41 protein-coding genes, 1 tRNA gene and 1 pseudogene (1 of these 43 running past the window's edge) are annotated in these 57,671 nt (G+C 69.9%); 14 read left to right on the top strand and 29 right to left on the bottom strand.

What is annotated here, in order from left to right; all coding sequences use genetic code 11:
• The 11 genes from CHAN_RS07975 to CHAN_RS07925 form a co-directional block, all read right to left on the bottom strand.
• A protein-coding gene (locus CHAN_RS07975) for an HNH endonuclease signature motif containing protein (protein ID WP_290288373.1) crosses the window boundary here: on the bottom strand, nucleotides 1-731 show its beginning. The gene continues 952 nt to the left of window position 1, outside the view; 731 of the gene's 1,683 nt are visible here — the first part of the coding sequence; its start codon is at nucleotides 729-731; its stop codon lies off the left edge, out of view.
• 236 nt (nucleotides 732-967) lie between these two features.
• Nucleotides 968-2,776: a purine-cytosine permease family protein gene (locus CHAN_RS07970; protein WP_290288370.1), complete on the bottom strand. Its 1,809-nt coding sequence runs from the start codon at nucleotides 2,774-2,776 to the stop codon at nucleotides 968-970.
• A 141-nt stretch (nucleotides 2,777-2,917) separates the two neighbouring features.
• Nucleotides 2,918-3,874: an urease accessory protein UreD gene (locus CHAN_RS07965; protein ID WP_290288366.1), complete on the bottom strand. Its 957-nt coding sequence runs from the start codon at nucleotides 3,872-3,874 to the stop codon at nucleotides 2,918-2,920.
• On the bottom strand, nucleotides 3,871-4,515 hold the full coding sequence (ureG, locus tag CHAN_RS07960) for an urease accessory protein UreG (protein WP_290288364.1): 645 nt from the start codon (nucleotides 4,513-4,515) through the stop codon (nucleotides 3,871-3,873). Before ureG ends, CHAN_RS07965 begins: the two co-directional genes overlap by 4 nt.
• A gap of 69 nt (nucleotides 4,516-4,584) precedes the next feature.
• Nucleotides 4,585-5,328, bottom strand: coding sequence for an urease accessory protein UreF (locus CHAN_RS07955; protein ID WP_290288360.1), 744 nt, complete (start codon nucleotides 5,326-5,328; stop codon nucleotides 4,585-4,587).
• Entirely contained in the window at nucleotides 5,328-7,061 is a 1,734-nt protein-coding gene (gene ureC, locus CHAN_RS07950) for an urease subunit alpha (protein WP_290288357.1), read from the bottom strand. The genes CHAN_RS07955 and ureC overlap by 1 nt, the downstream gene beginning before the upstream one ends.
• Nucleotides 7,058-7,522, bottom strand: a complete 465-nt coding sequence (locus CHAN_RS07945; protein ID WP_290288354.1) for an urease subunit beta — start codon at nucleotides 7,520-7,522, stop codon at nucleotides 7,058-7,060. The genes ureC and CHAN_RS07945 overlap by 4 nt, the downstream gene beginning before the upstream one ends.
• The gene (locus tag CHAN_RS07940) at nucleotides 7,515-8,453 is read right to left on the bottom strand and encodes a sirohydrochlorin chelatase family protein (protein WP_290288349.1); all 939 of its coding nucleotides are present in this window, start codon (nucleotides 8,451-8,453) and stop codon (nucleotides 7,515-7,517) included. Before CHAN_RS07940 ends, CHAN_RS07945 begins: the two co-directional genes overlap by 8 nt.
• Nucleotides 8,450-8,779 (bottom strand): urease subunit gamma, encoded by a 330-nt coding sequence (locus CHAN_RS07935; protein WP_048744434.1) that lies wholly within the window; start codon nucleotides 8,777-8,779, stop codon nucleotides 8,450-8,452. Before CHAN_RS07935 ends, CHAN_RS07940 begins: the two co-directional genes overlap by 4 nt.
• A gap of 79 nt (nucleotides 8,780-8,858) precedes the next feature.
• The gene (locus tag CHAN_RS07930) at nucleotides 8,859-10,208 is read right to left on the bottom strand and encodes a DUF4921 family protein (protein WP_290288344.1); all 1,350 of its coding nucleotides are present in this window, start codon (nucleotides 10,206-10,208) and stop codon (nucleotides 8,859-8,861) included.
• Nucleotides 10,209-10,217: 9 nt separating this feature from the next.
• Complete coding sequence (locus CHAN_RS07925; RefSeq protein WP_290288341.1) at nucleotides 10,218-11,519, bottom strand: glycerate kinase; 1,302 nt, start codon at nucleotides 11,517-11,519, stop codon at nucleotides 10,218-10,220.
• A 131-nt stretch (nucleotides 11,520-11,650) separates the two neighbouring features.
• On the opposite strand from CHAN_RS07925, the gene CHAN_RS07920 reads away from it, so the two are divergent.
• The 3 genes from CHAN_RS07920 (at nucleotide 11,651) to CHAN_RS07910 (ending at nucleotide 14,614) form a co-directional block, all read left to right on the top strand.
• Nucleotides 11,651-12,034, top strand: coding sequence for a hypothetical protein (locus tag CHAN_RS07920; RefSeq protein WP_048744428.1), 384 nt, complete (start codon nucleotides 11,651-11,653; stop codon nucleotides 12,032-12,034).
• Between the two features lie 361 nt (nucleotides 12,035-12,395).
• Nucleotides 12,396-13,739 carry an NADP-specific glutamate dehydrogenase gene (gene gdhA / locus CHAN_RS07915; protein WP_048744426.1) on the top strand — a complete coding sequence of 448 codons (1,344 nt, stop codon included), beginning with the start codon at nucleotides 12,396-12,398 and terminating at the stop codon, nucleotides 13,737-13,739.
• A 119-nt stretch (nucleotides 13,740-13,858) separates the two neighbouring features.
• On the top strand, nucleotides 13,859-14,614 hold the full coding sequence (locus tag CHAN_RS07910; protein ID WP_048744424.1) for a sulfite exporter TauE/SafE family protein: 756 nt from the start codon (nucleotides 13,859-13,861) through the stop codon (nucleotides 14,612-14,614).
• A 15-nt stretch (nucleotides 14,615-14,629) separates the two neighbouring features.
• On the opposite strand, the gene CHAN_RS07905 is transcribed toward CHAN_RS07910, so the two are convergent.
• From CHAN_RS07905 to CHAN_RS07890, 4 genes are all read right to left on the bottom strand, one after another.
• Complete coding sequence (locus CHAN_RS07905; protein ID WP_290293422.1) at nucleotides 14,630-15,382, bottom strand: amino acid ABC transporter ATP-binding protein; 753 nt, start codon at nucleotides 15,380-15,382, stop codon at nucleotides 14,630-14,632.
• A gap of 107 nt (nucleotides 15,383-15,489) precedes the next feature.
• Nucleotides 15,490-16,467 carry an amino acid ABC transporter permease gene (locus CHAN_RS07900; protein ID WP_048744421.1) on the bottom strand — a complete coding sequence of 326 codons (978 nt, stop codon included), beginning with the start codon at nucleotides 16,465-16,467 and terminating at the stop codon, nucleotides 15,490-15,492.
• Nucleotides 16,464-17,360, bottom strand: a complete 897-nt coding sequence (locus tag CHAN_RS07895) for an ABC transporter substrate-binding protein (RefSeq protein WP_048744419.1) — start codon at nucleotides 17,358-17,360, stop codon at nucleotides 16,464-16,466. The genes CHAN_RS07900 and CHAN_RS07895 overlap by 4 nt, the downstream gene beginning before the upstream one ends.
• A gap of 11 nt (nucleotides 17,361-17,371) precedes the next feature.
• Nucleotides 17,372-18,748, bottom strand: coding sequence for an NAD(P)-dependent malic enzyme (locus CHAN_RS07890; RefSeq protein ID WP_290288332.1), 1,377 nt, complete (start codon nucleotides 18,746-18,748; stop codon nucleotides 17,372-17,374).
• A gap of 234 nt (nucleotides 18,749-18,982) precedes the next feature.
• Between CHAN_RS07890 and CHAN_RS07885 the strand changes: the two genes are divergently transcribed.
• Nucleotides 18,983-19,624, top strand: coding sequence for a hypothetical protein (locus CHAN_RS07885; protein WP_290288329.1), 642 nt, complete (start codon nucleotides 18,983-18,985; stop codon nucleotides 19,622-19,624).
• Between the two features lie 522 nt (nucleotides 19,625-20,146).
• On the opposite strand, the gene CHAN_RS07880 is transcribed toward CHAN_RS07885, so the two are convergent.
• The 4 genes from CHAN_RS07880 to CHAN_RS07865 form a co-directional block, all read right to left on the bottom strand.
• Complete coding sequence (locus CHAN_RS07880; RefSeq protein WP_290288326.1) at nucleotides 20,147-20,443, bottom strand: hypothetical protein; 297 nt, start codon at nucleotides 20,441-20,443, stop codon at nucleotides 20,147-20,149.
• A 931-nt stretch (nucleotides 20,444-21,374) separates the two neighbouring features.
• Nucleotides 21,375-21,448, bottom strand: a tRNA-Leu gene (locus tag CHAN_RS07875).
• Between the two features lie 54 nt (nucleotides 21,449-21,502).
• Nucleotides 21,503-22,504, bottom strand: coding sequence for a DUF368 domain-containing protein (locus CHAN_RS07870; protein WP_290288324.1), 1,002 nt, complete (start codon nucleotides 22,502-22,504; stop codon nucleotides 21,503-21,505).
• A 50-nt stretch (nucleotides 22,505-22,554) separates the two neighbouring features.
• Nucleotides 22,555-23,175, bottom strand: coding sequence for a TetR/AcrR family transcriptional regulator (locus tag CHAN_RS07865; protein WP_161799961.1), 621 nt, complete (start codon nucleotides 23,173-23,175; stop codon nucleotides 22,555-22,557).
• Between the two features lie 438 nt (nucleotides 23,176-23,613).
• On the opposite strand from CHAN_RS07865, the gene polA reads away from it, so the two are divergent.
• Nucleotides 23,614-26,379, top strand: a complete 2,766-nt coding sequence (polA, locus tag CHAN_RS07860; RefSeq protein ID WP_377748475.1) for a DNA polymerase I — start codon at nucleotides 23,614-23,616, stop codon at nucleotides 26,377-26,379.
• Nucleotides 26,380-26,443: 64 nt separating this feature from the next.
• Here polA and CHAN_RS07855 read toward each other — a convergent pair whose 3' ends face one another.
• From CHAN_RS07855 to CHAN_RS07845, 3 genes are all read right to left on the bottom strand, one after another.
• Nucleotides 26,444-29,635, bottom strand: a complete 3,192-nt coding sequence (locus CHAN_RS07855) for a UvrD-helicase domain-containing protein (protein ID WP_290288316.1) — start codon at nucleotides 29,633-29,635, stop codon at nucleotides 26,444-26,446.
• The gene (locus CHAN_RS07850; RefSeq protein WP_290288314.1) at nucleotides 29,632-32,385 is read right to left on the bottom strand and encodes a PD-(D/E)XK nuclease family protein; all 2,754 of its coding nucleotides are present in this window, start codon (nucleotides 32,383-32,385) and stop codon (nucleotides 29,632-29,634) included. The genes CHAN_RS07855 and CHAN_RS07850 overlap by 4 nt, the downstream gene beginning before the upstream one ends.
• Nucleotides 32,386-32,495: 110 nt before the next feature.
• Entirely contained in the window at nucleotides 32,496-33,365 is an 870-nt protein-coding gene (locus tag CHAN_RS07845) for a class I SAM-dependent methyltransferase (protein WP_290288312.1), read from the bottom strand.
• 246 nt (nucleotides 33,366-33,611) lie between these two features.
• Between CHAN_RS07845 and rpsA the strand changes: the two genes are divergently transcribed.
• Nucleotides 33,612-35,069 carry a 30S ribosomal protein S1 gene (rpsA, locus tag CHAN_RS07840; protein WP_048744291.1) on the top strand — a complete coding sequence of 486 codons (1,458 nt, stop codon included), beginning with the start codon at nucleotides 33,612-33,614 and terminating at the stop codon, nucleotides 35,067-35,069.
• A gap of 192 nt (nucleotides 35,070-35,261) precedes the next feature.
• Nucleotides 35,262-36,128: a dephospho-CoA kinase gene (coaE, locus tag CHAN_RS07835; RefSeq protein ID WP_290288307.1), complete on the top strand. Its 867-nt coding sequence runs from the start codon at nucleotides 35,262-35,264 to the stop codon at nucleotides 36,126-36,128.
• A gap of 63 nt (nucleotides 36,129-36,191) precedes the next feature.
• Here the strand turns inward: coaE and CHAN_RS07830 are convergent, their stop codons facing one another.
• Nucleotides 36,192-37,127: a LysR substrate-binding domain-containing protein gene (locus CHAN_RS07830; protein ID WP_048744289.1), complete on the bottom strand. Its 936-nt coding sequence runs from the start codon at nucleotides 37,125-37,127 to the stop codon at nucleotides 36,192-36,194.
• A 181-nt stretch (nucleotides 37,128-37,308) separates the two neighbouring features.
• On the opposite strand from CHAN_RS07830, the gene CHAN_RS07825 reads away from it, so the two are divergent.
• Genes CHAN_RS07825 through CHAN_RS07815 form a run of 3 tightly spaced genes read left to right on the top strand, consistent with a single transcriptional unit; the run spans nucleotide 37,309 to nucleotide 40,224 of the window.
• Nucleotides 37,309-38,343 carry a YeiH family protein gene (locus tag CHAN_RS07825; protein WP_290288302.1) on the top strand — a complete coding sequence of 345 codons (1,035 nt, stop codon included), beginning with the start codon at nucleotides 37,309-37,311 and terminating at the stop codon, nucleotides 38,341-38,343.
• Nucleotides 38,344-38,399: 56 nt separating this feature from the next.
• Nucleotides 38,400-39,689, top strand: coding sequence for a hypothetical protein (locus CHAN_RS07820; protein ID WP_290288298.1), 1,290 nt, complete (start codon nucleotides 38,400-38,402; stop codon nucleotides 39,687-39,689).
• Nucleotides 39,690-39,738: 49 nt separating this feature from the next.
• Entirely contained in the window at nucleotides 39,739-40,224 is a 486-nt protein-coding gene (locus CHAN_RS07815) for a heme-binding beta-barrel domain-containing protein (RefSeq protein ID WP_290288296.1), read from the top strand.
• 76 nt (nucleotides 40,225-40,300) lie between these two features.
• Here the strand turns inward: CHAN_RS07815 and CHAN_RS07810 are convergent, their stop codons facing one another.
• Nucleotides 40,301-41,278: a DUF5692 family protein gene (locus CHAN_RS07810; RefSeq protein WP_290288294.1), complete on the bottom strand. Its 978-nt coding sequence runs from the start codon at nucleotides 41,276-41,278 to the stop codon at nucleotides 40,301-40,303.
• 181 nt (nucleotides 41,279-41,459) lie between these two features.
• On the opposite strand from CHAN_RS07810, the gene CHAN_RS07805 reads away from it, so the two are divergent.
• The 3 genes from CHAN_RS07805 to CHAN_RS07795 all read left to right on the top strand — a co-directional run bounded on the left by CHAN_RS07805 (nucleotide 41,460) and on the right by CHAN_RS07795 (nucleotide 45,055).
• The gene (locus CHAN_RS07805) at nucleotides 41,460-42,128 is read left to right on the top strand and encodes a TetR/AcrR family transcriptional regulator (protein ID WP_290288293.1); all 669 of its coding nucleotides are present in this window, start codon (nucleotides 41,460-41,462) and stop codon (nucleotides 42,126-42,128) included.
• Nucleotides 42,129-42,183: 55 nt separating this feature from the next.
• A complete protein-coding gene (uvrB, locus tag CHAN_RS07800) occupies nucleotides 42,184-44,295 on the top strand; it encodes an excinuclease ABC subunit UvrB (RefSeq protein WP_290288291.1) in 2,112 nt (703 codons plus the stop codon).
• A 319-nt stretch (nucleotides 44,296-44,614) separates the two neighbouring features.
• Nucleotides 44,615-45,055 carry a universal stress protein gene (locus CHAN_RS07795; protein ID WP_048744281.1) on the top strand — a complete coding sequence of 147 codons (441 nt, stop codon included), beginning with the start codon at nucleotides 44,615-44,617 and terminating at the stop codon, nucleotides 45,053-45,055.
• 200 nt (nucleotides 45,056-45,255) lie between these two features.
• Here the strand turns inward: CHAN_RS07795 and CHAN_RS07790 are convergent, their stop codons facing one another.
• From CHAN_RS07790 to CHAN_RS07780, 3 genes are all read right to left on the bottom strand, one after another.
• Entirely contained in the window at nucleotides 45,256-47,631 is a 2,376-nt protein-coding gene (locus tag CHAN_RS07790; RefSeq protein ID WP_290288288.1) for a HelD family protein, read from the bottom strand.
• 223 nt (nucleotides 47,632-47,854) lie between these two features.
• Nucleotides 47,855-48,658 (bottom strand): DoxX family protein, encoded by an 804-nt coding sequence (locus CHAN_RS07785; protein ID WP_048744279.1) that lies wholly within the window; start codon nucleotides 48,656-48,658, stop codon nucleotides 47,855-47,857.
• 149 nt (nucleotides 48,659-48,807) lie between these two features.
• On the bottom strand, nucleotides 48,808-49,545 hold the full coding sequence (locus CHAN_RS07780) for an MBL fold metallo-hydrolase (RefSeq protein ID WP_290288282.1): 738 nt from the start codon (nucleotides 49,543-49,545) through the stop codon (nucleotides 48,808-48,810).
• 165 nt (nucleotides 49,546-49,710) lie between these two features.
• On the opposite strand from CHAN_RS07780, the gene uvrA reads away from it, so the two are divergent.
• The gene (gene uvrA, locus CHAN_RS07775) at nucleotides 49,711-52,566 is read left to right on the top strand and encodes an excinuclease ABC subunit UvrA (protein WP_290288279.1); all 2,856 of its coding nucleotides are present in this window, start codon (nucleotides 49,711-49,713) and stop codon (nucleotides 52,564-52,566) included.
• 361 nt (nucleotides 52,567-52,927) lie between these two features.
• Here uvrA and CHAN_RS07770 read toward each other — a convergent pair whose 3' ends face one another.
• Together CHAN_RS07770 and CHAN_RS07765 are read right to left on the bottom strand one after the other, a co-directional pair.
• Nucleotides 52,928-54,880, bottom strand: coding sequence for a DUF2339 domain-containing protein (locus CHAN_RS07770; RefSeq protein ID WP_290288276.1), 1,953 nt, complete (start codon nucleotides 54,878-54,880; stop codon nucleotides 52,928-52,930).
• Nucleotides 54,881-55,693: 813 nt separating this feature from the next.
• Nucleotides 55,694-57,304, bottom strand: a pseudogene (locus CHAN_RS07765) (YeeE/YedE thiosulfate transporter family protein).
• Nucleotides 57,305-57,671: the final 367 nt, after the last annotated feature.

Below are 57,671 nucleotides of genomic sequence, written 5' to 3'. Positions count from 1 at the left end.
GCGCCGAACTCGGGGGTCACGTGGCCGCTGATGCGCGACATGTTGTCCGCGTCCGGCTTCGACAGCCGCACGCTGCGCCGCCGCTGCCGATCCTCGTCGGTGTACGGATCATCGAGGCCGAGCAGCGCCCGCAGCATCGGCCCCAGGTGCTTCAGGTCGTCGACCTGCACCTTGTCCAGCAGGTCGGCGATGTGCGGGTCCGCGACGTGCACGAGCTCCTCGGCCTTGCGCGGCAGCCCGTCGAGCGCCTTGTCGATGATCTCCACCGCATCCGCGCCGACCACGCCCTCCGCGACGCGGCGCCGCACCGCCGGCAGATCATGCTTGGGCGGCGTGTTCTGCGCCTCGGGCCGCTGGAGCCGGTGTGCCGCGGCGATCCTGCGCCGGGCTTCCGCGCGCGACACGTGCGCATTTTCCGTGAACGTCCGCATGACCTTGGGCGTTGGCTTTACGACGCGCCCGTTCGCCGTCGCCGACAGATACTCCGCGTCGACGATCGCGAGTTTGCGGCGCGCGGTCTCGAGTTCGACGTAGAGCTCGTGGCGGGCGTCATCGCCGAGGAGATCCCAGCCGGCGGTCATGGATTCCACCGCCTCGGTGAAGCGGCCGACGGCGGCGCGTAGGTCCGTGGCGCCCGGGACCCCAGGATGTTCCGCAGTCCCCGAAATCCCCGAAGTACCCGGCGGGCGCCCCGTGCCCGACCGGTTGCGTCCACCGCCCCCGTTGGTCATGGGAACAAGATATCGAACGTCCCGGATTGGAATCCGGCAAAAGGCCCCAGGATCGAACAAACGTACGATACGGGTGTGAAAATTTGCTACCGGGGCGGAATCTCGATGATCGGCGCGTTCGAACACCGGGTGTGAAACGGCGGCACCCCCTGCCGGGCCGCGCGCGATCCGAGGGGCCGTCGGAAAGCGAAAGCGGTCGAAAGCAGGGGGCGAACGCCGGGAATGCGGGCGAGAACCTATCGGGCGGAGACGCGGACCTCGTCGGAGGCGTCCGCGGCGTCGCCGGACAATCGGGCCCGGCGCGCCAGCAGCTCGCGGGTGCGGGCGGCCGTGAGGCGGGCGTAATCATCGGCCGGCAGCACATGGTCGCCGGCGGCATCCATGGACAGGGCCAGGGACGAAATGTACCGGGGCGAACCATCCGGAGCGTCGATCGCCGAGCGGACCATGTCCGGGCGCTCGAACGCGATGCCGGTGACGCAGCAGGTCAGCTCGAGGTCGGAAGGGTTGCCGTGTTCGTCGAGGTAGGGGGCTTCGATTCCGTCGTCGACGCGGCGCAGGTACCAGCGGCCACCGGTCAGCAACGCCATGGCGACCGTGCTCGCCACGGCCAGCCCCGCGGCGATCAGGGGCGAGTACGGCTGGACGCCGGCGCCGAAGAGGCCGAAGAACACGGCGATGGACCCGCCGCCGGAGACGACGACCGATGTGACGCCGACGGGATTGACCGCGTGGAGCATGCCGCGCCGGAACTCGGGCCGCCGGGGCGACAACCCCAGCAGATGCTTGTTGAACGTGATGTCCGCCGCCACCGTGAAAATCCACGCGATGGCGAGGTTCGAATAGAACGCCAGCACCGAATTGACCACGGAGAACATGTCGAACTCCATCAACGCCAGCGCGATGGCCAGGTTGAACGCGACGAAGGTGACGCGGCCCGGGTAACGCTTGGTCAGGCGGGTGTAGGCGTTGGTCCAGGCCAGCGAGCCCGAGTACGCGTTGGTGACGTTGATTTTGATCTGCGAGATGACCACCAGCACGACGGCGAGGGTCATCGCCAGCCACGCGGGCATCATTTCGCCGTAGACGACCAGGAATTGGTTGACCGGCTCCTGCGCGTCGCCGGGGGCGCCGCCGAGCATCGACATCAGGTAGATGGCCAGGAACACGCCGATGATCTGCTTCGCGGCGCCGAGGATGACCCACCCCGGGCCGCCGGCGATGACCGACGCCCACCACGACTTGGCGTTCTCGGGCGTCTTCGGCGGCATGAATCGCAGGTAATCGATGTTTTCGGCGATCTGCGCGGTCAGCGCCAGGCACACGCCGGAAGCCAGCATCATCGACGCCACGTTCGCGCCCGAGCCATCCGTGCCGGACCACGACAGGAAGGCGTCCACGGAGTCGGGTTCCCGCCACACCAGGTACAGAAGGGGGATGACCATCATGATCAGCCACAGCGGGGAGGTCCACGACTGAAGTTTGGCCAGCGCCTTCATCCCGTAGATGACCAGGGGGATGACCATGAGCGTCGCCGTCAGGTACCCGGCCCACAACGGCATCCCCAGCCCGACGCGGAGCCCCTGCGCCATGATCGCGCCCTCGAGCGCGAAGAAGATGAATGTGAAGGTGGCGAAGATGACGTTCGTCAGCACCGAGCCGTAATACCCGAATCCCGAACCGCGGGTGATCAGGTCGAGGTCCAGGTTGTACCGCGCCGCGTAGTACGCCAGTGGGAAGGACGACAGGAAGATCAGCACGGCCGCGATGAGGATGCCGCCGATGGCGTTCGCCGTGCCGTGCTGGATGCCGATGCCCGCGCCGATGGAGAAGTCGGCCAGGTACGCGATGCCGCCGAGCGCCGACCCGGCAACCACGCCGGGGGTCCAGCGCCGGTACGAGCGCGGCGCGAAACGGAGGGTGTGGTCTTCGCCCTCCCGGTGGGCCTTCTTGCTTTGCGACGATGCCGATGCAACCGCGATTCGGCCCGTTTGGTGGATGGATTCTTGCCCGGCGATGGCGGGTGGAGTGTGTGATGTGCTCATGCCTCCGGACGGTATGGGGGAGGTGTTTCGGGTTAATGATGTTTCTCGTTGCGCCGCAGTGACGTTTCCGCGGGGCGGGTTACGCCGGGGTTTCGGTGGGGAAGCCGTCGGAAACATGGGATGCCGTGGACTCCCGGCGCGTCACCTTTTGCGCAGGTCGAAGGCGCCGACGCCGAGCAGGTGACGGCGTGCGGCGTCCCACAGCCGATGAAAAGCGAGTTGGATGGCCTCCGCGTCATGGCCGAGCATTCTCGCCACCACGCCCGCGTCCCGGTGGAGGATGGTGACGCCGGGCCGGTCGGAGCCCGCACCGCCGGCCGCGCGCATGGCCTCGGCGAGTTCCCGGGTGGTGGCGGCATCGGGCGCGATCGCGATGAACGTTCCCAGCACCGGCGCGCCGCCCGTCATGACGGGGTGGAACGCGCCGGGCCCTCCGAGCACCGTGCGGTCGATCAGCGCCGGTCTCCCGTCCACGGTGATCCGGGTGTCCAAGCGGGCGTGGTCGTGGGTGAGCGGGTCACCGTCGGAAAGCCTGCCCAGAACCGTGATGTCGGCGGTGATCAACGTGCCGCCGGGGGCGACGTCGGCGGTGAGCGTCTGGTGCAGCGTCGAACGGGGGAAGCAGATCGTCGGGTCGGGGAGATGCTCCAGCGTGGCGCCCGACTCGACGACGAGGGACACGTCGTTGGCGGCGAAGCCTTGGGTCATGGAGTGGATCTTCGTTGCCGCCTGCGAGGTGACCAGCGCGTGGCTGCCCGCCCGGACGGTGATGTCCGTGCGGGTGCGGTCGCCCTGGACCAGACCGCCGCCGGTGCACATCGAATAGACCACGGGCAGGCCGGGCAGGGAGGGGTCGGGGTGCAGCGGCCGGGTCACGCGAAGCGGCGTCCGGTGGCGGCGGCGCGTCCACTCGGTGGGGCGCGAGATAGCGGTGGTGATGGCATCTTCGCCGTCGCCGTCGGTCCCGATTGCGGTTCCGTGGCCCGTCCCCGGGGCGCCGTCCTTCGGGGCGAATTCGAGGACGAGCAAGCCATCCTTTCCCGGAGCGCCGGCGGGCAGCGCCGGGGTGCGCTTGTTCCGGTTCGCGCCGGCGCTCACGGGCGCCTCGATTCCAGGAACGCCACCACCTCGGCGATGCCCTCGCCCCCGAGGCAGTTCGTGGCGATGACGGGTGCGCCGGAGCGGACGCGGTCGGCGTCGGACATCATGACCCCGAGATCGCAGCGGACGTACTGCGCGATGTCGGCCTTGTTGATCACGAGCAGGTCCGATTCCGTGATGCCCGGCCCGCGCTTGCGGGGCATCTTCTCGCCTTCGGCGGTGTCGAGGACGAAGACGAACACGTCGACGAGGGCGGGCGAGAACGTCAACGTGAGATTGTCGCCGCCGGATTCGAAGAAGATGGTGTCCAGTTCCGGATGGTCGGCCCGCAGTTCGGCGGCCGCCATCATGTTCATGGTCGGGTCGTCGCGCACGGCGGTGTGCGGGCACGAACCCGTTTCGACGCCAACGACGCGGGCGGGATCCAGTGTCCCGGCCAGGGTGCGGCGGACGTGGTCGGCGTCCTCCTGCGTGTAGATGTCGTTGGTGATCACGCCGATCTCCCGCCCCGCGGCGGCCATCGCGGGCACCAGCGCTTCGATCAGCGCCGTCTTGCCCGATCCCACCGGACCGCCGATGCCGATGCGGTAGGGGCGCGCGGGTGTGGTCGGGCGGTGGGTGCGGTCGTCGTGGTTCATGGTCGCGTTCTCTTTTCTTCCGTTTTTCTTCTCGTGGTTTTTTTTGGGGGGGGCAGGTGGGGGCGGGGTTCAGTTGAGGAACAGCCGCGCCGGCGCCGTCTCGTGCGCGGCGGAGGCTATGTCGAGGGCCGGGGTCGACGGCCCGAGTTCGTCGAGTGGGCGGGACAGGGCATCGGCCAGTGCGTCGACGATGACCGGCGCCATCGACGCCACCAGCTTCTGCGCCGAGACATGGTCAGCCAGCCGCAGCCGGATCGCGGCCCCCGCGATGCCGTTGACGAAGCCCGCGAGTTCCGCTGCGGCGACGTGTTCGATCCCCACCCCCAAGCGCCGCTTGACGACGGCGATCGCGACGGCCTGGTTCCCCGGAGCCCTGCCGTCGACGACGGCGTCGCGGAAGGTCGCGACGATGCCGTCGGCGGCGCCGAGTTCGGCGGCCATCGTCAACGTCTGGCGGCCCGCGCGGTGCGAACCGCGGCGCATCCCGGCCGACGGGCGGGTGGCGGAGAGCTCGTCGTCGATGCGGATGAGCATGTCCGGATCGCCCGCCTCGGCCGCCCGCCACGCCAGGCAGGTCGCGGTCGCGTCCGAGGGCCCGATGGAGTGGCGGAGGAGTCCGGCGACGACGTCGTCAAGCGACTCCCGCGTCGCGATGCCCCGCTGAGCCAGCCCCTCCAAGCCGTGCGACAGCGTGTACAAGCCGGAGGGGAAGGCGGAATCGGTCCACTGCAGCGTGGTGAGGAGTGCGCGGATGTCGCCTGGGGGTTCGGCTGACTTTGGACCCGGTGCCGCCGTCGGAACAGGTGCCGCCATCAGAACAGGTAATGCCGTTGCGCCAGCGGCAGCGACTCGGCGGGTTCGATGGTGGCGGGCACGCCGTCGACGGTGACGACGTACGTTTCGGGGTCCACCTTGATGTCGGGGAGGACGTCGTTGCGGACCATGTCGCGCTTGCCGATCGACCGGCACCCGCGCACCGGCAACACCGTGGAGCGGAGGCCGAGGCGCTCCGGCACGCCGGCATCGATCGCCGCCCGCGACATCCACGTCACCCGCGTCGCGGCGAGCGCCGACCCGAACGAGGCGAACTGCGGCCGGTAGTGCACGGGCTGCGGCGTCGGCAGCGACGCATTCGGGTCGCCGACCGCCGCCCAACAGACCTGGCCCATGCGCAGCACCAGGTGCGGCTTCGCCCCGAAGGAATCGATGGGCCACAGCACCAGGTCGGCGATCTTGCCCCGCTCGACGGATCCGACGTGGTCGGCGATGCCGGCGGCCAGTGCCGGATTGATCGTCAGCTTCGCCACGTAGCGCAGCACCCGTTCGTTGTCGGCCGGGCCGTCGCCGAGTTTGCCCAGCTTTTCCCTGCAGTGGTGCGCCGTCTGCAGTGCGCGGACCCAGTTCTCGCCGACGCGGCCCATCGCCTGCGAATCGGAGGAGAAGATCGACAGCACGCCCAGGTCGTGGAGCACCGTCTCCGCGGCGATGGTTTCCGCGCGGACGCGGGAATCGGCGAAGGCGACGTCCTCGGGGATGGAATGCGACAGGTGGTGGCACACCATCACCATGTCGAGCAGCTCCTCGACGGAGTTGACCGTGTAGGGCAGCGTCGGGTTCGTCGACGCCGGGAGCACCGACGGCATGCCCGCCACGCGGAGGATGTCGGGGGCGTGCCCGCCGCCGGCGCCCTCGGAGTGGAACGTGTGGATGGTCCGGTCGCCGATGGCCGCCGCGGTGTCCTCGAAGAAGCCGCTTTCGTTGAGGGTGTCGGTGTGGATGGCCAACTGGACGTCGAACTCGTCGGCGACGTCGAGCGCCGTGCGGATCGTGGCGGGTGCGGAACCCCAGTCCTCGTGGATTTTCAGGCCCGCCGCACCCGCGCGGATCTGCTCGGCCAGGGGCGCGTGGACGGAGCCGGATCCCTTGCCCAGGAACCCCGTCGACACCGGCAGGCCCTCGGCGGCGCGGAGCATCGCGGCGAGGTTCCCCGGCCCCGGGGTGCACGTCGTGCCGCGCGTGCCCTCGGCCATGCCCGTGCCGCCGCCGAAGAAGGTGGTGATGCCGTTGGACAGCCCCTCCTCGCACTGCTGCGGGGTGATGTAGTGGATGTGCGTGTCGACGCCGCCGGCCGTCAGGATTCGGTGCTCGCCGGAGATGACCTCCGTCGCCGCGCCGATGACCAGATCCGGGTCGACGCCGTCTTGCGCGTTGGGGTTGCCCGCCTTGCCCAGGCCGACGATGCGCCCGTCGCGGATGCCGACGTCGCACTTGACGACGCCGACCATCGCGTCGACGACGATCACCCCGGTTATCACCAGGTCCAGGGCGCCGTCGGCGTGCGTGATCGTCGGATCCTGCGCCATGCCGTCGCGGATGGCCTTGCCGCCGCCGTAGACGGATTCGTCGCCGTATGAACCGGAGGCGGCGTCGCGTTCGATCTCGATTTCCAGGCACGTGTCCGCGAGGGGAACGCGGTCGCCTGTCGTCGGGCCGAAGATCGCCGCGTACTCCGCGCGGCCGAGGGTCGGATGCGCGTCACGGGTCATCGGGGCTCCTCCGTGGTGTCTGAGGTGTTTGTCGTGCCGGCGGTGGCTGAGGTGGCTGAGGTGCCTGAGGCGTTTGCGGTGGTTGCGGCGAAGCCCCGGAAGCCCCCGGCGATTGCGGCGGCGCGTGCGCGGGCGCGGATGGCGGGGTCGTCCAGGGGGCCGTTCACGAGCCCGTGGAATCCGTGGAGGATCCGCTTTCCGCCGAAGTCGACGAGCTCGATCGTGCGTGACATGCCCGGTTCGAAACGCACGGCCAGTCCGGCGGGAAGGGCGAGGTGCATGCCCCATGCGGCGTCACGGTCGAAGTCGAGCGCGGGGTTGGCCTCGAAGAAGTGGTAGTGGCTGCCCACCTGGATCGCCCGGTCGCCGGTGTTGGTCACCCGCAACGCGATGATCCTGCGCCCCGGATACAGCTCGATGGGCGGTGCGGCGGCGGTGCGGTAGGCGACGGCGTCAGCCATGGCGATGTCCTTTTCCGTGATGGGAGTGGCTGTGGGGATGGACGTGACTGTGGGCGTGGGAGTGGCTGTGGGGATGGGCATGATCGTGGGAGTGGCCGTGCCCGTGTCCATGGGGGTGCCCCTCCTCATGCCCGTGGCTGTGCGCGTAGCCGTGTCCGTGGTCGGCGTCGAGCGCGGCGTCGATGCCATCGCATCCCGACTGCAGGGCGTCGAGCGCCGCGTCGGTCGTCAGGGAAAGCAACGCCGACAGCACCGGCGGCGACCAGAGGGCGACTTCCCCTGCGGCGGGCTCGAGCGTCAGATCGGCGCGCAGCACGCGCACCTCCGCGGCACCGAGCGCGCGGCAACGGTCCCTGCCTTCGGCGATGGTCGGGTAGGCGCCGTCACGGTCATCGAACGCCACCTCCACGGGAGTGGACTTGTGGGTCGCGGCCAGTCGGGCGAGGCGGAATAGCTCGGCATCGGCGAAGGCATCCAATGGGGTCGACGCCACCAGCGCCCATGTCCCCGCGGGAACGTGACGGCCGATGTTCGCCCTCAGTGCGGAGACGGTCCGCGTGGCGTCCCCGAGCGCGGAGGACAGGCACACCCGGGCCCCGCCGGCGTCGCGCGCCCACCGGAGGGCGCGTGCGGCGTCGGCGATGGTCGCCGGGTGGCGCCCGGTGGTCAGCGGAACCACGGCGTGGGGGCGCGCCGGGCTTCCCCCGGAACGGCCCGGCGCCACCGCATCCGCCGCCTCGGCGGCCGTGGACACCAGGATCGCGTCCCGGCCCGGGAGCAAGTCGGGGAGCGCGGCGGACCAGGCGCCGGGGTCGGTGACCTCGGGGCCGGCCAACAGAACGATGCGCGCGGGCTCGCCCGCCCCGGATTCGCCCGCCACGGACTCTTCCGCCCCGAACTCTTCTGCCCCGGGTTCGCGCGCCCCGCTCACCTCGACGCCTCCGGGTCGGACGGCCCGCCGATGGGGTCGTGGACCGAGACGAGCTTCGTGCCATCGGGAAAAGTGGCCTCCACCTGGATCAGCGGGATCATCGCGCGCACGCCCGGCATGACGTCGGCTTCGCGGAGCACCAGAGTGCCGATTTCCGCGGCCCGTGCGACGGACACGCCGTCTCGGGCGGCTTCGACGACGGCGTCGGTGATCAGGGCGATGGCTTCGGGACGGTTCAACACCACGCCGCGGGCACGGCGGCGCCGAGCCACCTCGGCGACGGTGAAGACCATCAGCTTGTCGATTTCCCTGGGGGTCAATTCCATGTCCCCCAGGACTACCGGGGCGGGATTTCCGGGATGTTACGACATAGTTGCGAATCGGCGAGCGTCGTAAAGCATCGCCCTACAGCCGCGACTCCTTGGACACCTTCGGGTTGTAGTGCAGGGAGTTGGGGCGGCATTCGCATTCGACGGCGATGCGGATGTCGCCGGCGATGCGGCGTTCGTCGCGCAGGCGGTAGAGCTGCGGCACCACGCGGTCGCGCAGGTCCTGCGGGGAGATGGTGTTCAGGTAGATCTTCGTGCCGCCCTCGAAGCCGGCGAGGTTGGACACGCGCCACTTGATCATCACCCGCCACGGCATGCGCACGTCGAGGTCGATGGGCCGGTGGTGCCACTCCTCGTTGCACGGCACGTCGGGGCCGGCGGCGGCATGGCAGGCGTGGAGCAGGTCGCTCATGCCGGCGATCTCCTCGGGCCGCTGCCGCCACGGCTCGCACGTCGGCGACTTCGAGTGGATCTCGAGGGTGGGGTAGCGGTGCCCGAACCCCGCGAACGCCACCGCATGGTCGTTTTCCGCGATGACCAGGTTGTGCCGCGCCGCGTAATCCACCGCGAACTCGTTGTACATGTTCGGGTTCTCGCGCAGGCGGCTGATCTCCCGCTCCAGCTGCTCGCCGTGCTCGTCGATGGCCACCAGCTGCTTGTGCAGGTGGTCGAAGCTCGCGCCGGCCGGCTTGAGCCAGTTCTGGAACGCCGCGACGTAGCGCACGTAGCGGTTGCGGCGGTACAGGTCGGCCATCGACTCCACGGTGAAGCCGATGAACGCCCGGTGCTCGTCGACGGTCAGCGTGCCCGACGACGCCAGCTGGTCGTCGCGCGTCGCCCCGTCGACGAAGTGCCGCCGCGCGATGATCACGTCGTGGCCGCCCGCGAAGTAGCCGGGCGCATGCTCGAGCAGCTCGCCGTCGGAAAGCTCCGCGACCGCCTCGGGCGCCATGCCGCCGGCCTTCAGGCGCGTGCGCACGATCGCCAGCACGTGATCGCGGCCGGCGGGATCGGCGAGGTACGCGGCCATGCGCTCGCGGGTCTCGTCATCCGGCATGAAGTCGTAGTTGGCGGCCCAGTAGCCGTAGCTGACGATCTCGAAGAGATTGGGCACCCGCCGGAACTCCGCCCGAGTCTCGTGGATCTGGCCGGGCAGGACGCCGTGGATGGTGCGGAAACCGGTGGGGGAGGAATCGTCGCGGACGACGCGGGCCTTCTCCGGCGGCGTCTGCAGGGCGTTGGCGGAGCCGAACGCGTCGCGCGAGGTGAAATCGGCGTCGGTCAGCGGCTTCGGGTCGGGGCGCGAGATGCCCAGCGGGCGGTTGCCGCGGCCCGGGACGGTCCACACCTGGGTGCCGGAGAATGGGTTGAGCTGCTTGACGGTGCCGTCCGCCAGCGTGACCAAGGGCGTTCCGATTTCCTGCATGCCCCCAGATTACGGCCGCCGCGCCCGCCCCGCCGTCCGCGCGGCGCGGAGGGTGGCGTCATATGCGGCGCGCCGCAACTGTTCCCGGGTCCGTTCCGGAGGGCCCGGCAGTGCGGTTGCCGCATGTGCGCGCTTGACGACGGCCGCGCCCTCGTCGACCCTGCCGCCGATCACGTGGACCGGCGTGGTGCGCCCGCCCGGCGCGTGTTCCGCAGCGGCGTCGACGATCCACCCGACGACCTTGCCCACGTGGCTTTGGGCGTCGACGGACCCTTCGCCGGTGAGGATGAGGTCGGCGGTGCCGTCGGTGAGCGCGTGGTCGAGGCCCGTGGCGCGGGCGAGCAGGGGAGCGCCGCGTTCGATGGTCGGGCGGCCGGTGCCATCGGCCGCCGCGACGAGGGCCGCGATGCCGACCGGGGTCGCGCCCGCCGCGCCGTAGCCGGGTTCGACGGGATCGACGCCGCAGATCCGGCACCAGTTCAGCAGCGCTCCGGTGAGCTGCTCGACTTGCTCCGGCGTCGCGCCCTTCTGCGGTCCGAACACCGACGGGGCATCGCGGGGCGGGGTGGTGACGTCGAGAACGAGCGTCCATCGGGCGCGCCGGGCCCTGGGATCGAGTGCGGAGAAATCTATCCGGGTGGCCCGGGCGAGGGCCCCGCCGCCCGGGTCTTGCGCATCGCCCAGGACCCGGGCACCGAGGGCCGTGATCAGGCCGGCGCCGCCGTCCGTCGTCGCGGAACCGCCGAGGCACACAGTGATGTCCGTGGCGCCGTGGGCGAGGGCGTCGAGGATGACTTCGCCGGTCCCGAACGTCGACGCGCCGAGCGCGTCCGGGGCATCGGCGACGGCGGGCAGACCGGATGCGGAGGCAAGGTCGAGCACCGCCCGGCCCGGCGCCGGCTCCCACCATCGCGCCGTGAACGGCCGGCCGATGGCGTCGACCGTCGCGACGTCGTGGGCGACCGCCGCGTGGGCGATCGCCGAACGGCCGGCGCCGTCGATTTCCTTCGCGGACTCCTCCGCATCTTCGGAATCCGTCGCCGCCCACGCCGCGGCCAGCAACTCGGCCGTCCCCTCGCCGCCGTCGGCCATGGCCGCGGCGATCGCTCGGGCCCCGGCGTCGCGGACCCCGGCGGCCATCGCGTCGGCGGCTTCGCGGGCGGTCGCCGTTCCCTTGAAACTGTCGGGGCAGCAGATGACCGTGAATCCGGGATCGACGACCGCGCCCCGTCCGTCGATGCCCGCGCCCCGGGAGTCGTCATCCGTTGCGCCGGGGCGTTCGGGGCGTGCGTCCGCGTGTCGTGGGCTCATTCCCCCATCTTGGAGGAAACGCGCGCCGAACACCTGGCGGGCGGGGGCGACGGCGGCGCGGGCACTTTGCGGCCGGCGCGAGGGCAGGGGAGGCCGTGGCGCCCGTCGACCTGTGAGGGTACCCTTACCGCATGTCTGCCATCGTTTTCGATTGCCTCGTTCCGCCCGCCGACGCCGACGATCTCGCCCGCGCCTTCGCCGCCCGGCTGGGTCAGCTGGAATCCGAGGGCAAGATCTCCAACTCGGACGTCATCGTCTCCGATGCCCCCGCCGACGAGCAGCTGCTCGAGCAGTGGGAGCGCGAAAACCCCGACGTGCCCCTCGGCGACCGCGAGATGCGCCGCTACACGCTCGACATCGCGGGCCTCCAAGGCTCGCTCAATTCGCTGACCATGGATCTGTCCCGCCTGCTCACCCCGGCGGCCCAGCTTCCCGACGATCCCGTGCTCCGCGAATTCGACGACATGCTCGAAGAAGTCGCCCGCTACCCCTGGAGCGTCGCCGTCCGGCCCTGACCCGCCTCCCGAACACGCCCGCCCTCTTCCCGGGGGCGGGCGTGACGCGTTTCACGCCGGGACGTCGCAAAGCAAGCCCGCCCGGGGAAACGCGAGCCCGATGTTACGGGCATGTTTCGCGGCAGTTTCCCGTCCATTTCCGGGTCATTTGCACCCTCCTTCAATGGGGGTGACGGCAGGGGGCGTTGTTACGGGAACGTGCCCGGCGCGTTTCCGTGAAGGCGTTGGGCATGAAAGAATGCCCTTTGGTAAAAACCATCTCCCCGTCCCGGCCGGCGCCTCGCGCGCGGTCCCGCGATTCGGCAGGCCCAGGCCCGCCGTCGAGCAGGTGCGCCGGACGGGCGCGAAGAAAGGTGAATAGTTGAACGTCGACGATCGAGTCTCCGACTTCTACCAGCTCGTGCTGCGTCGGAATGCGGGCGAGCCCGAGTTCCACCAGGCCGTGTCCGAGGTCCTCGAATCCTTGAAGATCGTCCTCGCCAAGGATCCCGAGTACGGCGAGCAGGGTCTGGTCCAGCGCCTGTGCGAGCCGGAGCGCCAGATCATCTTCCGCGTCCCGTGGGTGGATGACCAGGGCAACGTCCAGGTCAACCGCGGTTTCCGCGTGCAGTTCAACTCCGTGCTCGGCCCCTACAAGGGCGGCCTGCGCTTCCACCCGAGCGTGAACCTGGGCATCATCAAGTTCCTGGGCTTCGAGCAGATCTTCAAGAACTCCCTCACCGGCCTGCCCATCGGCGGCGGGAAGGGCGGCTCCGACTTCGACCCGAAGGGCAAGTCCGAGCTGGAGATCATGCGCTTCTGCCAGTCCTTCATGACCGAGCTGAACCGCCACATCGGCGAGTACACCGACGTCCCCGCCGGCGACATCGGCGTCGGCGGCCGCGAGATCGGCTTCCTCTTCGGCCAGTACCGCCGCCTGAACAACCGCCACGAGTCCGGCGTCCTCACCGGCAAGGGCCTGACCTGGGGCGGCTCGCTGGTCCGCACCGAGGCCACCGGCTACGGCACCGTGTACTTCACCCAGCGCATGATGGAGGAGCACGGCGAGTCCCTCGACGGCGCGAAGGTCCTCGTCTCCGGCTCCGGCAACGTGGCCATCTACGCCATCGAGAAGGCGCAGCAGCTGGGCGCCACCGTCGTCGCGTTCTCCGACTCCTCCGGCTACGTCTCCACCCCGAACGGCGTGGACGTCGAGCTGCTCCGCGAGATCAAGGAGGTCCGCCGCGGCCGCGTCGGCGAGTACGCCGAGGAGGCCGAGGGCGCCGAGTTCCACTCCAAGGGCAACCTGTGGGAGGTCGCCTGCGACGTCGCGCTGCCGTGCGCCACGCAGAACGAGCTCAACGGCGACGACGCCAAGATGCTCGTCGAGAACGGCTGCAAGTACGTCGCCGAGGGCGCCAACATGCCGTCGACGCCGGAGGCCGTGGAGTTCTTCCGCAAGTCGTCCATCCACTTCGCTCCGGGCAAGGCCGCCAACGCCGGCGGCGTGGCCACCTCCGCCCTGGAGATGCAGCAGAACGCCACCCGCGACTCCTGGTCCTTCGAGTACACGGACGAGCGCCTGCGCGGCATCATGTCCAACATCTTCGACAACTGCGCGAAGACCGCGGCCACCTACGACCGCGAGCACGACTACGTCGTCGGCGCCAACATCGCCGGCTTCAAGAAGGTCGCCAACGCGATGCTCGCGCAGGGCATCATCTAGCGGTCCGCCCGGGTTTTCCCCGGGGTTTGCGCCGGCTTTCCCGCCGGCGTTCGCTCCGCTTCACGACGGCCCGACGCCCACGCCGAGGGGCCCATCGGCGGGAGGTAACATTCCCGCCCATGGACCTTTCGACGTGGGCGTTGCTCGTCATTGCGCTGGTGGCGCTGCTGGGCTCGTGCCTGCAGCGCGTATCCGGCATGGGCCTGGGGCTGATCGGCGCCCCGGTGCTGAGCCTGCTCATCGGCCCCGTCGCCGGCGTGCTGATCATCAACGTCCTGGCGGCCGTCAACGCCGTGTTCCAGACGGCGTCGGTGCGCGACAACGTCGACTGGCGGAAGTTCTGGCTGATCGGGCCGCTGATGCTGGCCGGGGCGATCCCCGGCGCGTGGGTGGTGCATTCGACGCCGACGGCGCCGCTGCAGGTCATCGTCGGCGCGCTCGTGCTGGTGGGGCTGACCGTCACCACCTTCATGCCGGATCACATGCGCGTCGACGGCAAGGGTTACGCCATGGCCTCCGGCGCGGCCGGCGGTTTCATGAACACGCTGGCCGGCATCGCCGGGCCCGCGATCACCGTGTACGCGCAGGCGAGCCGGTGGCCCCAGAAGACGTTCGCGGCGACGCTGCAGCCCCTGTTCTTCATCGCCGGGGCGGTGTCGCTGGCGGCGAAGGAGATCTCGGCGGAGGAACCGCTGATCCCGACCGCGCCGTGGCACCTGTGGGCGATCGGGATCGTGGCGATGGTCGTCGGGCTGAAGATCGGCACGCGCATCGCCGCGCGCACCGATGCCCGCAAGGCCCGGCGGCTCGCGCTGATCATCGCCTCCACGGGGGCGGCGGTGACGCTGGTGCGCGGCGTCGCCGGGATGATCTAGGGCGGGCTCGTCCCGCTAGATCAGCGAGGACAGGAACGACTGGGTGCGCTCCTCCCGCGGATCGCCCAGCACCTGTGCCGGGGAGCCGGCCTCGACGACGACGCCGTCGTCCATGAACACGACCTGGTCGGCGACCTCGCGCGCGAAGCCCATCTCGTGGGTGACCACCATCATGGTCATGCCGTCGTCGGCGAGGCCCCGCATGACGCCCAGGACGTCCCCGACGAGTTCGGGGTCCAGTGCGGACGTCGGCTCGTCGAAAAGCATCAGTTTCGGATCCATGGCCAGCGCCCGCGCGATGGCCACGCGCTGCTGCTGGCCGCCCGACAGCTGCACCGGGTACGCGTCGGCCTTGTGCGCGAGGCCCACCTGGTTGAGCAGCTCCATCGCGCGATCCGCCGCTTCATCGGGGTCGACGCCCTTGATGTGGACGGGGGCCTCGACGATGTTGCCCAGCACCGTGCGGTGCGGGAACAGGTTGAAATTCTGGAAGACCATGCCGATGTCCGCGCGCTGGCGGGCGGCGTCGCGCGGCGAGATCTCGTGGAGCACGCCGTCGCGCTCGCGGTAGCCGATCAGCTCGCCGTCGACGTACAGCCGACCCGCCGTGACCTGCTCCAGGTGATTGACGCAGCGCAGCAGCGTCGACTTGCCGGAACCCGACGGGCCGATGAGGCACGTGACCGTGCCGCGGGGAACCTCCAGGTCGATGCCCTTGAGCACCTCCAGGCGGCCGAAGGACTTGCGGACGTGGCGCGCCTCCACCATCGGGAACTCGGGTGACCCGGCGATGCTCGCCGACGCCGCGGTGGAACGCGGGGCGGCGGAGCGGGAAGCCGCGGGGCCGGGAGTGTTCGAACGGGACGTGGCGGGGCTCATCGCTGATCCTCCTCGTAGTTGGCGCGCTCGGACTTCTCCACGACGCGGGCGTTCATCGGGGGCACGCCCTCCGCGTCGGCGAGCGCCGCGAGCTGGCGGGCGGTGAGATGGCGCGTGGCGCCCTTGGCGAAGTGCTTCTCCAGGTAATGCTGGCCGACCATCAGGACCGACGTGATGGCCAGGTACCACGTGGCGGCGACCAGGAGCATCGGCACCGGCAGGAACAGCTCGTTGGCGATGTCCGTGGCGCGGCCGTACAGCTCCGCCGTGTAGGGCACGGCGACGACCAGCGACGTGGTCTTGAGCAGCGAAATGAACTCGTTGCCCGTCGGCGGGATGATGATGCGCATCGCCTGCGGCAGGATCGTGCGGCGGATGGTCTGGCTCCAGCTCATGCCCAGGGCCTTCGACGCCTCCGTCTGACCCTCCGGGACGGCCTGGATGCCGGCGCGGACGATCTCGGCCATGTAGGCGGCCTCGTTGAGGCCCAGGCCCAGCACGGCGAGCAGGAAGGTGTTCTGCAGCGCGGTCTGCAGGTCGATCTCGGCGAAGCCGACGCTGACCGAGCTGTAGATCGTGCCCATCAGGCCCCAGAACACCAGCTGCACGTAGACCGGGGTGCCGCGGAAGATCCACAGGTACAGCCACGACACCGAGGACAGCACCGGGTTATCCGACATGCGCAGCACGGCGATCAGCGCGCCGCCGAGGATGCCGATGAGCATCGCCAGCACGGTCAGCGCCAGCGTGTGCAGCGCGGCCGTCGCGATGCGCGTGTCCAGCAGGTACCGGAAGTACACGTCCCAGTGGTAGGCCTCGTTGCGGGCGGCGCCGATGACGAACCACGCGGCCAGCGCCAGCAGAATGGCGGCGCCGATCCACCGGCCCGGGTGGGGCAGCGGCTTGGCCTTGATGGGAGCGTCGAGTTCGCGCTCGGTCGGCTCGCGGCGGAAGCCGGTCTTCGTCTCCGTCATCGGATGTCCTCTCCATTGATCCGCGCCTGGTTCACGGCGCCGTCGTCGAGCCCCCACATGTGCAGGATGCGCTCGTATTCACCGGTGTCGATGAGGTGCTGCAGGGCGTCGGCCAGCAGCGGCGCCAACTCGGAGCCCTTCGGCACCGGCCAGCCGAAGGGAGCGCCGTCGTAGATGCCGCCGGCCAGCTCCAGCTTCCCGTCCGCACGGCCGACCGCCCACGCGGAGACGGGGGAGTCGGCGGCCATCGCGTCGGCGCGGCCGAGCACGACGGCGGTGGCTGCGGTGCCGGCGTCCTGGTACGCCAGACGCTTGATCGGCGGCTTTCCGGCGGATACGCAGGCGTCGCTGCGCGCCGGCAGGTCCTCCATCTCGGCGACGGTGCCGCGCTGGACGGAGATTTCGCGGCCGCAGGCGTCGTCGGGCGTGATGGTCGAGCCCGCCGGGCGCGCCCACTGCAGGCCCGTGTCCAGGTAGTCGACGAAGTCGTACGTCCGGCGGCGTTCTTCGTTGCTGGTGAACCCGGACGCGCCGAAATCGACGGTGCCCGCGGAGATCGACGGCAGGATCAGCGTGAAGTCCTGTTCCCGGACGTCGAGCTCCAGGCCCAGCACGCCGGCGGCGGCCCGGGCGAGGTCGAGGTCGAAGCCGATCTTCTGCCCGCGCGAGTCCTTGAACTCCAGCGGCGCGAACGTCGGGTTCGTGCCGATGGAGATGGTGCCGCGGGCGCGGATGGCCTCCGGCACCCTGTCCGCCAGTTCGGGCACGGCTGCCGGGGTGACCGGTTCCCACCCGTCGGGATGGCCGCCTTCGTCGTTGGTGACGCAGCCGGCCAGTCCCATCGTCAATGCGGCCGCCAGCGTTGCCGCGGCGGCGGCGAGGGGTCTTCTCATGTGAGATGAGTTTAGCGGGATGCCCCCGACGTCGAGTCATTGCGGGCGGCGACTTCCACCGCGGCGGCGACGGCCGGCGCGACGCGGGGGTCCAGCGGCGACGGGACGATGTAGTCGGGGCGCAGATCCTCGGCGGCGACGGCGGCGATCGCGCGGGTGGCGGCAAGTTTCATCGACTTGGTGATGCGCTTGGCGCCGGCGTTCAGCGCCCCCTTGAAGATGCCCGGGAAGGCCAGGACGTTGTTGATCTGGTTCGGGTAGTCCGACCGGCCGGTGGCCACGACGGAGCCGTATTCCAGGGCGATCTTCTGGGGGATCTCCGGGTTCGGGTTGGCCAGGGAGAACAGGAACGGGCCTTCGGCCATCCGGGCGACCTGCTCGGAGTTGAGGTGGCCGGCGGAGACGCCGATGAACGCGTCGGCGCCGTCGAGGGCGTCGGAGATGGTGCCGCTGAGGCCGCGCGGGTTGGTCAGCTCGGCCAGGGTGGCCTTGACGTCGTTGAGGGGTTCGCGGCCCTCGTGGATGATGCCGCGCGAGTCGACGACGACGATGTCGGAGACGCCGGCCGACAGCAGCATGCGGGTGGTGGCCACGCCTGCGGCGCCGGCGCCGGAGATGACGACCTTGAGGTCTTCCAGGCGGCGGCCGGTCAGCGCGCAGGCGTTGCGCAGCCCGGCGGTGATGACGATGGCCGTGCCGTGCTGGTCGTCGTGGAAGACGGGGATGTCCAGCCTCTCGTCCAGGCGGCGCTCGATGTCGAAGCACCGCGGCGCCGAGATGTCCTCGAGATTGATGCCGCCGAAGGACGGCGCGAGGCGGGCGATGGTGTCCACCAGTTCGTCGGGGTCCGTGGTGTCCAGGACGATCGGCACGGCGTTGAGGCCGGCGAAGCGGCCGAAGAGCTGCGCCTTGCCCTCCATGACGGGAAGCGCGGCCTTGGGGCCGATGTCGCCGAGGCCGAGCACCGCGGTGCCGTCGGAGATGATGGCGACGTTGTTGCCGGTCCACGTGTAGGTGCGGGTCAGCTTCGGGTCGTCGTGGATGGCCTCGCAGACCTGGGCGACGCCGGGGGTGTAGGAGATGGACAGGTCGCGGGTGGAGTCCAGCGGGAGGGTGGACGCCGTGATGAGCTTGCCGCCCTCGTGCGCCTTGAAGATCTCCTCCGTGCCGATCGGCCCGTCGAGCGACTCGGCGACGGCTTCCTCGACCTGGGCAATCGGCTCGTCGACGTGCTGGTCGACGCGCTCGTCGGAGTCGGGGCCGGCGTTGCGGTCGGCGACCGCGTCGGTCATCTCGGCGCCGTGGTCGTCGTTCGGGGCGGCGCCCTGCTCGTCGTCCCCGATGCCGCGCCCGGCGTTGTCGTCGTCCCTGCCCTTGCCGCTGTCCATCTGCGTCGGCTCCTCGTCGCGTGGCCGGGCGCTTTTCGCCCGGCGGTTCGTTCAGACAGCCTAATGGACGCGACCGCGCCCGCATCGCCGGATGCCCGGGATGGGCGCGGTCGATGGGGTGGGTGGCAGTTGGCGCAGTCGGCGGTGGCTGAGGGGTGGGGCGCGGCCGGACGTCAGCGGACGGCGGGCGGGTCCGTGGGCCGCGGGGTCGTGGTCCGGGTCGGTTGCGCGGTAGTGGTCCTCGTCGTCGGCTCGGAGGTCGCGGTCGGTTGGGAGGTCGCCGTCGGTTGGGACGTCGCGGTTGGTTGCGAAGTTGCGGTGGGTTCGGAGGTCGGCTCGGACGTGGGGGACGGCGTCGGTTCCGAGGTCGGGCTGCCGGTCGGGCTGGATTCGCTTGACGACGTCGACGTGGACGTGTCCTCCGACGTGCTCGATTCCGTCGAACTTGAGGTGGAGGTCTCCTCCGATTCCGATTCCGTGGTGGTCGGGGGCTTCGACTTCGACGTCGACGACGGTTTCGGCGGATTGCGGTGCGAGCTGGTCTTCTCCTGCTCGGGCGCCGGGCGTTCGGCGGGGTCGGGGAGAGCGGCGGAGAGCACGGCGCCGAGGGCGAGCAGCACGACGGAGATGGGCGCGATGAACCGCCAGCGCCGGTCGAGCATGGCCGCGGGAGCGTCCGGGTCGACCGCCGCGCGGCGTTCGCGGATTTCGTGCCACAGCCACCATGCGGCCGGCAGGATCGCCGCGGCGCCGAATGCCGCGCCGATGGCGATGCCGGGCAGGCCACGCACGGCGATCGCCCAGAAGAAGGCGCCGAGTCCGGCGATTGCGGCGGCGGCCGCGAGAATCATCTTCCAAGCCGGCGGCCGGGAGTAACCGGTGTCGAAGCCATCGCCGCCCCGGGCGCCGCTCGAGCGCCCATCGGTGCCCGGGTCATCTCCGCCGGGTCGCCCCGCGTCGGGGCGGCGTCCCGGATCGGTCGGGTCCTCTGGTCCCGTCACTTCCTCGCCCCCTGTCCGGTTTGCGGTGTCGCGTGGTTGTGCGGCGTCGCGTGGTCTAGCCGGGTGTTGATTGGTGTCGCCCACTCTACGGCCCGGTTCCGTGGCGGGCACCCGTCGAAGGGATTCACCCGGTCAGAGGGCCGGCCGCTGCGCGGCGGAGTTTCCGGGGCGTCGGCGGGCGGGCATCGCCCGGTCCTCTTCCATCCATTCGCGCGCGGCGCGGGCCGGGGCGTGGGCAGGTGAGGCCCACGGTTTGGCGCGATTCCGGCCCGCGTAGGTGTCCAGCGTCATCGTCGCCGAGGCGTGCCCGAGCTGCCGCTGTACCACTTGTACGCTCGCCCCGGAACCCGGCGCGCCCCGTAGTGGGGCGGCCGGGCTAAAAGCGGCGCGTTCCTGGTTACGCCCAGTCCGGGCCAAGGTCGATCACCGGCTCGATGGCGGCAAACTCAACTACAAGTTGGTGGGTGATGCCATCGCGCTCATCGGGATCGGCGTGGATGATCTCCTCGTCGGTGCTCCAGATTTCGAGGAACCGGCGCTTCAGGTCACGTGGTACCCATGCGCGTGCATCCACGAGGTCGTTGAGAAAGAGCTCGGGTGAGATTCCTCCGGTGGTTAGACCGTGGGCGCCGTAGTGAGCGGTATCGCCCACTGCGGCGTCGACCTCTTCGCAAAGCGCGTTGAAGCTATCCATCGAGTCTCACCTCCGCTACGTTGCCGTCGTTTCCCAGCGCTTGGACCCCGTCCCCTCGCTCCGAGTAGAGGTTCACTATTTGGTAGTCATACTCGCTTGACGGGGGAGCGTCGGTTACTTCCACAGCTGGGGCAATTCGCCGCCCATGGGGGTCCACGACTTCATTTCGGAGTGTTCGACCGTGGCGGCCGCGTGTGGAAACGACATCGGGATCCGCGGTGACTGCCTGTCCGCCTTGAATTCTCCTTCTCCTAATTTTCCACCGAGTGACATGGTTGAGGGGGATAGATCGATCGAGTTTGCCAACGTCCTGTTTCCATCGCAATACCGCCTTGGCGTTTACATCCGTGAGCTTTTCGCCGGATGCCGAACGCAGTTCGTTGATCAAGGCGTTAAACTCGCTCTCGCTTCCTGCCTTCCTCCAGAGCTTTTCAAGATTCCGGTTGATCTGCGGTAACTGCGAATCGTCCTTGACTTCGATGCCTGCACACCGGCAGTTATCGTGGAATCTCGCCAGGCCCACGACCGACGTATGTGAGTACGCCGCCCCCCCCGGACGCGAGCATCAGACGGGACGTGCATGCCCCGGGTTCAGGAATGCGGGCGAATCCTCTTCCCTCCTTCAAGATCGCTCGGATTTGCATTTCGTGCGCAGGCTGCGCAACGAGACGCACCAGCACTCCGTCGAGCTTTCTCTTCGCGGCTGCCATCTGCGCTGGCTCGAAGTTTCACCGGTACTGCTTCGTCGCCCAGTTGAACCCGGCGCGCGCTGCGAGCTCCGCGAGCGCATCCTCCCCGGCCCATACCCGCGTGAGTCCCCGAATGCGTCCTGACCCCCAATCCCTGAACGATTCGGCCCCGGTCGCCGTCCGAGAACGAGAGAACCCCCGCTGACCTGCCTTGAAACATGTCAGCGGGGGTGCTTCCGTTGTGCCCCCGGTGGGACTCGAACCCACACTGGACGGGTTTTGAATCCGTTGCCTCTGCCAATTGGGCTACAGGGGCGCTCCAGGCTGCTTCACCTGCGGCGCGGGCCGTCGTGAAGCAACTCGAAGAATATTAGCGCACCGGTTCCTGCTCGGAGAAACGGCGCTGCAACCAGGCCACGACGCCGACGATGGCGGCACCGAGGACGAACAGGCCCAGGGCCTTCGGCCAGTCGTCGCCGGCGGCGAGCATCGTGCCGTCGCCGTCCTGCCAGGGCCACAGGGCGCGCAGTGAACCGAGCAGCAGGCCGGCCATCGCGACGAGCGTCACCGTGTGCTTGTGCTCCAGCAGCCACTCCAGCAGCCGGACGAACAGCACGATGCCGACGAGCGCGCCCAGCATGAACGTGCCCAGATACGCGAAGTTGCGCTGATCCACCGCGGCCATGGTCGGAGCGTACAGGCCCACCACCAGCAGGAAGAACGAACCGGACACGCCCGGCAGGACCAGGGCGCAGATGGCCACCGACGCCGCCAGGAACACCATCCACAACGCCGGCTCGCCCGTGCCCGACGCCTGCGGCAACGAGGTCAGCCAGAAGGTGCCGACGGCGAAGAGCACGAACGTCGCGATGGCCTTGCCGCGCATGCCGGGCCGCTCCAGCGCACCCGGCCGGATCTCCTGGAAGGGAACGATCACCGATGCGGCGATCATGCCCATGAACAGCGCCTTCGACGCCACCGGCTGGCCGGTGACGAAGGACTCCATGATGCCGGCCAGCGAGAAGACGATGGCCACCATGCCGAAGGCCACCGGCAGCAGCAGCCACCAGTCGACCTTGCGCGCGGCGGCGCGCCAGTCGCCCTTGGTCACCATGGCCTTGGGGATCTCGGTGATGTTCTTGGCCGAGGCGATCAACCGCGGGTAGATGCCGGTGACCAGCGCGACGGTGCCGCCCGAGACGCCGGGGATCGTTTCGGCCAGGCCGATGAGACCGCCGCGCACGACGTTGGCGACGGTGCCGACGGCGGTCGGCGGACGGGGGTCGGTGTTCGTCCCCGGCGCGTCGACCGGCGCGGGCGCGCGCCCGGTGCGTCGGCCGCCGGCGGGGCGGGTGTTTTCGTTCGTATCCATCGCGACGGGATGTTACTAGGTCGCGGGCGAAAACCCGTGGTCGCTCGAACTCAGTCCTCGGGGGAGGAAACCGGGACCTCGGTCGGGGTCTCCAGAACCCGCTGGATGTGGGCGCCGTAGGACGTCACCGCCGCCGTGCCTTCCGAGGGGATGCCGCGGGCGTAGCTGACCAGGACGGCGCCCAGGCCCGTGTACATGGCCAGGGCGTACTGGCAGCGCTGCTCGGCGTCCTCGTCGCCGCTGACCGACGGGGCCTCCTTGCGGATGCGGTCGAACAGGGCGCCGCCGATGGCTTCCTGGAACTGATCGGTCACCGTCTTCACCGCGGCGGGGCTGCCGGCGGTGGCCATCAGCAGCGCGATGAGCGAGCTGGTGGAGGATCGATCACCGTTGATGGCGTCGTTCGCCAGGGTCGTGCCGATGTCCTCGAAGGGGACCTCGCAGATGAGGTCCTTCATCGAATCGAAGTCGATCAGTTCCTCGAGAAGGCCTTCCTTCGTGCGGAAGTACTTGATGATCAACGGCGCGCTGACGCCCACCTCAGTGGCGATCTCCTTGAGGGAGACCTTCGAGAACGGCTTGCGGGTGAAGTAATCCGCCGCGACCTCGATGATCCGAGCCCTGGTCGCCGCGGAGTTCTGGCGCCTGGGTCGTGACGTATCGCTTTCCATGGCCAACAGCATAAAGCCCGAGGGGGTATGGACATAGCCGGGGCACCCGAGGATCTCTGATCCGGGGGGTGTTCGGACGATGGAGGCACCCATAATGGGGGTGGGCAACCGCCGCCTCGGGGTGCGATAGCGTGTCCGTCATGTGACCATAGATCCGGAATTGTCTGGTTGGCGGGACGTTTTCTTGGGGGTAGCACCCCCGCTGCCCCCAATTTTGGGGGTCTTGTTGGGGTGGCGGCTTTTTTGGGGCGGCGGGGGTAACGAAACGCCGGTCGCCGTAACGAAGCGGGGTGGGCCGGGGATCGTGCGCGGGGCTATTCCGGTGATCGCGCGTCGCCCGCTCGGCTGCCCGCTCCGGCGCTCATCCGGCGCTCGCCCGCCGCGCGTCCTTCGCTCCGCCCGCCGTTTCCTACACTGGTCGGCATGAAACGAACCCTCATGCTCGTAGACGGCCACTCCATGGCGTTCCGCGCGTTCTTCGCGTTGCCCACGGACAACTTCTCCACCACGGGCGGGCAGTTCACCAATGCGGTGTACGGGTTCCTGTCGATGCTGTCGAACCTGCTGGCGGAGGAGAAGCCGACCCACGTCGCCGTCGCGTTCGACGTCGGGCGAAAGACGTTCCGCACGGACAAGTTTCCGGAGTACAAGGCCCAGCGCGAGAAGACGCCGGAGGAGTTCCGGGGCCAGGTGCCGCTGCTGCAGCAGGTGCTGCAGGAGATGGGCATCGTGACCCTGGAGAAGGAAAACTACGAGGCCGACGACATCATCGCGACGCTGGCCACGGAGGCGCTGCCGGAGGGTTTCGAGACGCTCATCGTCACCGGCGACCGCGACGCGCTGCAGCTGGTCAACGATTCGACGACGGTGCTCTACCCGATGCGCGGCGTGTCGACGCTGCACCGCTTCACGCCCGAGGCCGTCAAGGAGAAGTATGGCCTGACGCCGGCGCAGTACCCGGATTTCGCGGCGCTGCGCGGCGACCCGTCCGACAACCTGCCGGGCGTGCCGGGCGTGGGCGAGAAGACCGCGCAGAAGTGGATCCTCCAGTACGGCAGCCTCGCCGAGCTCATCGACCGCGTCGACGAGGTCCGCGGGAAGGTCGGCGACAACCTGCGCGAGCGGGTGGCCGCCGTGCAGATGAACCGTGACCTCACCGAGATGGTCAAGGACCTGCCCTTGCCCTACGGTCCGGGGGAGCTGGAGCTGAGGCCCGCCAACGCCCAGGGCATCGCGGACTTCTTCGACCGCCTGGAGTTCGGCGACTCGCTGCGGGACCGCGTGTACCGCACCCTGTCCGTCGAGGGCGCGGGGGTCACCGCGAGCGAGGGGCGGGCCGGAACCGAGGTGGTCGTCGAGCAGCTTGACGACGGCGCACTCGGCGCATGGCTCGATTCCCGCCGCGGTCCGGCTTCCGTCGATTTTTCCGGCGGCGAGCTGGCCATCGCGGCGCCGGATCGCACCGCCTCCGGCGACGCGAAGGGCGGAGACGATGGGGACGCGGATGCGGATGCGGACGGGGCCGGGGATGGCGCGTCGATTTCGGCCGTCATCGTCGATCCCTCGTCCCTCGTGCCCGACGACGCGTCGGCGCTGGCGGAGTGGCTGGCCGGAGATCATCCGAAGCTCGTCCACGACGCTAAGTCGACCATGCACGCCCTCTGGGGCCATGAGCTCGAGCTCGGCGGCGTCATCCACGACACCTTCCTGGCCTCCTACCTGTTGCGGCCGAGCCAGCGCAGTTACTCGCTGGACAACATCCTGCAGCGCCACCTCAACCGCACGCTGGCGCAGGCGGAGGGGCAGCTGACCCTGTTGGTCGAGCCCGGCCCCGGCAACGCCGACCGCGCCGCCGCCGTGTACGACCTCGCCGGCGCGCTGGCCGAGGAGCTCGACTCCAACGGGCTCTACGACGTCTACGCGGACATCGAGGTGCCTCTGGCGCCGGTGCTCGCACGGATGGAGCGGGCCGGGATCGCGGTGGACGTCGACAAGCTCAAGAGCCTGCGGGACGAGGCCGCCCGGGCCCAGGCGGCCGCGGAGGACGCGGCGCGCGAGATCGTCGACCGCCCGGAGCTGAACCTGGGCTCGCCGAAGCAGCTGCAGGAGGTCCTCTTCGACCAGCTGGGCATGCCGAAGACGAAGAAGACCAAGACGGGCTACTCGACGGCCGCCAAGGAGCTGGAGAACCTGGCGAAGACCAACGACCACCCGTTCCTCGAGCGGCTCATGGCGTTCCGCGAAGCGCAGAAGATGAAGTCGACCGTCGAGGGCCTGGTGAAGGCCGTCGGCGAGGACGGGCGAATCCACACGACGTTCAACCAGACCGTCGCCGCGACCGGTCGCCTGTCCTCGACCGAGCCGAACCTGCAGAACATCCCCGTGCGCACCGAGTTCGGCCGCGAGATCCGCTCGGCCTTCGTCGCCGGCGAGGGCTACGAGGGCCTGGTCACCGCCGACTACTCGCAGATCGAGATGCGCGTGATGGCGCACCTGTCGGGCGACGAGGGGCTCATCGACGCGTACCGCCGTGGCGAGGACCTGCACAATTACGTCGGCTCGAAGGTGTTCGACGTCCCCATCGACGGCGTGACGCCGGAGCTGCGCCGCCGCGTCAAGGCAATGTCCTACGGCCTGGCGTACGGCTTGTCGGCGTTCGGGCTGGCGCAGCAGCTCGACATCCCGCAGGGCGAGGCGAAGCGCCTGATGGAGGAGTATTTCGAGCGTTTCGGCGGCGTCCGCGCGTACCTCGACGGCGTGGTGGAGCGGGCGCGGAAGGACGGGTACACGGCGACGCTGTTCGACCGGCGCCGCTACCTGCCGGACCTCAACTCCGACAACCGCATGGCCCGCGACATGGCGGAGCGAGCCGCGCTGAACTCGCCGATCCAGGGCACGGCGGCGGACATCATCAAGGTCGCCATGCTCCGCGTCGACGATGCTTTGCGACGGGGCCGCGCGGCAGCCGGTGAAGCCGGGAACGGAGGGGAAGGCGGGGGAGCCGGTGCAGCCGGGGCCGGCGGCGCGCTGAAGTCCCGCGTGTTGCTGCAGGTCCACGACGAATTGGTGGTGGAGGTGGCGCCCGGCGAGCGCGAGGTCATCGAGGAGATGCTGCGCCGCGAGATGGACGCCGCCTTCGAACTGAAGGTGCCGCTGGAGGTTTCCGTCGGCGCCGGGGCGAACTGGGACGAGGCCGCGCACTAGGGGATCGCGCGCGGCCGCCGGGCGCCGAAGCCGGGGACACTCGGCACCGGCACCGGGGTCGAGCTCACGGCCGGATTTCGACCACCAGCCCCTTCAGCGGGAGGTGAACGAGGATCTCGGCGGGGCGCCCCGCCCCCGCGAGATCCAGCGCCTCGGCATAGCCCGACAGCTGCCCGATGTGGTTGTCGCGCAGGTGCCCGATGGGGTCGTCGCCGGGGTAGGTCTTGTGGTCGACGAGGATCACGCGGCCGTCGGGAAGCTCCAGCAGCTGGTCGATCCAGCCCTCGTGGACCTGCTGCGCGGCGTTGCGCCAGGCAACCGGGACCTCCGTGCGGATGGTCGCGCCGGGGAATTCGCGGCCGAGCCACTCCAGCCAGCGGGCGCCGACGTCCGCCATCGTCGCGGCGGTGACGTGCGCGCCGACGCCCCAGGCGTCGATGAGCCGCTGCGCCGCCCGCTCGCGGCGTTCCTCGCCGAGGTGCGCCAGCGGCAACCCCAGGTAACCGTGGACGGCTTCGCCGACGCGGTCCCAATGTTGCCCGCCCCCGGAGACCAGCGGGGTGCCCAGCACGGCGCGTTCGGTGACGGCGGCCCGTGATTTCTGCTCGTCGGTCGCCGCGATCGACGACGGGGCCACGCGCGCCGGCACGAGACGGTCCGTCGGCGCCGGCCCGCGCAGCCAATCGAGGCCGGGGCGGTGGCGCGAGGGGACGGCCGGGGCGGCGTCGGAGTCGTCCCACACCATCGTCTCGATGCGGGCGGGGACGACGGCTTCGGCGCCGTCGGCGTCCGTGACGATCACCGAGCCATCGCCGAGCCGCATGGACGCGGCCGTGCCCCGCACGGCATCGAAGTCGTCGTACCCCGACCGCGCGCACAGGATCGAGTGCTTGGCCGCGCGGGTGAGAGACACGTAGGCGAGGCGCCGCGCATCCTCGATGCCGGCGGCCGCGCGCTCCTTCTGCACGGGGTGCGCGGCCATCGCCTCGACGATGAGCTTCGCCTTGGCCGGCGCGGCGGGCCAGAACCGCAGGTACCGGTCGCCCAGAGGATCCTCCAGCGTCGGGGCGCCGTTCGACGCCACCCAGTGGCCGTCCGGCGTGAAGCGGTCCTTCGGCTTGGGCACGGCGACGCAGACGGCGTCCCATTCCAGGCCCTTCGCCGAGTGCATCGTGTCCACGTACACCGAATCGGCGTCGCCGCCGGTCTGCGGCGGTTCGTCGATCGCGTCGAACCAGGCGAGGAAGCCCGAAAGCGAGGTGGCCCCGCCCGCCGACCTGGTTTCGTCCTGGTATTCGCGGGCCAGGCCCGTGAAGGCGTCGAGCGTTCCCATCCGCCGCGACGGCCGCGTCCAGCCGATGATGCGGCGCCGCAGATCCAGCGCATCGATGACCTGCCGGACGCATTCCACCGGGGTGAGGTTCACCGCGGCGGCGCGCAGTTCCCGCAGCGGCGCCAGGGCGTCGTCTTCCGCCCATTCGCGCAGCAGCCCGTCGCGCGAATCCCGGGTGGTGTCCGCCGTCGTGAGCTTCTCGAACCAGGTGCCGTGCGCCGCGTGGTCGTCGCAAAGCACGATCAGTTCGACCAGCGCCCGCGTGTCCCGGTCGTCGAGCAGGAAACCCAGCGCGGCGCGGATGATCTGCCCCTCCCGCGTGGCGCGCAGGTCCGTCTTGTCGCCGGTGCAGGGGATGCCGGCCTCGGTCAGCCGGTCGACGATCGCGTCGACGTTGGCCCGCGACCGTGCCAGGACGGCGATGTCGCCCGGGGCCGTGCCCTCGGCGATGAGCGACGACACGCCCTTGACGATCGCCCCGAACCACGGTGAGTTCGAGTTGCCTCCGTCGGTGGACGGGCGCCACACGCGCACGTCGCCGCCTGCGTGCTCCCGCGCCATCGGTTCGGCGACCCGCAGGCGGACGTCGGCGTCGGGCATGGACGCCGAGAACAGCTCGTTCGTGAGTTTCAGGGGATTCTCGAAGGAACGCCAGGACCTGTCGAGCTTTTCGACGGTGCCGTGGGCGGCGAGCTCGTCGAAGGCGGCGGCCATGAGCTTCGGATCCGACCCGCGGAACCCGTAGATCGACTGCTTCGGGTCCCCGACCCAGATGACCTCGCCGGCGAGCTGCCCCAGCGCGAAGAACAGGGCCAGCTGGATGGGGTTGGTGTCCTGGAACTCGTCGACGACGAGGACCTCGTAGGTGTCGGCGATGGCCGCGCGCACCGACGCCGAGGTGCGGATGATCCGCAGCGCCAGAACCTCCTGGTCGGTGAAGTCGATGAGCCCGAGGGCCTTCTTGTGGTCGTCGTAGGCGACCAGGCACCGCGCGGCCGTGCCCAGCACCAGCCGCGTCAGCGTGGCCACGTCCGCCCGGTAGGCGGGGTTGGCGGCGATGTCCGCTGCGATGCCCTCGAAATCGGCGAATTCCGCGGCGATGGCCTTGGGGGATTTCGCGCCCGCGAGCTCGGCCCATTCGTTCCAGGTGATCCGGCCGAGGTCACCGCGCATCTTCTCCGCGAGGTCGGCGAATTTGCGGCGGCGCCCGACGGCGGCGTTGCGCTCGTCGCCGGCGTCGTGATCGATGGCGGCTTCGCATGCGGCGATGGCGTTGCGAGCCCAGTCGGGGCGATCGTCGGCCGCGGCTTCTCCGGAGATGTTGTCGAGCACGCCGATGAGTTCGTCTAGCGACGCTTCCGCATGCGCGGCGAGTTCTTCGGGTGCGATGAGATTCTGGCGGGCGGCGTCGGCGACGTCGCGGACGGTGTCCGAAAAGGACTTGCGGTTGTCGTGTTCGAAGGCATCGACGGGCCGGTCGTAGCCGGTGCGACGGAAGAGGTCGCGGTGGGTGCTTTCGGCGTCGGCGATCACCGTGTCGCAGGAGAGCTCGAAGACGCGGTTCGCGGCAACCTCGGTGAGGGTCTCCAATTCCGGTGAGAGCCCGGCGTCGATGGCGAAGTCGCGCACCAGCGTCGCAGACACCGAATTGACGGTGCCGACCAGCGCGGAGCCGATGGCCTGCGCTTCGGCGATCTGCCCGCGGTCGATCAGCTTGGAGCGGATGCGCTCGGAGAGTTCCCCGGCCGCCTTGGTGGTGAAGGTGGTGGCGATGATCGCCGACGGCGACAGCCCGCGTTCGATCCTGTCGGCGAGCTTGTCGGTGATGGTCCAGGTCTTGCCGGTGCCGGCGCTCGCGGTGATGATGGTCGATTTCATGGTGCCCGTCTGCTTCATGGTGCTCGTCTGTTTCCGGTCGCTCATGACGGATCGGCCTCGATCCCGGTGATGATCCCGTAGTCCACGTACTTTGCGTTGTCCGCGGGCAGGTGCCGGTCGTTCATGTCGGCGGCGTCGGCGGCCATTTCGGACCGTTTCCGGATTTCACGGTCAATCCCGTTCGCCCCGATGAGGATCGCGTTGCCTTCGTCCCTGACCTCGCCGGCGAACATGATCTCCGACAGCGCGTCCTCGACGGAGGCGATCGCGCGCCGCCACAGGGTGTCCGGATCGACGGCGGCGGGTGCGGCCGCCGGGCCGCCGAGCTGGGGGTCGGTCGAATCGAAGCGCCCGTACTTGAGCTCGAAGTAGGCGGTGACGACGCCGGCCAGGGGCATCTCGTCCGCGACCGACCACGCGTAGGCGGCCAGCTGCAGGGACCGGCCGCGCTCGATCAGATCGCGGTACTTGCGGCGGCTGACCGAGTACTTCATGTCGATGACCACGGTGCGCCCGTCGGAGGTTTCCGCGTCGAGGTCGCGGAAGCCGTGCATCTTCACGGAGTGCTCGTGGACGGCCGCGCCGTCGGACCCGGGGTCCCGCAGCGTCAGCGTGAGCGCACGTTCGATGGGCGCCTCGGCGGCGACGACGGTCATCCCGCCGCGCCGGAGGGTGCCGAAAAGCTCCGTGATGTTCTCCAGCGCCTCGGTCTCCACCTGCTGCCGCAGCCGCGCGTTGCCGGGGAGATCGAGTTCCGAGGCGTAATGGGGGAGCAGCTCGTCGAAACAGGAACGCACGACGTCGCCTCGGCAGCCGTCGAGGCCGTCTTCCACGATCTTCTCGATGATCGCGTGCAGGAACGAGCCGATCATCCGGTTGCCGGTCGGGATCTCCGTCAACCATCCGCCGCGGATGCGCAGCGGGTACGCCAGCAACCATTCGAGGCGATGGATCAGCAGCTTCTCCAGCTGCGTATAGGACAACGAGGTCGGCAGCAGATGAGTGCCCGGTGGCACGGTGCGGACCATCGCCGCCTGCTCGATCGCCTCGGCATCGGGGACGAACGGATCATCCACGCGCAACGGCAGGATGGCGTCGCCGAACCGCCAGGTCCCGTCGGTGACCAGCTCCCGCGCCGTGAATTCCGCGGGGCGGCCACCGGAACCGTCCACGTGGTGCGCGGCGAAGGCGAGCGCGGGGTGACGGCTGGTCGCGGCACCGTCGATGACCGACGGGACGATGGCGACGACGTCGCCCGCCCGGCACAGGCCGGCGAGTTCGGCGCCGGCGGTCAACCGCGCGACCTCCCCGGGGTCGGGGACCCGGATCCCGGCGTCGGCGAGCACCCGCACCTCCTCCGGCGTCCAGATGCGGCGATGCACCCGGCCATCGTCGACGGCGCCCCACCAGAGCACCGGGCCGCGGCCTCCCAGCAGCGCGGGCGACGGCAGCCTCGGGTGTTCGGAAGCTTCGGCGCCCGCCAGGGGAGACGCCTGCATGGCGCCGCAGTCGTCGATGATCCGCTGCAGTTCCCGCTCTCCGACGGCCTCGCTCTGCCCCAGGACTTCGATCGCGGCGGAGACCGACCGTGCCGCCGCCAAGAGCTCGGGCGCCCGCATGTGCGCGCCCATCTTCCGCAGCCGCTTCTCCAGCCAGTCCAGTGGCCCGACGATGTCTTCCGAACGGCAGTTCCCGCCGTCGAACTCGACGCGCGACGTGCGGAAGAAGGCGTCCAGCGATGCGATGATTTCCCGGTTTCGCACCGCACGGTCAGAATCCCCGTCGGACTCCGCGTCCGCCGCGATGGTCTCTTCGATCTCCTCCAACGCCGCCATCCACGCGGGGCCGCCCACCCCCGGTTGCGCGGCGAGCGCGGAGAGCAGCGGGCGGCGGATCGCGGCGGGCACGACCCCGATGTGGGTCACCGCCCCGGACTGGGAGTCCCTGCTGGTCAGGCCCATGTCCAGGAACGCGGCGATCGCGTGGACGTCGATGGGGCCCGTGATGGCCGCGAGGAACAGGGGCAGCACCTGGGCCGTCGCACGTTGATCGGATGTTTCGAGGGCGCCCAGGCGGGGCATGCCGCGGCGGGCGAGCTCCTGATCGAGGATCTCCGTGTGGTGCGTGGCCACCAGCGCCGTACCCGGGGCAGTCGCGAGGATCCGCGCCGCGGCCTCCGCAGCCTCCCATTCCGTCGGCGCCGTGACCACGCGAAGCCGCTCCAGAACCGTGGGGGCGGGCTCTTCCGCGACGTCGACGCCGAGCGCCGCCATGTCGTCGATGATTTCCGGCCACGGGGCGGGGAGCTCGGCCTTGGCTCCGAGGACGGTCAGCCGGTCGATGCCCAGCGGCCATCCGTCCCCGGCGGCCACGATCTCGCGCAGCATCGCCGCCGCGTCCCTCAACGCGTCGGCCGCTCCCGGAGCGTCGAAAAGCCCTTCGGCCTCCGCGAGATCGGCCAGGCGGGGAGTGGCGCCGGGCACCGGCGAGCCGTCCCAGCCGGCGGCGACGAGCTCATCGCGCCACGCGAGCATCTTCTTGGCCACCGCCCACGCGTCGAGATCGAATGACCCGCCGCACCATCGCCGCGGCGCCTGCGCCAGCGCCGCGCGGTAGGCGGCGATGCGCAGGGGCCTGTCGAGCACGAATCCGGTCACCCCCAGCCGCGTGCCCAGAATCGCGGCCAACCCCGCCGGCCCGACCACCGCGCGCCCCAGCGACGCGCCCGAACCGTCCCCGCGGCCGGCGCCTTCCCATGCGGCGCCGTCGAGGCCCCAACCGAAAGTGATCTCCATGGCGCCCATGCTAGGAAACCTCCCGGATCGCCGCCGCCCGCCGTTCGAACACCGGTGCCAGGGGCCGGCCCGCACCGCGGCGAGCCAGCCGCGGCGGCGGGAAAGCGCGGCTAGCCCGACAGCCGGGACACGAAGATGGCCGTGCCGGGAATCACCGCGCCGCGCAACGGCGACCATTGGCCCCATTCGACGTCGAGGTCATCGGGCCATTCCGGCTCGATGAGGTCCTCCAGCACGAAGCCCGCGGCGGCCAGCTCGCGCACGCGGTCGCCCATGGTCCGGTGGTGCTCGACGTAGATCGCGCGGCCGTCGTCGTCGCGTTCGACGTAGGCGTCGCGGTGGAAATAGGGGATGCCCGCCTTCAGGCCCGCCGGGCCGGGATCGTCGGGGAAGCACCAGCGCATCGGGTGCGTCACCGAAAACACGAACCGCCCGCCCGGCCGCAGCACGCGGGCGACGCCCCTCATCAGCGCGGCCGAATCCGCCGCGAACGGAATCGCGCCGAAGACGGAGAAGACGATGTCGAACGAATCCTCCGCGAACGGCATCGCCGCGGCATCGGCGTGCACGAGGTTGACGCCGGTGACCTCCCGGGCGTCCTTTTTGCTTTGCGACGAGCCGGCCCCGCTTTGCGACGAGCCCGCCGCGTCGACGCCGTGGGCGAGCATATTCATGGACACGTCGAACGCCGTCAGCGACTTCGGCGGGCGGTGCCGGGCCAGCCACCGGGAACACGGTGCGGAACCGCAGCCGATCTCGAGGACGTCGGAACCGGCCAGTTCGCCGGCGTCGCCGAGCAGGCGGGCGTCCTCCTCGCGGAGCATTTCGGGGCACCAGACGAAGTCCCCCTCCGGGCGCCCTTCGCCCAGGTACAGCGGATGTTCGAGGTGGTAGTCGACGGCATCGCCGTCCCACCAGGAACGGTTCGCCCTGGCGGATTCGACGTCGTCGACGGGGCCGTAACCTGCGAAGTGAGACATGCGCCGAGTCTAGGCGCGATGCCCCACTGGCCGCGGCCCGCGGATAACGCGGTTCCCCGTGGCGTCCCACCTGCGGCGGGACTTGATTTGGCGCTGGTGGCGGCGTATCGTGTTCGCGGTATGCGTGCGCGACCCGTGCACGCGTGCCGATCCGGCACCTTCACCTACCGCCCACCAGGGCTTACGTGCGCGTCCCGGACCGACCCTGTCCAACTCGATTTCTATCCGCTTCGGAGCAACTTGCATATGCCCACCTCCAACACCCCTCAGGTCGCCGTCAACGACATCGGCACCGCTGAGGACTTCCTCGCCGCCGTCGACTCCACGATCAAGTACTTCAACGATGGCGACATCGTCGAGGGCACCGTCGTCAAGGTCGACCGCGACGAGGTCCTGCTCGACATCGGCTACAAGACGGAAGGCGTCATCCCCTCCCGTGAGCTGTCCATCAAGCACGATGTCGACCCCGACGAGGTGGTCGAGGTCGGTGACGAGATCGACGCCCTGGTCCTCACCAAGGAGGACAAGGAAGGCCGCCTGATCCTGTCCAAGAAGCGCGCCCAGTACGAGCGCGCCTGGGGCACCATCGAGGATCTCAAGGAGAAGGACGAGCCGGTCACCGGCACCGTCATCGAGGTCGTCAAGGGCGGCCTGATCCTGGACATCGGCCTGCGCGGCTTCCTGCCGGCGTCGCTGGTGGAGATGCGCCGCGTCCGCGACCTGCAGCCGTACATCGGCCAGGAGCTCGAGGCGAAGATCATCGAGCTGGACAAGAACCGCAACAACGTGGTCCTGTCCCGCCGCGCGTGGCTCGAGCAGACCCAGTCCGAGGTCCGTTCCGAGTTCCTGCACCAGCTGCAGAAGGGCCAGGTCCGCAAGGGCGTCGTGTCCTCCATCGTCAACTTCGGCGCCTTCGTCGATCTCGGCGGCGTCGACGGCCTGGTGCACGTTTCCGAGCTGTCCTGGAAGCACATCGACCACCCGTCCGAGGTCGTCCAGGTGGGCGACGAGGTCACCGTCGAGGTTCTCGAGGTCGACCTGAACCGCGAGCGCGTCTCCCTGTCGCTGAAGGCGACCCAGGAGGATCCGTGGCGCGTGTTCGCCCGCACCCACGCCATCGGCCAGATCGTCCCGGGCAAGGTCACCAAGCTGGTGCCGTTCGGCGCGTTCGTCCGCGTCGAGGAGGGCATCGAGGGCCTGGTCCACATCTCCGAGCTGGCCGAGCGCCACGTGGACGTACCGGACCAGATCGTCACCGTCGGCGAGGAGGCCATGGTCAAGGTCATCGACATCGACCTGGACCGCCGCCGCATCTCCCTGTCGCTCAAGCAGGCCGACGAGGACTTCACCGAGGAGTTCGACCCGACCAAGTACGGCATGGGCGATTCCTACGACGAGCAGGGCAACTACATCTTCCCGGAGGGCTTCGACGCGGAGACCAACGAGTGGATGGAGGGCTTCGAGACCCAGCGCGCCGAGTGGGAGGCCCGCTACGCCGAGGCGGAGCGCCACCACCAGATGCACGCCGCCCAGATCGAGCGTCACCGCGCGCAGGCCGCCGAGGCCGCCGCGACCCCGTCGAACTACTCGTCCGAGACCACGGAGGACGCCCCGGCGGCCGCCGAGGCTCCGGCCGAGTCCGGCGGCACCCTCGCCTCCGACGAGCAGCTGGCCGCCCTGCGCGCCCGCCTGTCCGGCAACTGAGCGAACTGACGGTCGCGGCAGCCGGTTGATCCGGCGGCCATGACCGCGAGGCCCCGGCCCGCCCCTTTTCACGAAGGGGCGGGCCGGGGCCTTTTCTCGTCTTCGCTTTACGGAAATGTGAAATGCGTTGCAAGCGGCGGGAAATGGCGGGGCTTCGCGGCGCGGGCCCACGCGATGGCCTATGGTTGGCCCATGCTGAAAGTTGGATTGACCGGAGGAATGGGCAGCGGCAAGTCGTCCGTGGCCCGGCGACTGCGCGAGCTCGGCTGCGTCATCATCGACGCCGATGCCATTGCCCGCGAGATCGTCGAACCCGGTCAGCCGGCGCTGCGGGAGCTGGTCGAAGCGTTCGGCCGCGACATCCTCGATGCCGATGGCCGCCTGCTGCGCAGCAGGCTGGCCAATCGCGCGTTCACGTCGAAGGAGAAGACGGCGACGCTCAACGCGATCACCCATCCGCGCATCAGGGACCGCACGGCGGAACGATTCGCCGAAGCGGGGCCGAAGGACATCGTCGTCCACGACATGCCCCTGCTCGTGGAGAACGACCTCGCGGCGGACCACCACATCGTCATCGTCGTGCACGCGCCCGTCGACGTGCGCGTGAAGCGGCTGGTGGAGGGGCGAGGGGTGGCGGAAGCTGATGCGCGCCGCCGCATCGCCGCGCAGATCTCCGACGAGGAGCGCCTGGCCGCCGCCGACGCGGTGATCGACAATTCGGGAACCGAGCGCGCGCTGATCACGCAGGTCGACAAGATCTGGCGCACGCGGCTCGTGCCGATGTCCGGGGTCGCCGGTCTCGCGGAGCCGCAGCCGGTGCGGCCGTCGGGGCGCATCGATCGGGAAGTGGCGCGCGTGACCCGGCAGTTCGGCGTCGGCGTCGTCGGATCGGTGCTCAGCGGAAATCGGCTGGTGCTGACGGTCGACGGCGAGCCGGAGATCGGCGATGCGCCGTGGCGGCGCGTCGGCACGCATTGGGAGAGCCTCGACCCGGGCAACCCCGTGACCCTGGTCCGCCAGAAGACCCCGGACTTCGACGAGCGCGTCGCAGACGCCTGACCCGGGCGGTCCGCCACCGCGGCTCCGCGACGCGGCTTCACGACGCGGCTTCACGACGCGGCTTCACGACGCGGCGATGTCGATCAGTTCCCGCGCCACCCGTCCGGGTCCGCCGGTGCCGCGCCACACCGCGCGGATGCTGCGGGACAGGTCGAGGCGCGGGTCGACGTCGACGGCCACCAGGTCGCCGCGGGACAGGGCATCGGCGACGGCAAGTTCGCTGAGCACCCCGGGTTCGCCGCCGGCCCGCACCGTCGCGGCGACGGCGGCGTTGCTGCCCAATTCGACGGCGGGCGGCACCGGATGCCAGGGGGCCAGCGCCCGGTCGTAGAAGGCCCTGGTCCCCGAACCCGGCTCGCGCAGGGCGAGGGGAGTGGCGGCCAGTTCCTCGGCGGTGACGGGCCCGTGGTCCCGGCCGCCGGGGCCCGGCTCGTGATCCGCCGCATGCCGCCCGCGCTTCGCCCACGGGTGATCGGGCGAGACGACGATGACCAAATGGTCGTCGGCGACGACGGTGCCGTGGAGGTCCTTCCGCGCCAGCGGCGTCTCCACGAACCCGATGTCGCAGGTGCCGGCGACGACTTCGTCGAACACCCGCTCCGAATTGCGCACGCGGAGCCCGACGTCGGCGCCGGGGTGGCGGCCGCGGTACGTGGCCAACCAGCCGGGCATGAGGTGCTCGGCGACCGTCATGCTCGCCGACACCCGCAGCGGGGCGGACTCGTCCGCGGTGAGCAGGCCGATGTCGTGGTGGAATGCGTCGACGGCGTCGAAAAGCGGCGCCGCCGCGGCGAGCACGGAGCGGCCCAGGGGAGTCGGCGCCGAGCCGCGCGGCCCCCGTTCGATCAGATCGGCACCGAGCTCGCGCTCGAAGGAGGCGATGGTGCGGCTGGCGTTGGGCTGAGCCATGCCCATCGCCCGCGCGGCCGCGCCCAGCCCGCCGAGCTCGTCGATCGCCGCGAGCAGGCGCAGGGCGGTCAGATGCAGTGGCCGGGCCATGCGGGACGACGCGTGCCGCTCATGGCGCGCAGGCGGGAGTGACGGTGGGTCGGGCGGGCCGTCCGCCGGGGACTGCGATCCCGCGCCGGGGCGGGGTGACCGGGTGCTCATATCAAAAGCGTATGTGCTGACACGCCATTCGCGTCTACCGGGGTCGCTCCGAGTGACGGAAACTGGTCGGGTGAACGTGAAGAAGAATGCTCCAGGACTCCTGCTCGCCGCCGCGGGCGTCGCCGTGGCCTACGCGGTGGCCGCGCCTTTCGCCGTGCTCAGCCCCATGGTCGTGGCGATCCTGCTCGGCGTCGTCGTCGGCAACGCGGTCCGGCTCCCCGCATCGGTGGAGCCGGGCCTGGCCATCGCGGCGAAGCGCGTGCTGCGCATCGGCATCGTCCTGCTCGGGTTGCGGCTGTCGCTCCACGACGTCGCCGATCTGGGCCCGGGGATGATCCTCACCGTCATCGCCGTGGTGTTCGGCGGCACCCTCGCCGGCATCGCCACAGGTGCGGCGCTGGGCATCGACCGGCCGCTGCGGCTGCTGGTGGCGTGCGGATTCTCGATCTGCGGCGCCGCGGCCGTCGCCGCCCTGGCCGGCGTGCTCGGCGGAAACGAGGCTCCGGCGGAGGACGGCCGGCCGCGCAGGTCCGGCCTCCAGGAATCGGTGGTCACCGCCGTCGCGCTGGTGGTCATCTTCGGCACGCTGATGATCGCCCTGGTCCCCGCCCTCGGGCACCTCTTCGGGCTGTCCGACATGGACACCGGCATGTGGGCCGGCGCGTCCGTCCACGAGGTCGCCCAGGTCGTCGCCATCGGCGGGTCCGTCGGCGGGGCCGCGCTGGGGGCGGCGGTCGTCATCAAGCTCGGGCGCGTGCTCATGTTGGCCCCCGTCATGGCGATCATCTCGGTCGTGGAGCGCCGCAGGATCCGGGACGCCCACGGGGAGGCCGGAGACGTGTCGTTGCCGCCGATCATCCCGCTGTTCGTCGCGGGCTTCCTGGCCATGGTCCTGGTGCGGTCGACGGGGCTCGTGCCGCAGGGGGTCATCGACGTCGCCGGCGTCGCCGAGCAGCTGCTCCTGGGGGCCGCGATGTTCGCGTTGGGCATCGGCGTCCAGTTCTCCCTCATCCGGAAGGTGGGCGCGGCGCCGTTCATCATGGCGGCCCTGACCACCGTCGTCGTCGCGGTGATCGGCCTGGGCGGGGTCCTCATCGCCGGATGATCGGCGCACGCCGCCGTTAGTTGAAAACCGTTTGCAATAAATGGTCTAATGCCCCCATGACCAAAACCAAGATCGCGGTCGGCGCCCTCGCCGCCGCTTCTCTGTTCTTCACGGCCTGCTCCTCCGACGGCGCGAACGGCTCGGCGGGGGAGACGGCGACCTCGCCCGCCGACGGCGACGCCCGGACCCCGGCCGTGACCACCGCCACGACCGCCGCCGACGCCTCCGAGACCCGCGGTGCCGTACCCCGGCTCGCCATCAGCCACGACGGCGGCGTCATGGTGCTCGACGCCGGAAACCCCGAAAAGGGCGAGAAGCCGAAGGTGCTCTCCGATCTGCCCGCCGAGGGGTACCTGCGCCTCAACCACGCCGGCGACGGCCGCCACGTCTTCGTGTCCTCCGACAAGGCTTTCCGCGCGCTGGATCTGGGCTCGTACTCCAAGCCGCACGGTGACCACTCCCACCACTACGCGGGCGATCCCGTCTTCACCGGTTTCGAGGTCGCCGCGAGCAAGCCGGGCCACGTCGTCGCGGGTGACGGCAAGGCGGTGCTTTTCGACGACGAGACCGGCGACGTGACCACCCTGCGCCTGATGGGGATGGACGCCGTGGACCACTTCCGCGTCCCCGCCCACCATGGCATCGCGGTGCTAGGCGGCGATGGGACGTACATGGTCACCGTCGCCGACGCCGACGGCAAGCGCACCGGCGTCGCCCAGGTCGATGCCGACGGCAAGGAACTCAAGCGCTTCGAGCAGTGCCCGGGCGCCCACGGCGCCGAGGAGTCCGCGGCGGGCGTCTTCGTCGGCTGCGCCGACGGCGGCCTGGTGTACAAGGACGGCGAGGTCAAGAAAGTCACGTCGCCGGACGAGTACGGGCGCATCGGCAACCAGGCCGGATCGCCGAAGTCGAAGTACGTGCTCGGCGACTACAAGTCGGACAAGAAGGCCGCGGACGAGGAGAAGCTGGAGCGCCCGGAGAAGGTCTCCGTGATCAACGCCGAAACCGGCGACCTGAAGCTCGTGGATCTGGGCACCTCCTACACCTTCCGTTCGCTCGGCATGAACGACGACGGTCTCGGCGTGGTGCTGGGCACCGACGGCAAGCTGCACCTCATCGACACCGAGAAGGCGAAGGTGGTCAAGACCATCGACGTCATCGGCGAGTGGAAGGAATCCGAGGAGTGGCAGGACCCCCGTCCCGCGCTGGCCGTGCAGGGCGACGTCGCCTACGTGACCGATCCGGCGACCAAGAAGGTCCACGTCGTCGATCTCAAGGGCGAGAACAAGACGCTGACCGCCGATCTGCCCGAAACCCCCGACGAGATCCTGGCCACGAAGGGCTGAGTGCGGGGCTCCGGTGGTGGCCGGCCCGGAACTCGGTACCCTGGGGGGCATGAATCTTCACCCCCTGATCGCCGAGTACGAGTTCCTCGTCGGCACGTGGAAGGGCCCCGGCAGGGGCCATTACCCGACCATCGACTCGTTCCGGTACAACGAAACCCTCACCTTCGGAGCCGTTCCGGGCAAGCCCTTCCTGCGCTATGAGCAGAAGACCGCCGGCGCCGAGAACCAGCCCATGCACACCGAATCCGGCTTCTTCCGGCCCATCGGCGATGGCCGCGTCGAGTTCACCCTGGCCCAGCCCACCGGCCAGACCGAGGTGCTCGAGGGCACCGTCGAGGCTGGCGACGACGGCGAGCTGACCATCGTCATGGACCGGTCGACCGTGGTGAATTCCGGCACCGCCAAGCAGGTCGACGCGACCGCCCGCACCTGGGTGGTCAACGCCGACCGCACCGAGCTGATCACCGAATTCGGCATGGCCGCGGTCGGCGAGCCGATGCAGCAGCACCTGGTCAGCGAATTGGCCAAGCAGTAGACGCGGAGCACGCGGAACGGCGGGCGGCACCCCGGGGTGGGTGCGCCCGCCGTCTTCGCGTTCGGGTCGGGCCCGGTCAGGCCTTTGCCGCCGCGCGGCCCGATTCGGCGGCCTCGAAGGAATCCGGGATGCGGACGTTGGCTTCGAGGACCTCGCGGTGCCGTGCGGTGTCGTCGTAAAGCTCGTCCTTCAGGGGATTGAGCTTGCGGACGATGATCGTGCGCAGCTGCCAGACGAAGACCGCGACGTTGGCGACCAGCGCCACGAGGGACACCGCGAACAGCGCGCGGGGATCGTTCGACGACTGCACCGCGAAGGCGGAGTCCGTGACGAACGCCGGCACGGCCATGGTGAACATCATCCACAGCGCCAGCGTGGACGCGCGATGCTGCAGCCAGGCGCCCTTCTTGATGAAGAAGGCGGGGATGGTGCACGAGATCAGCAGCGCCGCACCGGCGTAGAAGGAATGGTCGCCGACGCAGTTGTAGACGTAGGCGAAGTTCCACAGGTCGTAGGCGATGATCCAGAACCACATCATGTCCGGCCACACCATGTCGCGCGACGGCGCCCGGGAGATGATGATGCCCGCCCAGCCGCAGATGGTGATCAGGTTCAGCAGGCCGGCGACGCCGTTCATCCAGTTCCAGCTGCCGGAGATCATGCGCACGCCGTCGACGACGCCGTCGACGTTCATCGCGCCGACCTGGAAGTCGCGGATGCACGCCTCGAGGATGTTCAGGGCGAGGATGGCCGGCGGGAAAGCCAGCGCCCACTTGTTGGCGGCCAGCTTCGGGTGGTACCGCAGCGCCATGAAGCCGAGGACGCCGGCCAGCGCCGAGTAGACCTTGACCCAGTGGAACCAGGAGCCGGTCGAGGACCCGGCGCCGGCGGTCGTCGGCCACACGAAGATGGTCAGGATGATCGGCAGGGCGATGAACATCGCCCACGCCGCGCCGCGCCACCGGCGGGTGATTTCGTTGAGCCCGATCAGCGCGCCGAGGACCGCGAACCACGCGACCCACGCGTACCAGGGAACCGATTCGAACAGGAACATTGGGGAAGACCCTCCGTGCGGGCGCGTCCCCCGGCCATCGCCGTTCGATGGCCGAACACAGGCGGGAAAACGCCCTTATGTCTTGTCGCCCCTCATGCTAATTTCGGGGAAAAGGCCAGGCCATAGACAGTTTCGCCGATGTGTCCAGTGGTTGGGACGGCAATGGCCGCGACGGAGGAACATGACACGGGATCCGGGCGCAGCGGGAAGTCCCCGCGACGCCGTGCGGGACGATGCGGGCGCACGGGCGGCGCTGGTCGCCGCCCTGAAGCGCAAATTGGCCACCACGCCGCTGAGCAAGGTGACGGTCGCGGGGCTGGCGGCCGAGGCCGGGGTGACCAGGCAGGCGTTCTACTACCACTTCGACGACGTCTACGACGCCGCGACGTGGGTGTTCACCACCGAGGTCGCCGACCACGTGCTCTCGCATGCCGAGTACTCGCGGTGGGCCGAGGGGTTCCTGCGACTGCTCACGTACATGCGGCGCAACCGCCCGCAGGTCAAGGCCGTGCTCGATTCGCTGACGTGGGTGAAGACGGAGCGATTCTTCCACCGCGTGCTCCGCCGCATGATGTGCGCGATCGTCGCGGAGCTCGAGGCCGGGGAAGCGGAAGGCGCGCCCTCGGGCCGCGCCCCGCGCCCGCTTTCCGACGCCGACCGGCAGTTCATCATCGAGCACTACACGCTCACGGTGCTGGGCCACCTTCTGCACTGGTTGGCGGAGGGGATGAAGGAGGAGCCGGGGGAGCTCGTCGGTCGGATGGAATTCGTCATGCGCGGTCAGGTGGGGGAATCGCTGCGCAGGTTCCGTTCCGGAGGGCCGGCTCCCCGCCCGCCGTCCCGTCCGTGACTCCGTCCAGGCGAACGGATGTGCGACGATGTGGCGGGGGTTGTAGGCTGGCCGCATGGCCTTCGCAGCAGAACAGCCCGTCGTCGCCCACTCCGAATTCCGTCCCGTGGGCGAAATCGAGCGCTCCGGCGGGGACTTCGAGGTCGTCAGCGAATTCGAGCCGGCGGGCGACCAGCCCCAGGCCATCGCCGAGCTGGCCGAGCGGCTGAACCGGGGCGAACGCGAAGTGGTGCTCATGGGCGCCACCGGCACCGGCAAGTCGGCGACGGCCGCGTGGCTCATCGAGAAGATGCAGCGCCCCACCCTGGTCATGGCCCCCAACAAGACCCTCGCGGCGCAGCTGGCCAACGAGCTGTCCTCGCTGCTGCCGAACAACGCCGTCGAATATTTCGTCAGCTACTACGACTACTACCAACCCGAGGCGTACATCGCGCAGACGGACACCTTCATCGAGAAGGACTCGTCCATCAACGAAGACGTCGAGCGCCTGCGGCACTCCGCCACCTCGGCGCTGCTGTCCCGCCGCGATGTCGTCGTGGTCAGTTCGGTGTCGTGCATCTACGGCCTGGGCACCCCGCAGTCGTACCTCGACCGCTCGGCGGTGCTGCGCGTCGGCGAGGAGGTGGACCGCGACGAGTTCCTGCGCATGCTCGTGGACATCCAGTACGCACGCAACGACATCGCCTTCACTCGCGGCACGTTCCGGGTCAAGGGCGACGTCGTGGACATCATCCCCGCCTACGAGGAACTGGCCGTCCGGGTCGAGTTCTTCGGCGACGAGATCGATTCCCTCTACTACCTCAATCCGGTGACGGGCGACGTCGTCAAGCAAGTCGACGAACTGCGGATCTTCCCGGCCACGCATTACGTCGCCGGGCCCGAGCGCATGGAGCGCGCGATCGAGGAGATCAAGAGCGAACTGACCGAGCGCCTGGCGGATTTCGAGAACCGCGGCAAGCTGCTCGAGGCGCAGCGCCTGCGCATGCGCACCGAATACGACCTGGAGATGATCCAGCAGGTCGGGTTCTGCTCCGGCATCGAGAATTACTCGCGGCACATCGACGGGCGCGCGGCGGGCTCCGCGCCGGCGACGCTGATCGACTACTTCCCGGAGGACTTTCTCACCATCATCGACGAGTCGCACGTCACCGTGCCGCAGATCGGCGGCATGTTCGAGGGCGACGCGTCGCGCAAGCGGAACCTCGTCGAATTCGGGTTCCGCCTGCCGTCGGCGCTGGACAACAGGCCGCTGACATTCGACGAGTTCGACGCGCGCGTGGGCCAGGTCGTGTTCATGTCCGCGACCCCCGGGCCGTACGAGCTGGGGCAGACCGGCGGCGAAGTCGTCGAGCAGGTCATCCGCCCGACCGGCCTGGTCGACCCGAAGGTCGTGGTCAAGCCCACCGAGGGGCAGATCGACGACCTGATCCACGAGATCCGCAAGCGCGAGGAGAAGGGCGAGCGGGCACTGGTGACGACGCTGACCAAGAAGATGGCGGAGGACCTCACCGATTACCTGCTGGAAAACGGCGTCCGCGTCCGTTACATGCACTCCGACGTCGACACCCTCAAGCGCGTCGAGCTGCTGCGCCAGCTGCGCCTGGGCGACTACGACGTGCTGGTGGGCATCAACCTGCTGCGCGAGGGCCTCGACCTGCCCGAGGCGTCGCTGGTGGCGATCCTCGACGCGGACAAGGAGGGCTTCCTGCGTTCGACCACCTCGCTGATCCAGACCATCGGCCGCGCCGCCCGAAACGTCTCGGGCGAGGTGCACATGTACGCCGACACCGTCACGGAATCGATGCGCAGCGCCATCGACGAAACCGAGCGCCGCCGCGAGAAGCAGATCGCCTACAACACCGAGCACGGCATCGACCCGCAGCCGCTGCGCAAGAAGATCGCGGACATCCTCGACCAGGTCCACGAGAGCCAGGCCGAGGGCGGCGGCGATGCGGCGGATGCCGCCGCCGTCGACGCCGCGCTGGCCGAGCGCGCGACGGTCGAGGGGATGCCCAAGGCGCAGCTGCAGAAGCTCATCGACGACATGACGGCCCAAATGGGCGCCGCCGCCCGCGAATTGAAATTCGAGTTGGCCGGCCGTCTGCGCGACGAGATTTACGACCTGAAAAAGGAGCTGCGCGGCATGGAGGAAGCGGGGCTGGAATAGATCCCGCGCGGCCGCCCGGGGCCCGGCCCCCGACGCCACCGAAGAGCACGGGGTTAGTGATGGGGGATACTTCGAGTTCCTGTTGAGATGCAGGTCACATAACGCGGCGACCGTGATGACGTGCGCAGATGCCGAAAATTCAGTGAATGATCATTCGCGGTTGGCCGAAAGTTCGCGGTCCGGGACCCCCGTATTTTGCTAGGGTTGGGCGAAGGAACACGGCCCGTTCGGCGTTCCGGACGTGAGTCGCATCACGTCGATCTCGACGAAAAACGATCTCGAATTTCACCATCAACGAGTTTTGCGGAAGGCAGTTTTCATGAGCGCTTACCAGACCATCGTCGTCGGCACCGACGGCTCGAAGTCCTCGCTTCTCGCAGTCGAGCGCGCGGCGGCCATGGCCGCGGCCTTTGACGCGACCCTGGTCATCGGCTGCGCGTACTACGAGAACCAGGAAGCCGCCTCTTCGACGCTGCGCCAGGACTCCGTCCAGGTCCTCGGCGACGACCCGGCCCAGGAGAACCTGGCCAACGCCAAGGAGGCCGCCGAGGCCGCCGGCGCCAAGAAGGTGGAGACCGAGGTTCGGGCGGGTTCCCCGGTGGAGGCCCTGATGTCGCTGGTCACCGACCACAAGGCCGACCTGCTGGTCGTGGGCAACCGCGGCATCAACTCGCTGACCGGTCGCCTGCTCGGCTCCGTCCCGGCCGACGTCGCGCGCCAGTCCGACTGCGACGTGATGATCGTCCACACGGTCGCCTGACGACGCTTCAACGGCATCGGGCGCGGATATCCCGCGCCCATGCGCCGACCCCGGCCGCCCTTTCGGGTGGCCGGGTTTTCGTGTTCGGTACCGCGGTCGCATTGCGGGGCAAGGCCGGGCGCGGCGAGCCCGCACGGTCGGGCCGTGCGCCAGAACCGTGACTCAGTCCGCGGGGACGGGCCGGGCGCCAGAACCGTGGCTCAGTCTGCGGCGTCGATCGCCGGCAACGATTCCGGCTGGCCGTCGGCGACGACGGTGAGCCCCTGCGTCGCGCGGGTCAGGGCGACGTAGAGGTCCTGCAGTCCCTGGGGAGACTCTGCGACGATGGCGTCCGGGTCGACGAGAATGACCTCGTCGAACTCGAGCCCCTTGGCCTCGTCGACGTCGTGCACGGCAATCGGGGAAGCGGCGTGGGCTTCGTCTCCGGCGGCCGGCTGCGCGTGGGCGTCGTCAAGCGAGCCCGCGATGTCCGCCACCCGCGCCGCGGGAGCGATGACGGCCGTCAGGCGCCGGCCCCCGGAAGCCCCGCGGGCGATGTCGAGCGCCCGCGCCAACGTGGCCGTGCGCACCGGTGCGCGGCCCGTCGAACGGATGGACCGCGGCGGCTCGGCCCCCGGCGCGATGCGGGACAGGACATCGGCGGCGACGTCCATGATCTCCGACGGCGTGCGGTAATTGACCGTCAGCCGATGCAGCCGCCAGCGGTCGCCGATGACCGGATCGAGCGCGTCGGCCCAGCTCTCGGCGCCGGCGGGGGAGCCGGTCTGCGCGATGTCGCCGACGATGGTCATCCAGCCGTTGGGGGAGCGGCGGCGGATCATGCGCCACGCCATGGCGGACAGCTCCTGGGCCTCGTCGACGATGACGTGGCCGTACGTCCACTCGCGGTCCTCGGCCGCCCGGTCGGCGGTGCTGCGGACGTCGCGGTCGCGGTGGCGCTCCGCCAGGGCCTCGGCGTCGATGAGGTCGTAGGCCATGAGGATTTCGGCGTCGGAGCCGTCGTCGAGCTCCTGCTGGGCGGAGCCGGTGAGGATGTCCAGCGCGTCCTGCGCCTCCTCGATCTGCGCGCGCCAGAACTCGCGCTCGTCGTCGGCGTCGGAGACGTCGCCGAGCAGCTCCGCCAGCTCGTCGAGAAGCGGCGGATCCGACGGGCCCATCGGCGTGCCGGGCTCGCGGAGCAGGGCGGCGCGGGTGGCGTCGTCGTACTCGGCGGCGGCCGCGGCGATGCGCTCCTCCGACTCGAGCAGGTCGGCGAGCAGCTGCTCCGGGGTGAGCTCCGGCCACATCTCGTCGAGGACCGCGGAGATCGCCGGGTCGTCGTCGAGCTCGTCGCGCAGGTCCGCGACGTCGGTGACCGACAGCAGATTCTCGCCGCCGAGCGGGTCCGCGCCGATCCGGTCCGCCAGCTTCCGCGCCAGGGACTCGACCAGGTGCTCGCGGAACAGCGGGCGAGCCAGGTTGTGGGGCTTGCGGGAGCGCCGGGCGCGGGTGCGGGCGGCGCGCACCATCGCCGGGGTGATGGTCAGCTCGACGCCGTCGAACGCCACGGTGACGTCGTCGGCCGGGTCGGGCTGCCGGTCGCGGACGGCTTCGCGGAGGATGTGCACCATCTCCGCCGAACCCTTCACCTCGCGGGTGGCCAGCGATTCCGCGCCCGTGCCGGAGACCCCGGGGTAGAGGTCGGCGATGGTCCGCAGCACCACGCCCGTTTCGCCGAGGCTGGGCAGCACGCGCGAGATGTACTCCAGGAACGTCGTGTTCGGGCCGAGGATGAGCACGCCCGTCTTCGCCAGCTGGTCTCGGTGCGTGTACAGCAGCCATGCCACGCGGTGCAGCGCGACGGCCGTCTTGCCGGTGCCCGGGCCGCCCTGCACGACCATCGCGCCGCGGCCGGAATCGCGGATGATCAGGTCCTGCTCGCGCTGGATGGTCTCCACGATGCCGCGCATGTGGCCGGTGCGCGCGGAGTCGATGACCTCGCGCAGCACGGCCTCGCCGCCGACGCCGTCCTCGATGCGCCGCTCCGCGCCCGATCCGGCCCCGGTTCCCGCATCCGCCCCGGCACCGGTTCCGCCACCGTCTCCGCCGGCCGCCGCGCCATCGGGGCCCGCCAGGCGCTCGTCGTCGATCGCCCGGACGGTCCGCCCCCGCGTGCGCAGATGCCGGCGCAGCGTCACGCCCTCGGGGTGCGCGGTCGTCGCCAGGTAGAAGGGACGGGCCTGCGGCGCGCGCCAGTCCATGAGCAGCGAACGGTATCCGTCGTCGGCGTCGGAAAGCCCCATGCGCCCGATGTACCTGCGGTCCAGCTCCGGGGCGCCGGGCACGGGGTTGTCGGGTTCGTCGTCGGCGATGTCGATGCGCCCGAAGACGAGGCCCACCTCCGCGTGCCGGTAGCGCTCCAGGTTGGACTGGAGGCGCTGGTACTCCACCTCGCGCTCGACGCGGGCCTGCGGCTCCGGATCGTCGTCGAGCATCACCTTGCGCAGCGCCTCCTGGTCGCGGCGCCGCGCGGCGTCGAGATGCGCGTACACCTCGTCGAGATGCTCCTGCTCGGCGGGCAGATCCGGGTGCGGCACGTGCGCTCCAATCCTGGTCGGGGAAATATGCCATTTTACGCCACGGCCATTCCGGGGCGGAGACCCCCGCTTCACGACGCCCGGCGTTTCCTCCCGTCCACCGGAAACGCGCGAAGCGGCCCGCCCACCGGAATCGGTGGGCGGGCCGCGTGGTTCGGGTCAGTTGGGCTCCATCGTCGCGCGGGCCCCGTGCAGGGGGCGGGCGCGACCGGGCCCGCGGACCCTACGCCAGGTTCTTGCGGGCCTTCTTCAGCTGCTTGCGGGCGCGCTTGCGGGACTTCTTGGTCTCCTTGGCGGCCACGTCGGCGGCGTCGGAGAAGGTCTCGCGGGCGGTTTCGGCGGCGCCGACGAGGGTCTCGCGGGCCTCCTCGGCGAAGGACTGGAGGGAATCCTTCCAATCGTCCTTGTTGTCGGCGACGTAGCCCTCGGCGCGCTGGAGGGCATCGGCCGACTTGTCCTGCAGGTCGGCGCCGACTTCCTGCGCCTTCTCCAGCCACTCGGCGGCGGTGCCCTTGAGCTCCTCGGTGCGCTTCTCGGCCTCCGACTTGGTGGGCAGTGCGGCCTGGACCTTCTTGTTCACCTGCTTGCCGGCGTGCTCGGCGCGCCAGGCCAGGCCCGGGCGGCCGGCGGTGTCGGCGGTGGCCAGGAACAGGCCGCCGAGCAGGGCGACGTCGGTGAGGAAGCCGGTCTTGCGGGCCTTGCGCTCCTTCGGGTCCTGGGTCTCCCAGAAAGAGTGGCGCGCCAGGGCGGTGGGCACCTGGACCAGGGCCAGGGCGGTGGCGGCGACGCGCGGGGCCTTGCCCAGGGCGTACATGGCGCCGGCGGCGACCTTGGTGCCGGCGACGATCTGGACGGTCGTCTGCGGGTCGCTCGGCAGGAGCGAGACGTACTGCGCGGGAACGACGGTGCGGAGCCGCTTGGTCACCTCGCGGGCGCCCTCCAGATGGTCCTTCTGGTTCATGAGGGTGTCCACGCCATCGGCGACGAAAACCGAGGCGAGCATCGGACGGGCGAGCTTGCGGATCATTTTCTGGTCAACTCCTGTTTGTCGTGTGGGTCTCATGCGGTTGGTGCGCACGTGGTCCGGGACGGTCGGCGGTTCGCGTGGAACCGGGTTCGACCGGCACTGCGGCCCATGTCCCGATTCTACCCGCGGTTGGGTGCGGTGTCCGTGGTTTACCAGCCGCGGTTGCGCCATTCCTCCAGGTGGGGGCGTTCGGCGCCGACGGTGGTATCCGAGCCGTGGCCGGGGTGGACGACGGCGTCGTCCGGGTAGGCGTCGAAAATGCGCTCCTCGACGTCGTGGAGGAGCTGTGCGAAATTCTCCTGGTTCGCGGTCTTGCCCACGCCGCCGGGGAAGAGGGAATCGCCGACGAAGAGGTGGATGGGCGCGTCGTCGGCGGTCTCGGCTCCGTCCGCGCCGCCCTCGGCGTTCGACGGGTCGCCGGCGTCGAGGCCCAGGCCGACGCCGCCGCGGGTGTGCCCGCGGAGGATGAAGGCCACCAGCGTGGCGCCGTCGCCGAAGGTGACCACGTCGCCCTGGTCCAGGCGGCGGTCGGCGGGCACGGCGATGTCCGGGGCGTCGAGGGTGGAGGTGATGTGCTCCGCGCCCCACGCCTCCACGAGTTCCGGCAGCGCCTGGACGTGGTCGCCGTGGGAGTGGGTGGTGACGATCGTCGTCACGGTCGCCCCGGCGGCGTCGCACAGCGCCTTCAGGTGATCGGCCTCGTCGCAGGCGTCGATCAACAGCGAATGCTCGGGCGCGCGGGTGTCCACCAGCAGGTGGCAGTTGTTGTCCATGTCGCCGACCGAGGTCTTGTACACGTCGATCGCGCCGACGCGGACGCGCTGCACTTCGCGCCGGGACAGGTCGCCGGTGTAGTCGTCGTTGATGGTGACGTCGTTTGCTGTCATGGCCGCCAGGGTAGCGGCGGTCGCGCGATCCCGCCGGGAAGCGTTCGAACGGATGTATGAGTGATGTATCATCGCGGGCGGCGCATCCGACATGCATGCGGCACACTCGTCCGGGAGCCCCATCAGGCGACCGGCAAACACATCCGACCAGGAAAGGTGCGTACGTTGGCCGAACGGCTCATCGTCCGTGGTGCCCGGGAGCACAACCTCAAGGGCGTCGACATCGACCTGCCCCGCGACAAGATGGTGGTCTTCACCGGCCTGTCGGGGTCGGGCAAGTCGTCGTTGGCGTTCGACACGATCTTCGCGGAGGGCCAGCGCAGATACGTCGAGTCGCTGAGCTCGTACGCCCGCATGTTCCTGGGCCAGATGGAGAAGCCCGAGGTCGAGCTGATCGAGGGCCTGTCGCCGGCGGTGTCCATCGACCAGAAGTCGACGAACCGCAACCCGCGGTCGACGGTCGGCACGATCACGGAGGTCTACGACTACCTGCGCCTGCTGTTCGCCCGCACGGGCACCGCGCATTGCCCCACGTGCGGCGAGGTCATTTCGTCGCAGACGCCGCAGCAGATCGTCGACCAGGTGCTGGAGCTGCCCGAGGGCACGAAGTTCCAGGTGCTGGCGCCGGTGGTGCGCACGCGCAAGGGCGAGTTCGTGGATCTCTTCGCGGAGCTCGCCGCGGAGGGTTACGCGCGCGTCATCGTCGACGGCGAAATGCACCGCCTGACCGATCCTCCGACCCTGGAGAAGCAGGTGAAGCACGACATCGACGTCGTGGTCGACCGCCTGCAGGTGAAGGAGTCGCAGAAGCGGCGCCTGACCGATTCCGTGGAGACGGCGCTGCGCCTGGCCGACGGCGTCGTGGTCATCGACGCCGTCGGGCTTGACGACGATGACGAGAACCGGCTGCAGCGCTTTTCCGAGAACATCTCGTGCCCCAATGGCCACCGCATCGACATCGAGGAGCTGGAGCCGCGGTCGTTTTCGTTCAACTCGCCGTACGGCGCCTGCCCGGCGTGCGACGGCCTGGGCACGAAGCTGGAGGTCGACGAGGATCTGGTGGTGCCGGATCCGTCGAAGCCGGTGACCGAGGCGATCGGGCCGTGGAACCGGACGCTGAACAAGAAGTACTTCGAGAAGCTCGTCACCGGCCTGGCCGACGAGATGGGGTTCGACCCGCAGACGCCGTTCCAGGATCTGACCAAGGCGCAGCACAAGGCGCTGATGCACGGGTCGAAGCACAAGATCAGCGTCCGCTACCGCAACCGGTACGGGCGCACGCGCCAGTACACCGCGCCGTTCGAGGGCGTCATGCCCTACCTGCACCGGAAACTCGAGCAGGCGGACAGCGAATCGCAGAAGGAGCGGTACCAGGGGTACATGCGCGAGGTGCCGTGCTCGACGTGCAACGGCGCGCGGCTGCGCCCGGAGATCCTGTCGGTGACGCTGGAGTCGGAGGGCTTCGGCGAGAAGTCCATCGCGGGCCTGACGGAGATGTCCGTGGCGGACTGCTCGGCGTTCCTCGATGCCCTGACCCTGGGCAAGCGCGAGGAGATGATCGCGGGCCGCGTGCTGCGCGAGGTGCAGGCCCGCCTGCGTTTCCTGCTCGACGTCGGCCTCGATTACCTGTCCCTCGCCCGCTCGGCCGGCACTCTGTCGGGCGGCGAGGCACAGCGCATCCGGTTGGCCACGCAGATCGGCTCGGGCCTGGCGGGCGTCCTCTACGTCCTCGACGAGCCGTCGATCGGCCTGCATCAGCGCGATAACCACCGCCTGATCCAGACCCTGAAGAAGCTGCGGGACCTGGGCAACACGCTCATCGTCGTGGAGCATGACGAGGACACGATCCGCGAGGGCGACTGGCTCGTCGACATCGGCCCGCGGGCCGGCGAATACGGCGGCGAGATCGTGTATTCGGGCGAGCCCGGCGGCATCTTCGACGCCGAGGGGTCGATCACGGGCGAGTACCTGTCCGGCAAGCGCAAGATCCTGCCGCCGGAGAAGCGGCGCCCGATCGACTTCGACCGGCTGGTGACCGTGCGCGGGGCGCGCGAGAACAACCTGAAGAACGTCGACGTGAGCTTCCCTCTGGGGCTGCTGACCTGCGTGACGGGCGTGTCCGGCTCGGGCAAGTCGACGCTGGTCAACGAGATCCTGGCCAAGGTGATGTCCAACGAGCTCAACGGCGCCCGCCAGGTTCCGGGGCGGCACACGCGGGTCGAGGGGCTCGATCAGCTGGACAAGCTCGTCCAGGTTGATCAGTCGCCCATCGGGCGCACGCCGCGGTCGAATCCGGCCACGTACACCGGCGTCTTCGACAAGATCCGCAATCTGTTCGCCGATACGCAGGAGGCGAAGGTGCGCGGCTACAAGGCCGGGCGTTTCAGCTTCAACGTCAAGGGCGGCCGCTGCGAGGCGTGCCGCGGCGACGGCACGCTGAAGATCGAGATGAACTTCCTGCCGGACGTGTACGTCCCGTGCGAGGTGTGCGAGGGCGCCCGGTACAACCGGGAGACGCTCGAGGTCCTGTACAAGGGCAAGAACATCGCGCAGGTGCTCGACATGCCCATTTCCGAGGCCGCGGAGTTCTTCGAGCCCATCCAGTCGATCGCCCGGTACCTGAACACCCTCGTGGACGTCGGGCTCGGGTACGTCCGACTGGGCCAGGCGGCGACGACGCTCTCGGGCGGTGAGGCGCAGCGCGTGAAGCTCGCCGCCGAACTGCAGAAGCGGTCCAACGGCCGGACCGTCTACATCCTCGACGAGCCGACGACCGGCCTGCATTTCGAGGACATCCGCAAGCTCATGCTCGTGCTGCAGGGGTTGGTGGACAAGGGCAACACGGTCATCGTCATCGAGCACAATCTCGACGTGATCAAGTCCGCTGACTGGATCATCGACATGGGGCCCGAGGGCGGCGCCGGCGGCGGCACCCTGGTCACCCAGGGCACGCCGGAAGACGTCATCGAGGTCGAGGCGTCCCACACCGGCCGTTTCCTCCGGCCGCTGCTGCAGGCTTAACTGTTCTGCCCCGGCAGGTTGCGAACGTCGGCTTCCGGGGTAGCGGCGCCCGGGAAACCGCGGCACCGGAAGCACCGCAACCGGCGTTCGCCCGGTCGGTGCACCGCCCCCGCCGTTCGCCCGGTCGGCGCACCGCCCCCTGACGTAAACCCACCCCGAATGCGCGGACCCACCCGCTGTGACGGGTGGGTCCGCGCATTCGGGGTGGGTTAGCCGGTGCGTCCCGGGAGGTTGCGCGGGCCGGGCCCGATTCGGGGTGGGTTAGCCGGTGCGCCCCGGGAGACTGCGGTGGCAGGCCAGCTCAACCGCCGCAGAAGCCAATCGCAACGTCAATCAACCGCAACGCCACGGGACGCGACACCTAGCCGGAGCCCGGGGGAGTTCCCCAGCCGTCGTCGGTATCGCGACCGCGCTCCGGGTCGGATGGCGGCGCTGCCCACGGATCGGGCTCCGGCCCCGGCGCTCCGGAGTCCTTCGCCCCGGCTTCCGATGGGGTGGCGGCCGTTCCGTCGTAACGCCCGGCCCCGGCTCCGTGCGAGCCGGCACCCGTCGCATCGGAGCGCGGCGCCCCGCCGACCGTGGCGTCGGCACGCGGCCCGTCGGTGCCGGGCGATCCGGTGCCGAAGACATTGCCGGGTTCCGTGCCCTTGCCCGGTGCGGCGGCGGAGGCGACGCGATCGGCCTTCTGGTCGCGGAGGTTGCGGGCGACGACCATGCCCAGCAGCACCAGGCCGCACAGCAGGAACGCCGAGACGCGGGTCAGGCCGCTCATGGCCTGCATGTCGTAGAAGACCAGCTTGAGCACCGCGACGCCGGCGATGACCAGGGAAGCGGCCATGTTCGCGTCGATGTTGAGGCGTTTCGGCGCGAGCATCATCCAGGCGGCCGCGATCATCCAGCCGATGGACAGCAGCATGTGGGCCAGGCTGAACCGCATGCCGGCCGAGGTGAGCACGATGATCACCGGCACCGCGGTGAGCAGCAGGCCGATCAGAGCGGCGCTCTTCTCGTACCTGCCGGCCTCGCCCCGGTTCGCCACGAGGATGGCGATCAGGCCCAGCGCGATGACGCCGATGAGCAGGGCGGACAGCGGGACATTCGGCGCGTCCAGCACGTCGAGCCGGAACTGGTGCTCGACCAGGTAGGAGGGCGAGAACATGGTCAGGATCAGCGCCGGCATGTTGCCGAGCAGCGCCACCGCGATCCACAGGGGAAGCAGGCGCTTGCCCAGGACGGTGGGCCGGAAGACGAAGATCCACGTGATCGCGGCGGCCACCAGCAGCGCCGGGAGCCTGGTCCACGTGCTGTGGGGATCCGTGACGCTGAGCTGCAGCGCCGGCACGGCCGCGGTGAAGAAGCCGGCCCAGCGCAGCGAGGACATCCGCGGATCCGTCAGAGGCTTCCAGGGACCGAATCCGGCTCCGCCGATGGCGAGGCCGAGGAACAGGGCGACGAAGGGGGAGAACTTTTCCCCGGGCCCGATCGCGGTGAGCATCAACGGGGTCGGCCAGATGAGCGCGTAGAGCGTCTGCAGGCCGCGGTTCTTGAGCTCCTCGGTGTTGAGGCTGGCACCCGGGACCCAGACCTCGCGGGGCGCGGATTCGCCGGACTCGGTTTCGTGGGATCCGGCGGCGGAGTCGTCGAGGAACTCGGGGACCGCGATGGCGATGCCGGCGACGATGAAGGCGGCCACGGCGAGCCAATCGGGGTCGGCCGCGTTGAGTACGGTCACCGAACCGATCAGGTACAGCGCCGCTGCGGTGAGGGAGACCATGGGGCGCTGCGGGCGGTCCCGCCATGCCCATGCGGCGGCGACCGGCGCGATGAGGATCGCCGCGATGACGTCGAAGTCGTCGGAGGACTTCGGCCAGACGGTGGTGCACACCGTGAAGTAGGAGATGACGAAGGCGATCATGTGGAACGCGACGGAATTCCACCAGCGGGCGCCGGCGTAGGCGATCCCCATCACCGCCAGCACGACGAGCGTGCCCAGCCAGTTGGGCCACCATTCCAATATGTTGACCAGGACCGATGTCGTTATGTGCGCGGTTATCGTCGCAGCCGATCCGGCGGCGGTGACTCCCGCGTTGCCGGGGTTCTTCCGGTGGACGACCACCGCGACGACGGCGAGCGCCACGGCGAGACCGTAGGCGAGGATGACGCGGCCGAGCGGGCCGAGCAGGCCCGACTGGATGGCGAACGCCAGCAGCAGGATCACACCCGAGATGGTGATGAGCGCGCCGACTGCGGCGGTGATGCGCAGGACGATCTTCTCGTCTTCCCACCACGGGTGCTCACGGGCCGCCAGCTGCATCGGGGTCGGCGGAAGAACCCGGGAATAGGGTGAGGGCGCCGGCGGCGCACCGTCCGACTCCCGGGCGTCCGGGCCCGGTTGCCGGAATCGCGCGGCGAACGCCTGAGCGGCCGCGGGGACGCCGGTCCGGTGCTGGCCCGGCGGGCCTCCGGGGGTCTCGCCCGCGCCGGCGCCGGGACCGGCGGCAGCGGGAACTCCGGGAGCGCCGGAACCGGCGGCGGGGGGAACACCGGGAGCCACGGGAGCGCCCGGGAACGCACCGGGCGCGCCGCCGTGAGCCGGGCCGGACTGGGGCAGTTGGCTTCGGCCGAGCGGCTGCCCGGGTGCGGGGCCCGGAACCGGGCCCTGCGGGGGCCGGGGCGCACCGCCGCGGCTCGGGGAGTGCGGCGAAAGGGGCGGCGTTTGCCAACCGGGGCCGGCGCCGGGACCGGGGCCTCCCGGGGGTGGGACGGGCGCTGCGGTCGGCGTCGGCGGGGCGGGGTGGCCGGGCGTCGGCGTGGCCGCGGGGCCGGTGCCTCCGGCCTCCGTCACGTCCAGGTCGCCGCGAAGATTCTTCGCGACGGAGGCCACGCGGTCGGCGGCATCCGCCAAGTCGGCGAGTGCGTCGGCCAGCTGCCGGTTGCGGTCATCGGGCGCATTCATGCACACGACACTACGTTCGGCTCGCTAACCATGCCCGGTGAATCGCCGATCTTCCAGCTGCCCCGCAGGCCTCGCCCGGACGCGCGGAACCCGCCCCGGAACTGGTCCGGGACGGGCTTGATTTGCGACGGATGGCGCGGGCGAAATCGGCGCCGTCGTATTCTTCGGCGCCTACTTCTTCACGACCGTGATGGACCATTCGGCGTCGCCGACGACCTTGAAGTCCTTGACGCCGTGGCCTTCGGTGGCGGCCCAGCGCGGGATCGACTCGGTGCCCTGGGTGCAGTCGAAGCCGATGACCAGCTCGTCGCCGGGGTTGAGCTCCTCCATCTTCTGCTTCGCCTCGATGAGGGGGAAGGGGCAGACTTCGCCGTTGGTCTCGAGAACGTGGGTGGCCATGTGGGGTCCTTTCGTGGTGGTTGATTGTGGCTGTGGAAAGTGGTGGATGAATCTGACGGTGGAACGCGGTGGCTGAATGCGACGGTGGAACCAGCGGTGAAACGGTGGAACCAGCGGGGAAGAGGGGTTGCCGGTTCTGGCCGTGGAACGTCGCCGCGAGTGGGGATCCGCGCCGAATCGTCCGGGCGCGGGCCCGCCGCCAGGTCAGGCGTTGACCTTGCTGGTTTCGGCGTCGGCGGCGCCGGTGTTGGCGGTGCCGCTCTTGACTGCGGTGTCGCTTTCGTCCGCGGCGCCGTCCTTGACCCCGTCCTTGCCGTCATCGCGGGAACGGGTGCGGGACAGGGCGGAACGGACGGAGGTCGGCAGCAGCGGCTTGCGCATGAGGTAGATGCGGGCGGCCAGGCCGGCGCCGAGCGCCATGGCGGCCAGGGAAATCCAGCCCTGCCAGGAGAACAGGCCCGTGGCGACCATGCCGTTGCCGACGGTGCAGCCGCCGGCGAGCACGGCGCCGACGCCCATGGCGACGCCGCCGCCGACGGAACGCTTGGCGATCTGCGCGTTGGGGACGCGGACGCGGAACTCGCCGGACGCCTTGGCCGCGATGAACGACCCGGCGAGGATGCCGAGGACCAGCAGGGTGCCCCAGTTCATGTACTCGGACTCGCCCGTGCCGAACCAGGCGACGAGGTGCGCGGAGGGAGTGGTGATGCCCAAACCGGAGTTGCGCCCGGTGGCCTGGGACAGCGGCCAGGCGATGGCGCCGAGGGCGCCGACGATGGCGGCGGTGGTGAGCAGCCCCCAGGGCTTCTCGGCCAACAGGTGCGCCAGGCCGGTCTTGCGCGGCGGCAGGCCCGGGATCTCGATCTTCGGCTTGGAGACTTCTCGATAGACCAGCCACGCGGTCACCGCGACGAGCGCGATGAGCGGCACGAACGCGGGGACGCCGAGATCGCCGTGGATGGTGCCGGAGCCGATGGTGCGGTCGCGCGCGGCCTCGGTGAAGCCGGACAGCGGTCCCAGCCGCATGAACGCGGCGGTCGCGGCGTAGGCGGCGAGGGCGAGCCAGGAACCGACCAGACCTTCGCCGGCGCGGTACCAGGTGCCGGTGGCGCATCCGCCGGCCAGCACCATGCCGTAGCCGAAGATCAGGCCGCCGGCGATGGTGGCGGCGGGGGCGAAGCTCTGGTCCTTCAGCTCGACCAGGCCGGCGCCGGCGAGCGCCCAGAAGCCCACGGCGTGCACCGCGATGACGAGCATCAGCGCGGTGAAGCCGCGCATGGACTTCGTCAGCCAGAGGTCGCGGAGGAAGCCCGTGACGCAGAAGCGCCCGCGCTGGAGCACGTAACCGAGGATGGTCCCGAGGACCGCACCGGTGAGGAGCATGCGAATGCACCGTCCTGTTCATCTTTTCCCGGGCCGGCGGGGCGCCGGGCGGGGGAGGGGGAATTGCTCGAAATCGCTTGACGACGGTCATGCGTCGATCAGGCGCGGTGTGCACGCTACACACATACGGACAAGTCTGTCTAGTCAGATCGGTCTATTTTTCGGCCATGCTCTTCGTTCGCCGTGGGCTACGGTGGTTTCCGGTTTTCCTGCGAACCGGGGCGCGGCCGGGCCGTCGCAAAGCGAAATGCCGGCGAACGTGCGGGCCATGCGCGCGGGCAAACGGCGGGCAAGCGGGGGGCGACGTGCGCGTGGCGTGCGCGGGCAGATGTGCGGTGCGGGGCGCGCCGCCCGTTTTGTCGATCGG

The sequence above is a fragment of the Corynebacterium hansenii genome (assembly GCF_030408795.1).
Classification (GTDB): domain Bacteria; phylum Actinomycetota; class Actinomycetes; order Mycobacteriales; family Mycobacteriaceae; genus Corynebacterium; species Corynebacterium hansenii.
This window is presented reverse-complemented; position numbering and strand designations above follow the sequence as displayed.

Bases quoted from the DNA above. Each gene is read 5' to 3' on its own strand.
- CHAN_RS07970 (WP_290288370.1), bottom strand. From the start codon at position 2,776: ATGAGCACATCACACACTCCACCCGCCATCGCCGGGCAAGAATCCATC.
- ureG (WP_290288364.1), bottom strand. From the start codon at position 4,515: ATGAACCACGACGACCGCACCCACCGCCCGACCACACCCGCGCGCCCC.
- CHAN_RS07955 (WP_290288360.1), bottom strand. From the start codon at position 5,328: ATGGCGGCACCTGTTCCGACGGCGGCACCGGGTCCAAAGTCAGCCGAA.
- ureC (WP_290288357.1), bottom strand. From the start codon at position 7,061: ATGACCCGTGACGCGCATCCGACCCTCGGCCGCGCGGAGTACGCGGCG.
- CHAN_RS07945 (WP_290288354.1), bottom strand. From the start codon at position 7,522: ATGGCTGACGCCGTCGCCTACCGCACCGCCGCCGCACCGCCCATCGAG.
- CHAN_RS07935 (WP_048744434.1), bottom strand. From the start codon at position 8,779: ATGGAATTGACCCCCAGGGAAATCGACAAGCTGATGGTCTTCACCGTC.
- CHAN_RS07930 (WP_290288344.1), bottom strand. From the start codon at position 10,208: ATGCAGGAAATCGGAACGCCCTTGGTCACGCTGGCGGACGGCACCGTC.
- CHAN_RS07925 (WP_290288341.1), bottom strand. From the start codon at position 11,519: ATGAGCCCACGACACGCGGACGCACGCCCCGAACGCCCCGGCGCAACG.
- CHAN_RS07920 (WP_048744428.1), top strand. From the start codon at position 11,651: ATGTCTGCCATCGTTTTCGATTGCCTCGTTCCGCCCGCCGACGCCGAC.
- CHAN_RS07910 (WP_048744424.1), top strand. From the start codon at position 13,859: ATGGACCTTTCGACGTGGGCGTTGCTCGTCATTGCGCTGGTGGCGCTG.
- CHAN_RS07905 (WP_290293422.1), bottom strand. From the start codon at position 15,382: ATGGTGGAGGCGCGCCACGTCCGCAAGTCCTTCGGCCGCCTGGAGGTG.
- CHAN_RS07900 (WP_048744421.1), bottom strand. From the start codon at position 16,467: ATGACGGAGACGAAGACCGGCTTCCGCCGCGAGCCGACCGAGCGCGAA.
- CHAN_RS07895 (WP_048744419.1), bottom strand. From the start codon at position 17,360: ATGAGAAGACCCCTCGCCGCCGCCGCGGCAACGCTGGCGGCCGCATTG.
- CHAN_RS07890 (WP_290288332.1), bottom strand. From the start codon at position 18,748: ATGGACAGCGGCAAGGGCAGGGACGACGACAACGCCGGGCGCGGCATC.
- CHAN_RS07880 (WP_290288326.1), bottom strand. From the start codon at position 20,443: ATGGATAGCTTCAACGCGCTTTGCGAAGAGGTCGACGCCGCAGTGGGC.
- CHAN_RS07870 (WP_290288324.1), bottom strand. From the start codon at position 22,504: ATGGATACGAACGAAAACACCCGCCCCGCCGGCGGCCGACGCACCGGG.
- CHAN_RS07865 (WP_161799961.1), bottom strand. From the start codon at position 23,175: ATGGAAAGCGATACGTCACGACCCAGGCGCCAGAACTCCGCGGCGACC.
- polA (WP_377748475.1), top strand. From the start codon at position 23,614: ATGCTCGTAGACGGCCACTCCATGGCGTTCCGCGCGTTCTTCGCGTTG.
- CHAN_RS07855 (WP_290288316.1), bottom strand. From the start codon at position 29,635: ATGAGCGACCGGAAACAGACGAGCACCATGAAGCAGACGGGCACCATG.
- CHAN_RS07850 (WP_290288314.1), bottom strand. From the start codon at position 32,385: ATGGAGATCACTTTCGGTTGGGGCCTCGACGGCGCCGCATGGGAAGGC.
- CHAN_RS07845 (WP_290288312.1), bottom strand. From the start codon at position 33,365: ATGTCTCACTTCGCAGGTTACGGCCCCGTCGACGACGTCGAATCCGCC.
- rpsA (WP_048744291.1), top strand. From the start codon at position 33,612: ATGCCCACCTCCAACACCCCTCAGGTCGCCGTCAACGACATCGGCACC.
- coaE (WP_290288307.1), top strand. From the start codon at position 35,262: ATGCTGAAAGTTGGATTGACCGGAGGAATGGGCAGCGGCAAGTCGTCC.
- CHAN_RS07830 (WP_048744289.1), bottom strand. From the start codon at position 37,127: ATGGCCCGGCCACTGCATCTGACCGCCCTGCGCCTGCTCGCGGCGATC.
- CHAN_RS07820 (WP_290288298.1), top strand. From the start codon at position 38,400: ATGACCAAAACCAAGATCGCGGTCGGCGCCCTCGCCGCCGCTTCTCTG.
- CHAN_RS07815 (WP_290288296.1), top strand. From the start codon at position 39,739: ATGAATCTTCACCCCCTGATCGCCGAGTACGAGTTCCTCGTCGGCACG.
- CHAN_RS07810 (WP_290288294.1), bottom strand. From the start codon at position 41,278: ATGTTCCTGTTCGAATCGGTTCCCTGGTACGCGTGGGTCGCGTGGTTC.
- CHAN_RS07805 (WP_290288293.1), top strand. From the start codon at position 41,460: ATGACACGGGATCCGGGCGCAGCGGGAAGTCCCCGCGACGCCGTGCGG.
- uvrB (WP_290288291.1), top strand. From the start codon at position 42,184: ATGGCCTTCGCAGCAGAACAGCCCGTCGTCGCCCACTCCGAATTCCGT.
- CHAN_RS07795 (WP_048744281.1), top strand. From the start codon at position 44,615: ATGAGCGCTTACCAGACCATCGTCGTCGGCACCGACGGCTCGAAGTCC.
- CHAN_RS07785 (WP_048744279.1), bottom strand. From the start codon at position 48,658: ATGATCCGCAAGCTCGCCCGTCCGATGCTCGCCTCGGTTTTCGTCGCC.
- CHAN_RS07780 (WP_290288282.1), bottom strand. From the start codon at position 49,545: ATGACAGCAAACGACGTCACCATCAACGACGACTACACCGGCGACCTG.
- CHAN_RS07770 (WP_290288276.1), bottom strand. From the start codon at position 54,880: ATGCAGCTGGCGGCCCGTGAGCACCCGTGGTGGGAAGACGAGAAGATC.